The sequence below is a fragment of the Ruegeria sp. BG3 genome, assembly GCF_056538485.1.
The window spans coordinates 173,015-230,685 of the sequence record NZ_JBQFTE010000005.1; the positions used below are offsets into that span (position 1 = coordinate 173,015).

Here is a 57,671-nt window from a genome sequence, read left to right on the forward strand (position 1 = left end):
TCGCAGTTGTTGTTGGTGGCGTGGAAGTTTGCCCCGGCGACATCGTGGTCGGCGACGATGACGGCGTCGTGCTCTTGCCCCGCGATGTCGCCGCAGAAGTGTTGGCGAAAGTTGCCCGCATGGCTGCGCGCGAAGAGACAATACGCGCGCGTATCCACTCAGGAGAAATAACGTTAGACATCTTCGAACTCGCACAATGACATCTATTGAAGTCGGAGGATGCCTTGGATAGCTCTCACCCATTTTTCAGTTTTTCCGACCTTAGCGAGGGAATCGCGCTCACCCTGGCTGAAGGTATCAAAACCCGGGCGTTTCTTGGAGAACAGGCCATCTTGTCGGTCTTTAACTTCGCCCCGAACAGCGAAGGCTCGATCCATCCGCACCCCGTTGAGCAATGGGGCGTGCTGCTGAAGGGAAGCGGGATCCGAATTTAGGATGGTGTAGACGTTACCGTTGGTGCGGCTGACTTCTGGCGCAAACCCGGCGGTGTCGATCATGGATCCAGGACGGGACCTTACGGCGCGAAAATACTAGATGTTTTTTGCGCTGCCACGGGAGGCCTAGCGCACCTCCGGTTTAGGATTTGAAGCCTAGGCTATTTTACTCGACGAAAAACGCCGCATTTAGTGCAGAAGTTGGTTCCACCGCAGCGTAAAAGGGCTTCGTTCGCGATAAGGACGTTCGAAGATACCGCGGCGAATTACGGAATTGAACCCAAAGGGGACGTTGCTTTTTCGAAGACGTCAGGGTCACCCTGCAAAGTCGCAAGTAGTGCAGCGCCTTCCAGCGTTGCGAGCAGTGCTAGTGCGTCAGAAAGCGGATCGTCGCTGTCCAGAAATGCGCTAACAAGCCGATCAACTAATGCTGCAAAGAACGTTTTTGCCGCCTCCGCGACCGGTTCAGGCAGACCTCCGCTTTCAGCTGCGAGCAGTCCACAAAGGCACATCTTTCCGTCCTGGCGCAAGCTTTCCGCGAAAAGCTCGCGTAGGCGCGTGACACGCGCATGAGACGGGCATTCATCCAAAGCGTCCAGGAAACGGGACGTGTAATTTCTGGCCAGTCGAGCGACCAAATCAGCCTTGGTCGGGAAGTAATGATGTACGCCTGCGCTAGTCAGCCCTGCGTCGCGCGCAATGTCTCGGAACGAAAAGCCGTTGTAGCCGCCAGTGCGGACCCGCGCCTCGGCGGCGACGAGGATTTTCTCTTCTGATGTCATACCATCACCCTCGACAATTCCTTCCGCGCTGCATCCATGGCTTCAAGAGCGCCTTCGAGGAAACCACCGTGCGACGGTGCGGTTTCAGTTCCTGCAAAAAGCACCCTCTGAGTAGGAGTGAGTGTACTATACATAGGATGGGCGTTAAGCGGCTTTAGGTCGGCAGAGGTGGCGGTAGCCATGTCGGCGCTCCAATCCTTGACGACTACACCGCGCGGCTCGGCTGCTTCGGGGCCAAACAGGCGAACCAGTTGCGCCACCGCTTGCGCTTCGAACCCGGATTTTCGGGCCGTGCCGGGCATTGCAAAGCCGAACAAAGCACCCTCGGCGCCGTCCATGGGTGACGCGTCATGGATTTCAGCCAGCGGACCTTGATGAGAGATTGCGTCACCATTCAGGCCCGCGTCGCGCCAGAATGGGTTGTCGTAAAGAGCAACGAGTTTGGCGTGCCCGGCCATCCATGTTGGAACATCCGGAACGACCACACCCATCTGTGCAGCGAGGCGCGGGGGCAACGCCAAAACAACGAAGTTTGCGCGCAATGAAAACCCGTTTCCGCTCAAGGTCACGAATTCGTCTTCTTCGATCACATGCCGAACTTCGTGGCTAAGGCACAGCGTATCAACAACCTTTTGGGCGAGAGCGTCGGTTATCTGAGCGAGTCCGCCTGAAACGCGAAGCGCGTCACCCATGGGGGCGAAATCGAAGTCACGACACACATTGCCCTGAGCATCCTCGAACGCCAATCGTCCATCGCTGTATTGTGGAAATGTTCGCAGCCCAAGCTTGTCTACGAGGGCCAGCATGCGGTGGTTGTGCGGCCAAATCCAAGCAGGGCCGAGATCATAGCCGCTCTGTGAGAGAATGCGACCGCCTACGCGGTCGCGCGCCTCCAGCAAAAGCACGTCGCGCCCTTCAAGCTTCAGCGCATGCGCCAAAGCGAGGCCGGACAACCCTGCGCCGACGATGGCAATCTCTGCGTTTGGCTTCATGTCGCGCTCTCTGCGACGTGACTAAGATGGCCAGTCTTGATCCAGACTCGCGCCCCGTTAGCGCCAGCAGTCGCCTCGAAACTCGCCCCGACGGGTAGGCGCAACCAATCCCAGCGGGACAGGGTATCGCCACCCTCGTTCAGGCTCCCATCAATCACAAAGACCTCAAGCCCGCCTGAGGCATGTAGAGAGCGCACAGTACCTGCATCCCAGTGTTCCATCGCTACAGTTTCACGTACATCTGTGTGAAGGGGCAACCTGGAAACACCATCTGCTGCTTCAATCCAGCTTGCCTTGCCGCTGTCGATCTGGACCTGATTGCGGTCGCTAGCGTCGAATTGGTGGAGCTTTACCAGAATTGTCGCGCCGTCCTGTGCGGCAGGTGTATGAGACGAGGTCGGTGGGTTCCGCACGTAGGAACCAGTTGGAAAATCACCGTCCTCGTCCTGAAATGTACCGTCGAGCACCAGGTATTCTTCGCCTCCGTCATGCGTATGGGCAGAGAAAGCGCTGCCAGGCGCGAAACGTACGATGGTGGTGGCGCGAGCAACTTCCTCTCCAATTCGGTCAAGCATCTTGCGCTCAACTCCGGGCATAGGGGATGGGACCCAATCGTTCTCTTCAAAATGTACAAGGGTACGTTCCTCAAAGTCGGCGTTCACGCGCATGGTTTGGTCTCCTTCCATTGTCACTGTACTTGTGCAAATTGATTTTACTTACCTACTGATAGGTAAGTTATTTCTCGACGTCACTATCGCAACAGTGATCACACGTTCGTGAAGCTTTGGTTGAAACGGCGCGAATGACGAATTTGTCCTCGCAATTGACATTTTTTATTGATTCTGAAAATCCAGAAGGTGCGGGATGTGCATAGTGGTTTCTCCGATCGACCGCACCCCGCAGAAGATCTAAGTTTAACCAAACAAGAATTCGCGAATTGCCGAGTTGCGATCTCAGTCGCTCTGCGTTGTTTCTGGTGCCGCAGGTGCGACACGCGTGGGTCCGTCATAGCGCGTAAACAAGTAGAACAACAACACAACGAATACCAAAGCGGCGAAAACGACCACTCCAGACACTCCTAAGAGAGGAGCACGATGGCGTGAACCTTTGTTGTCGGGATCAGTGTTGTTGGCAGACATTGTATCTCTGGCCTCCAATGTGATCACCGACACTATCATTTTCAGTGCCTACAAACAAATTGACCGTCAAAAGAGCCCTCTACCCAGCTTTGCGCCGAATGGCAGATCATCAGCGGCAAATGGCATTTTTTACAAACTTTTGTGCCGTTACATTCTTGGTATGGAGTTTATTATCGGCGCAATAGTTACCGTCTTTCTTGTGGTTTGGGGAGCCATGTTTTGATGGCAGGCACCAGGCCGCAATCGCAATGAAGACGACGACCAATAGCTTTGTCGATCACTTTAATACGGAAACAGTATCGGCGCGATTGTCACGGCGGCTATTCCGGTCAGTATGGTCAGCGGTACACCAAGTTTTAGAAAATCGGAAAAACTGTAGCCTCCAGGTGCAACAACCAAGGTGACCACGGGCGTTGAAATGGGTGTAGAAAAGGAAGCAGACGCAGCAATCAACACGCACAGCGCCACCGGATAGGGTGAAATTCCAAGTGCCTCAGCCGCAGAAATCGCAATGGGCGCCACGAGTACTGCGGACGCTGTATTGGAAAGAACCAAACCCAGCAAAGCGGTCAACACGAAGATGGCAGACATTACCGCTCGCGGGCTGGCATCGCCGACAAGGTACAGCAACTGATCGACAATTATGTCGGATCCACCAGTAACTTGCAGAGCGTCCGCCAAGGGTAGCATCCCTGCAATAAGAACGAGGCTTGGAAGCTTGACGGCGCGATAGGCGTCCTCGGCAGATAGGGTGCGAAATACAACTGCTGCAACGGCGGCTATCAGTACCGCGGCGGTGATCGAAACAAGCTCAAACAATGTGGCTGCGATCATTGCGGACATAATAAATATCGCGGCCCAGAACCCTGAGGCCGCAGTTGGTATGGATTGCCGTTCCTGTGGAAATGACAGCAGAACGAGCGAGTCGTGCCGTTTGACGGCCCGGTCCAACGCGTCCCAAGGTCCGGCGATCAGTAGCCGATCGCCGGATTGCAACGTTGTCTCCGATACATCCTCGAAAGGTTCGCCATCTCTGACCAACGCGACGGTCTCGACGTCGTTCGCCTCTATGCCGAGTCCATTGCTCACAGGTTTGCCAATCAAAGGGGACTCTGGATGAACCAAAACATCGGAAAACCCGATCTCATCAATCCATGCCTCGATCATATTTGCAGGGTCGATGCGCTCAGAGAAATAAGATCGCTGCACGAGGGTTTTTAGTATCTCCTCCGGGCCGCGCACTAAGATGCGATCCCCGCGTAGCAACTCCATCCCAGTGCGGAACATCGCAGGGATGAGCCTACCTTTTGCATCTAACCGCAGCCGGATCACTATATTGGCCTCGGCTCCGATCATCGCGGCGACGTCTTCCGCAGGAACTTTCTTGGCGACCACAAGAGTCTCAGACAGCTTATGGAGATCAAAAGACTGCCACATCCCGGCAAGGGTTGTCCCGGTCGTCGTCAAGTCCTCTTCCTGGGCTTCCGAGGCTGACCGAAGACGATGCCGGCCCCAAAAAAGGATGAAAACAACGGAAACCAAAAGAACGAGTGCGCCGATCAAGAAAAAGGAAAACAGACCCAAAGGCTGATAGCCCTGAGCAACCAGTTCATCGCTGACGACCAAGTTTGGCGGTGTAGCGATTAGCGTCAGCATGCCGCTGATCAAAGCGGCATAAGACATCGGCATCAGAAGCCGCGCCTTGTCGTTTCCGGTCTGTTGGGAAATTCGCAGAATGATTGGAATAAAAATAGCGACAACTGCCGTCGAACTCATGACGCTTCCCAAAAGGGCGGTGCTAACCATTATCAGGATCAGAAGATTAGCCTCCCGGCTGCCACCGTAGCGCATGATTGCGTCACCAACCGCGCGTGCCACACCGGTTCTGTCCAGCATTTCCCCCAGCACCAGAAGGCACGCCACAAGGATAACCACGCTGTTTCCGAAGCCCGAGAGGCTTTCCCCGATTGTCAGCGTACCGCTCAAGGCAAGTGCGATGACCACTATCAAGGCGACAAAGTCATAGCGAACCCGATTGCTTGCCATCAGCACGCCAGCGACGGCAATCAATACAAAGACAAAACCGGCCTCATTGGTCATTGCCATACCCCCCTTTGAAACAACAGATCGGCAATCCGACCTTGCAGTACTCAACTGGTCGCGTCAGCCATATCTACGCCCGCTTCTCGCAGCAGTTCAAATTTCACAGCTGTTGCGCTGACCTGTCGATAAAAGGCAATTAGTTGACGCGTCGGCCCTTGAAGACGAGCCAAGCCAACAGTCGCTGCGACAACCGTGCCTACGTCTGTATTCCCCTCCAGAACTTGCCAGCCGCCCACAACAAGAACCCCTACTGTCCCGGCTCCGTTAATGGCGCTGAGTACAAATTTCGAAGAAAGCTTCCAAACGAAAATCCGGGAACGCGTATCGTAGATCTCGTCAAATTTAGGTGCGATTTCTACGGCCGAGCGATCCGGATCAACAAGCCAGTTGGTGGCTTTTCGCAATGTGTGAACCCTGTCTGATACAAGGGAGTTTACGCGTGCCTGAACGAGAAGAACGATAAACACCTGAGGGATAATCATACCGATTGCAATCAACCCCAGAGAGGGTTGATTGGCCGCAATATACCCGACAATCACAACTAGGGTTCCGGCCTGTACAATGGGTTCAGACAGAGCGCTACCAGAGAACTTTCCAACTTGTTCGGCTTCGGCCGACACCATTGTGGCCTTGGCACCATAGGCAACTTTCTTGGCCTCTGCGGGGGTTTCGCGCGACAGATTGCAAATGCGCTTGCGCAGTTTACGGATCATGTCTTCGCCCAGAACGCTCGATAGGTAACCCAGCACCCATTTCAGCGCGAGGCTCAGGATGATCACTCCACCCATTGCAACGCCGAGCCACAGCAATCCTGCGGGGCTAATGTTCTTTTCGGTCAGACCGTTCACGATTTCCTTTTGATAGTTCAGAGGAAACGCCGCTAGAGCGGCAATAGCCAGCGACAGCAGGATGTTGACCACCTGACGCTGTCCCGTTGTTCTCCAAATGGATCTATAAAATTCAATCACTTCACGTTCCCCTAACTTTCTTGCGGCACCCGTGCTGAACGATGCAGGTGTTGTAAACGCACTGTAACACTCAATTCCATTCGCATAAAAAGATGCGTTACCAATCAGCGGGCGCGACGAATTTCGAGCCCGCGAATTCTTGGAAGATCAACCGCTTAATCTTGAATTGTGAGTATAGAGAAGGTCACTGATCCCCAGCTCTGACCTCGCGCAGCCGTGTCAACTGATGTGCAAGATCACCACCCCCAAGCGCGGATCCCGGAGCGCGCACGTCTCCCACCCGTATATTTGATTTTTTGCATATTTCTTCATACAGTGCGGCTTTAGTTTTCTGTCTGGGGGGCAGTCATGAGAACTCGATTTGAATCCAAGTTTTTGTTGCATGCTACAACCGCCTTAGCGCTTTCACTGGGGACGCAGGCAGTTGGTTTCGAAGGCGAAGTACCCCCAGATGAGGTGGTCCCTGAGCAAACCTACTCCCCTTTTGTTGACCGATCTTATCCCGATCAGGTTCTCTTCGGTGATCTTCACTTCCACACGGAAATCTCGTTCGACGCCGGGCTTGTTGGGACTTCGTTGAACATCCATGACGCATTTCACGTGGCGCGAGGGGAGAGAGTAACCTCAAACACCGGGCAGCCTGTTCAACTCATTAGGCCCCTCGATTTCCTCGCCATCACCGAACACGCGGAAATGTTGGGGCTTGCCACCGCTATTCGCGCGTCAGACCCTCGACTATTGGCCGATGACTGGGGCCGCTTGACCTATGAAAGGTTCAATTCCGGGCAGGAAGGTCGGATGGAGGCGTTTGCCGACATTATCGAAATTGCATCAATCGAGGGCAGGGACCCGACGGCTGGCTTGGGTTTGGACGGCGACCTCTGGCAACAGATCGTGGAAACCGTAGACGATTACTACGAACCCGGTGTTTTCACCTCGCTGGCAGGGTACGAGTGGACGTCGACGCCACGAGGCGACAACCTTCACCGTGTCGTGATCTTTGGGGATGGCGCCGACAAGACCAGTCGCACTCGTCCGTTTACCTTCTTTGAAAGCGAAGACCCCGAACCGTTGTGGGATTATCTGGCCGCCTATGAAGAAGAGACCGGCGGAAGCGCCGTTTCTGTTCCGCATAACGGAAACATTTCCAACGGTATAATGTTCGCACCTACAAAGTTTGACGGTTCACCTATGGACGCGGAATACGCTGCCAAGCGCATTCGTTGGGAGCCTATGCACGAAGTAACCCAGATCAAGGGTGACGAGGAGACACACCCCTACTTGTCACCCGATGATGAGTTCGCGGATTTCGAAACCTGGGACGTTGCGAATATCTCTGGAACCGTTGCTAAGAAACCTGAAATGCTTCGCTATGAATATGGGCGCTCCGCTTTGAAGGTTGGACTTGAGGTTCAGCGAGACACAGGCGTTAACCCGTTCAAGTTCGGCTTCTACGGTACGACGGACACGCACACCGCGCTCCCGACCACGCGGGAGGATAACTACTTTGGTAAGTACCAGCACACAGAGCCTTCGGCGAACCGTCACAACTTCGATGTAATCCCTGCCGAAGATCCGGCATTGCGTATCATTACGGCCCAAGAGTCGGCTGCGGGTCTAACGGCTGTATGGGCACGTGAAAACACGCGCGAAGAAGTCCACGGTGCGATCAAGCGCAAGGAAGCCTACGCTACAACCGGGCCGAGAATGCGGGTCCGCGTCTTTGGCGGCTGGGGTTTCGATGCCGACGATCTGTACGCCTCGGATTTTGTGTCCAATGGATATCAGAGCGGCGTGCCAATGGGCGGTGACTTGAAGAACGCGCCTGATGGGGTATCTCCCGGCTTCCTGATCCGTGCGCTGCGCGACCCGGATGGCGCGAACCTCGACCGTGTCCAAATCATCAAAGGCTGGATTGATGAAAGTGGCGAAACTCATGAGCGGATTTTTGACGTGGCCGTCTCCGATGGACGAGAAATTGGAGAGGATGGTCGCGCCCGCGAACCAGTGGGCTCGACGGTAGACATTGAAAACGCGACATACAGCAACTCAATCGGCTCCGTGGAACTCGCCGCGTATTGGCAAGACCCAGATTTTGATCCGGACAACAATGCGTTTTACTACGTGAGAGTGATCGAAATTCCAAAGCCACGTTGGACGACTATTGACGCAGCATTCTATAATATCCCGTTGCCTGAAGCTGTCCCAGCAGAAGTCCAAGACCGTGCTTACACGTCACCGATATGGTACAACGCCGAATAGTTGACTTAGTTTACATGGCAAGACCATTCATTGTCAGCTTAGACCGCCAGGGGTGTTGTTGGGAATCATCCCTTTTGGGTGAGATGCCCACATTTCGCGAGTGCGCCCGCCTCTCGATTTGGTGGATGGAACAAACGTCTGGTCTGATGAACGAAGCGTAGTCGTATTTGAACCTGTAGCCATAACCGCTGTCGGCACTACGCTGTGCTTTGCAAAGCGTGGTGGTCGACGTATTCCAGCATTTCACTTGCAGGAGCTGATATCAAAGAGCGACCTGCCATTGTAAGCATTCGTTGCAACTGCACGATGTGGATGTTTTTGAGCTACCATATTGATTCCAAAAAGCCGATCCGGTTGGAAGGGCGAATTCCCTTAATTCGAGTTCTCAGATAATACGTACTGATGGATATTGTCGTCACTACGACCATCATCACTGCTCTTTTTGTTGTAATCGGCGTGGCGGAGCCACTGGCCGCTCGATTGGGTTTACCCTTCAGCGTTATTCTCGCCGTCTTGGGCATAGTGATCGGACTTGGCGCTACGTTCTTTCTCAACACTGACTTGACGGATGCACTGAACCCGGGAGCGCAGGCGATTATAGATTTGCCGATCCGGTCAGACGTCTTCCTGTATGTTTTCCTGCCAACGTTGCTCTTCCAGGCGACACTTGGCATGAACCTGCGCAGGATGCTGGATGACTGGATGCCCATCCTGATGATGGCCGTTGTGGCCGTGATTGTGGCTACCCTCTCTATTGGCTATGCGCTCAGTTGGGTAAGTGCCTTACCGTTGGTCGCCTGTCTGTTGATTGGTGCTATCGTATCTACAACGGATCCCTCGGCGGTTGTCAGCATTTTTAGGTCAATCTCCGCACCACGCAGGTTGTCGCGAATAATCGAGGGTGAAAGCCTCCTGAACGATGCTGCCGCGATTGCTCTTTTCGGGCTATTCATGAGCTTTGTGATGCTCGGGAGACCCGATCCGTCACTAAGTGACGCCGTGGGGCAGTTTCCGCTGTTGATCGTTGGCGGAGCACTCACTGGTTGGCTTATGGCGCGTTTGGCGGTTTGGATGATGGCTTTCGTAGACCGTTGGGAGAAGGCGCAAATTTCAATTTCTGTCGCGCTGCCGTACCTCGCCTATATCGTTGCGGAACAAAGCGTCGGGGCTTCGGGTGTTATCGCAGTGGTGGTCACAGGACTAACGCTCAACCTCACCGGCCCTGGTCGTTTGTCGCCAATCGCTTGGACAAATCTGCAAGAAGTATGGGATCTCCTGGCGCACTGGGCCGGAGCGCTGATCTTTATTCTTGCAGCATTGTTGATACCGCGACTTTTGGAAGGGGTGCAGCCGTCTGACTTTGGCCTTCTGGCAGTGGTAGTTCTTGCTGCAACACTGGCGCGGGCGGCGGTTTTGTTCGGCTTGTTGCCCTTGCTCACGACAATCGGTCTGTCGCCAGTTGTGGAACGCCCCTATCGCACCGCAATGCTTTGGGGTGGGCTCCGGGGCGCTGTGACTTTGGCATTGGCACTGGCAGTCACCGAAAGCACTCAAGTACCGCTCGAAACCAAGCGTCTGGTCGGCATTTTGGCCACTGGCTTTACTCTGTTCACACTGATTGTCCAAGGGACAACCTTGCGAACGATGATCACAAAGCTAGGGCTCGACAAGCTCACTCCGCTTGATACAGCATTGTCGCGCCAGGTGGTCGCGGTCGCCTTGCAATCAGTCCGCGAGGATGTGTCCCGCACCGCGGAAAACTATGACCTGACCCACCAAATTGTAAGAAACGAAGCCAAACAATTTAGCGAACGCCTCGACGAGGCTGTAAAGGCCGCCGAGGACAGCGCGGAGATCCTTGATCGCGACCGGATCACGCTTGGCCTTATTGCGTTGGCCGGTGCAGAGCGGGATTCAGTTTTGGCCCGAATGCGAGAGCGCACCATGTCATCCGTTCTCAGCGAAAAAATTCTGTCAGACGCGGATCGGCTCATTGAAGGCGCAAGGACCGGTGGTCGGATCGGCTATCAGCGCGCGTCCAATCGATCTGTCGTCTATGGCAAGTCTTTTCGGATCGCTGTGTTCCTGCACAACCGCCTACGAATCTCGTTTCTGCTCACTCGTATAACAGCGGACAGGTTCGAAAGACTGCTCATGCAACGCCTGATCCTTCGGGATCTCGATGGGTTTGTCCGTGGTCGCATACGCCGGATCCACGGTCGCCGGGTCGCGGAGCTGCTAGACGACCTGTTAGACCGCCGATCCGAGGCGGTTGAAACAGCGCTTGAAGGATTGCGGCTCCAATATCCAGGCTATGCGGAAAAGCTGGAGCGGCGGTTCATCCGAAGGACAGCATTGCGACTGGAGGAGCGAGAATACTCGGTCATGCGCGAGGATGGCCTGGTAGGCGAAGAGCTCTATTCAGTGTTGATGCAGGAAGTGGCGGCACGACGTGCTTTGTCCGAAGGGCGTCCTGTACTGGACATCGCCTTGAAGGGGCGGGATCTGGTCAGGCAGTTTCCACTATTCTCTGATCTCGACAAAGCTTCACTGCGAAAACTCAGTAGAGCGCTGCGTACCCGCTATGCCAACGCGGGCGACACGATCCTTTCCAAAGATGAATTGACCCGGAGTGTGTTTTTCATCGCGTCTGGAGCAGTCGAAGTGGAGTTCGGCAGACATACCACACGGTTAGGTCGTGGCGAAATGTTTGGGCAATTGGCCATGCTAATGAAACGGCCCCGTCGCGTGAACGTGCGGGTGTTGGCACCTTCGACATTGCTTGTACTCGACGAAGCACGTTTCCGGAGATTGCTCCGGCGGAGCAAAGCGATGCGGAACTCCGTCAAGATAAGCGCCAGCAAACGCATGATCGACCCTGCGGTGTTGGACCTGGACGAGCATGATAGTTTACCTGATCAAGGATAGCTGCAATGAAAGCTCATCACTTTTAAAGGAACTGCTACAACAGTTTTGTCATTTCACAGAAGCGTAATGACCATTTGGTCCGGGTGCGGGCAATGCTTTGCGCTGAGTGGACGGCGGCTCTGTCCGCAGCGCGGTCGTTCAAGCAGTGTGTCGTGAACTGCTGCTTCGATCTCAAATCAACCGATGTTGCTTAGCGCAACAGTGTTGGCGATGCGCAGAAACCAAACGTTGCAAGCTCAGGCGTGTGGCCGAAATTTGACTTGAGCTTTGCTTCAAACAAAAACGGTGTTTGAAACAAAAACCAATTCGCAAGCAGAAGTAGTCTCAATCCTCATTCTGCCACAAGCGCGACAGTTGCTTCTCGAGGCTGGTAAGTTTGGTTCTTTGCCTCAAGCGGTTTGTCGAGCTTGCCACGATACACCAACGCGAAAACGGGCGGCGTAAAATAGAATGATACGACGGTCGACAACAGCACCCCTCCGGCGATGGCCACGGCGAATGGCGGCCAAAATGCTCCTCCAGCTATGATCAGGGGTAGGAAGCCGCCAAAGGTTGTGATCGTGGTCGAGATGATGTGCCGACTTGAACCAGTCACAACGCGCGCCATGGCCGCTCGGTCGCCTTGGCTTGCGTCAACGTCTTGTTGCAACCCGGTTAGAATTATGATCGCCGCGTTGATCGAAACTCCAATCGAGCCGATAACTCCGATGATCGCCGTTATTCCGAACGGGAATTGCATAACTGCCAGCGATAGCATCGAAAGGCCTGCCGACAAAACGCACACGACTAAGGTCACGAGCGTCAGTCGGAATGAGTTAAAGGTCAGAACGATGGTCGCGATGGAGAGTGTGACAATCAAACCGACAGAGGCAAGCAGATTGCCCACGGTGTTGGATCGGGCATCACTGTCGCCGCCCAAGGACATCGAATAGCCTTGCGGCAACACAAATCCGGACGCTTCAAGCGCTTCTAAAACGTCCTGCAACGCCTCTTCGGGTAAAACACCGGGGACGATAAACGCCTGTATGGTGTTTTCGCGCACGCCGTCCGTTCGGGTTATTACGCTCTCCGCAGGTTCGATCACCGGTCTGGCGAGTTCCGACAACGGCACAGCAGGGAAAACACTAGTGGCGGATATGGCGGCAGCATTGGGCAGCAGGATGGGCATACTGACAATGGCGCTTAGGTCTGATCGCACCTCGTTACCCAGACGAACACGCACCGGCAACTGTTCAGTCCCTTCGATCAGTGATCCACCAGTGACGCCAACAAGCGCCGTGTCCAGCTGACCAGCTATATCCGCCACGTCCAGTCCCAGCAGACGGGCTTTGACCTCATCAATCTCGAACCGGATTTGAGGATTGCCGCCGTTCACGCTGGCGCGCGCCTGCGTCACAAGGTCGAGATTGGCCATAACTGAACGCACCTCGTCGCCCAGATCGCGCAAAACCGTGATGTCCTGCCCCTGAATTTTGACTTCAACTGGTGCGTCGACCGGAGGGCCCTGCACGAGACTACGAACGATGATCTGCGCGTCAGGAAAGTCGGTGTCCAAACGACCTTGCAAGGCTCCGACAAGGCGGGCTGCGTCATCGGCTGTGTCGGTCGTGATCATGGCCTGTGCAAAACCGGGCTCGCGTGAACGGTTGCCAACGATGTTGTAGTAGAATGCCGGGCCGGATTCTCCGACCGTCCAATAGACACTTTTGACGCCGTCATCAGTCAGCAGCATCTCATCGATCTGGCGGGCGGTTGCTTCGGTGGTGGCAATTGATGTTCCACCCGGCATGTCGACTTCGATATAGAATTGGTTTCGGTCGACGCCCGGGAAGAATTGCGCGGTTAGCGTTGGAAAGGCCGCAAAGCCAAGCACGGGCAAAACCATTGCCAACGCGATGGAGCGCACCGGATTAGTGACTGACAATCGAATTGAGGCCTCGAACATTCGAGCAAGCGGCGGGATGCTGATACCGCGGCTTAGCATTCCTGCGTCGGGGCGGTCGGAAAGTACCCAGCCCGCAATCGCAGGGGTCACCGTCAAGGCCACAACCAGGGACCAGACAAGCATAAGCACCACGGCTATGGCGATGGCACCGACAAAGTCGCCGGCGGGGCCAGGCAGCAAGATCATCGGCGTGAAGGCGAGCGCCGTTGTTACAGTCGACGCCAGCAGAGGCGCAGCCAACCGGCGAACAGCATCTCGCACGGCTGAAAGTCGCTCCATCCCATCCTGCAGACGGCGTCGAATTTCATCGGTCATCACGATGGCTGCGTCAACGAGCAGACCTAGCGCAACAATCAGGCCCGTCACGGACATCTGGTGAATTGGCAATCCAATCATGTTCATGGTCGCCAGAGTTGCCAATGAAACAACCGGCAATACCAAAGCCACAATCGCGGCCGCCCGAACGCCCAAAGTAACAAACAGAACAGCCACGACCAGAGCCACGCCAATGGCCATGTTGATCCCAACCTCTGACAAACGATCCGTCGTGTACTTACTTTGATCAAACAGCAGTATTTCCTGCATGCCCAAAGGTACCGATGCCGAGCCAGCCTCAAGCTCATCGCGAAGAAAACCTGTCCAACGGTCGATCTGTACACCGTCCTGCGCCAGAACCCCTACCAAAACAGAGGGCTTACCGTTGGCAAACGCGATCGAGGACTGCGGTTCGCGTGCGCCCCGGTCGACGCTGGCAATATCTCCGAGCTGCACCACGGCACCGTCTGCGTTTTCACGCAGGACGATGCTTCGAATGCGATCCAAACTCTCAATTTCTCCGCTGACGCCTATAGTCAGGTCGACATCGGATTGCAGCCGCCCAGACTGAACCTTCCCATCTGCTTCGGCGATCCGCTGGGAAATCTCGGTGGCGCCAAGCCCAAGCGCAGCGGCCTTGTCCATATCGACACTTACGAGCACCTCTTCTTCCGGCTGACCGAAATAGTCGACGGCTCGTGTCGCAGGTATCGCGCGCAGTCTGTCACCCAATGCTTCGGCATGACGAGACAGCAAAGTAAACGGGAAGTCGGGGTCCTCGGCCGCGACTGCAATGACAGCGGAATAGGCAGCAATACCCTCGGCATCGAATTCCGGTGGCAATACACCTGCCGGAAAGTTCTGGCGCGCATCTTCGACGGCGTCCCGAGCCTCGGCCCAAACCTGCTCAATGGTGGCTTCGTCTAGCGTTTCCAGCAATTCTACCGAAACGACAGATACGCCCGAACGGGAGACTGAACTGATCTCATCCACCTCGGCGATCTTTCGCAGCTCTTCTTCGATTTCTGCGGTCACTAGTGCTTCAACCCGTTCTGGGTCTGCACCCGGGAACTGTGTCGTTACAGTCGCGAAGAGGTTGGTGATAGTGGGGTCTTCCTGCCGCCCCAGCGAAAGAAACGAAGACAGCCCTGCAGATACAAGCACCAAAATGATCAGGGCAACCAGCCGGGGGTGGCGAAAGGTAAGGGTTTCCATCAGATCGCTCCGTTACTCGCCAGTATTGAAGGAGACGCGCTGACCAACGCTGACCCGCTGCGGCCCCTGATCGATCAGGACGGTGCCTTCCGGAAACGCGCCACGCACAAAGACGCGGTCATCTTCGGCATGCAGCACTTCGACCGTCGCCAGGCGCACAGTTTTTTGCGCGTCGGCAACCAGCAGTGTCCATTGCCCGCGTGTTCCTTCCTTCAGCGATGTTGTGGGCACCCAGGTTCCCGCACTTTGGACAGGATTGAGTACATGCACACGTGCGGTTTGTCCGAAAGCAACGTCGGGAGCGTTTTTCAGATCGAACAGCGCAGTGCGGGTTCGGGTCACCGGGTCAATATCGGGTCGCAAGGTTGCAAGCTCAGCCTGGTAGCTTTTAGCTGATATTTCGATCTCAACATCAGTCAGAAGCGCCGGATCAACATCGAGAGGAATACCGATCCGAACCTGCGGCGACACGACCTCGACCATTCCCAAAACCAGCTCGCCCGAGCGCAGAGTTTCACCTCCGTCCACATGTCGAGCGGTTATTTGACCGGCAAATGGGGCCTCGATACTGGATTTCTCGATCCGAACGGTCACATCGCGCAAGGCCGCATCCAGTTCGCCAATTCTGGACAACAATTCATCTTGCTGAGAAACGGCCTCGTCCAAACGGGCTTGACTGGTAAAGCCTTGTTCAATGAGTTTCGCGTTTCGCTCGACCGTTTTTCTTGCAAATTCAAGCTGGGCTGCAATGGCATCACGTGATGCTGTCAGACGGTCGCGTTCGACCTCCAGCAGTGCGATGTCCAGTGTCGCAAGAAGTTGACCCTTGGCAACCTCGTCACCCTCATCCACCAGAATTTGATCCAGCGTCCCGTTCAGTTCGAAAGAGATATCTGCCGAACGCTGAGGTTCGACCTGCCCGATGAACACACGGTCGACTGTGTAGACGCTCTCGGACGTGATCGGCGTCACGGAAACCGGTGTAACAGCGGCGGCATCCGGTGCGGGCACCGCCTCCGCTCGACGCGTGAGTTCGGATGCACCAAAGTGAACAGCGGCCGCTGCGACGGCGATAAAACTGACGGTCACTCCCAGACGCACAGTGCCGCGTAACACACGTGCAAATAGGCTCGGTTTGGTCGCTTCAGAAGTTGAATATGCAGGATTCGGCATTTGGGGACCTCATCAAGTTAGTGTCTCTAACATATGTTAGAAGTTCTCACTTTGACAAGAGATACGTGATCTGGCACATGTTGGATCATGAGCAGCACCGAAAAAAATCATCAGACAAGCAGTCAAACGGCGGGTCTTTCCGTCAGCAAGAAAGCCTATCATCACGGCGATCTCCGTGCTGCACTGATCGAAGCAACCCGACAGTTGGTCGAAGAAAAAGGTCCGGACAGTTTTTCCGTATCCGAGGCCTGCAGACGCGCGGGCGTGTCAACCGCGGCACCTTACAAGCACTTCAAAGACAAGACAGAAATGCTGGTCGCCACTGTCCTTGAGGGAATGGAGCGGCACAGAGACAATATGCTTGCTGCGCTGGAAGGCGTTCCTGAAGGATCTCCCGAGCGCATCACTGCCATAGGGATGGAGTATATTGCCTTCGCGTTAAATGAGCCCGGTATCTTCAGATTGAAATTTGGCGGCTTCACAGACCGCATCGCGGATCCCCGACTGGAGGAAGGCGGCCAGCAAAGCTTCGGGATTCTTTTGGCTGAGGTAGCAAAATGTCTCGGTGAACCGGGAATCACAAACGAAGTTCGCCGCCGTGGTTTTTTGTTGTGGAGTTTCGTGCACGGGCTGTCCTTCATTCTGCATGACAAAGGGCTTGCCGAGAAAGGCGAAGAGTTCGATCTTCATACCCTTCTCGAGGACGTTTCGGAAAGAATGTTGAGTTAAGCGCTCTCGTGCCAAATCAAACGCGACTGAGCTTTGATGGCGGGAAAACTAAAACGGTAGATCGCCAACGCCAATACGATTGCTTGGGTTCAAACAAAGGACACTTGTAAAAAGCTCAACGACTCTCCTCGATCCAGAATTGCAAGACCTCTTCGTGAGTATTGGCTTCGGATTGAGCTAGTCCCACCAGGTAGGGTTTGCACCAGAATCTTGAACGCAAAACAGCCGTTCCGTGGCCCGGAGTTGTGCACGCACGTTGTTAGCTGGGAACGTCCGCAGGCGCCAGGATCGTCATTCCCAATCGATCTGCCACTGCCATGATCGCCGGAATGTCTGGCGGTCCATCAGGCGCCGGAATGTCTGTCGTTCCGTCGGGCATTGCGTCACCGGCTTCAGTAAAGAACGAGTCATGCATGGCGCCGGGGGCGTTAATACACAGTAACCGACCCGGCCGTTCCCCGGTACATGTAAAGGCGTGCAGTGCGCCGTCTGGAACTTTGACGAAATCACCACCTTTTGCGTCGACTGTCTCACCGTTCACAAAAAACTCGAATTCACCATCGAGCACGTAAAAGCTCTCATCTTCGCCAGCATGATGGTTGGGCGGCGCACCGGCACCCGGCGCCGTCTTTATTTCGACGATTGTGCAACGATCTCCGGTCTCACTGGGAAAAGCGTGAAAGGTCAAAAGGTTCCCAAGAAGATGATAAATACGCGGGCGAGGTTCAGTCATAACTGCGACTCCCTTTACTTGAAACAATCTGCGCTTATGATACATGTATCTAATTATGAGACAAGTGTATCACAAAAGGTTTGTAATTGGCGCCTCGTACAAATCAAATCAACAGAACGCGAACAGCACTTCTTTCGGCTGCACGTGACCTGATGTCGGAAGGTAAGGAAGTCACGCTTGCAAAAGTAGCTGAACGCGCCAAAACCAGCCGCGCGACGGTGTATCGTTACTTCTCAGACCCGAATGTCTTGGCTTTGGATGCGACGCTCGATCTTGACGTCATTCCGACTTCAGAACTTCTGAAGGGACTTGATGACGTTAGGAGCCGTGTACATGTCGTCGCGCGATACTATCTGGAATTTTCTCGGATTCATGAGGCGCATTTCCGGCAGTTTCTGGCTGAATCACTCAAGGCATCCCTTCAGGATGGAACAGTAAAAATGCGTGGCGCCAGAAGAGTGGTGGCTTTTGCCGAAGCTCTTGCACCAATTCACTCATTGATGGCGCCAAAGGAAATTGACGATCTGGCCAAGCGATTGTCCATGACGACGGGGATGGAACAACTTGTTATTCTCGAAGACATATTGCGTGTGGACGAAGCGACAGGCAACCAACTGCAAGAGGGTTTAGTCGACGCTCTACTGGATCAGTACTTGCCAAAAAACTGAGACAGAATTCAGAAGTCGACTTTGTCCTAAAACTGCTGGCAAATAAAGACAAGTTTAACGTTCGCTTTGGGCTGACTGCTGTCCATTGGAGCAAGTATTCGGATGAGTGCAAAGGGACAAATCTGCCGTTGGAACTATTTCTTCGAGCGGCAGTTTTGGTGCATCTGCTACTGACGCGAAAAACACCTCGGGCGGAGAGGATACATTCGCTGGTATTGAGAGGTTTGATGCTCGCAACTGACAAAGCAGAAATTCAAGAAACGTGATACACTTTGAGAAAAGACATCGAAATTAGTGTTTCTTCGTTCCGCCATCACCCTTGAAGTAAGCGCAGGATTAGGAAAAGCTGAATAAGGTTGATCAAAAAAGGAAGCTTGTTTAACCGTCGTTCTAGAAAGACCAAGTCACAAATTCCTCAAGTGAACATCGAGGCAAGTTCCTTTGGATGAAGACTTTGTACGGACAAAGGTATCAAAACGGGTCTCACATCTTTCTAGTCCCTAACACTTTCACTTCTAACCAGTGAAAGGTTAGTGCGATCAAGCCCGCGACTAGTATGTAGAACACCGCCAGCAGCAGCAGTGGTTCATAGATGATAAACGTGTCCGAGCGAACGCGGGACGAGACTGCGTAGATATCGACTACTGTGATGGTTGCTACCAGCGGGGTCGCTTTCAGTTGCAGGATGGTTTCTCCGCCCAAGGTCGGCAGCACGTTACGGATCGCCTGCGGCAGCCAGATGCGGCGGAACATGGTCAGGCGGGGCATGCCGAAGGACTTGGCGGCCTCTAGCTGGCCTTTGGCAACCCCTTTGAAGGCGCCGCGCATGACCTCGCCCTCGTAACCCGCGTAAGACAGGGTCAGCGCCAGCACCGCATAGGGCCAGGCTTGGCGGAGATAGGGCCAAAGCTCGGATGAGCGTATCCACGGGAACTGCGGGAAAAGCGAGCCGAGCCCGTAATACAGCAGCCAAAGCTGCAACAGCAGAGGCGTGCCCCGGATGATGGTGCAAAAGGCTTTTGCGGGGGCGGCGAGGTACCATGGGCCAACGGCCTGCGCCAATCCCAACGGGACGGCCAGAAGGAAGCCGAGGACAACGGTGACGACCAGAAGCCAGATCGTCGTCCAGATGCCCTGAAGCGCCAGCGGGGTGTATTTAGGTATCCAGTCCCATTGCAGCGAGACCGCACACCAGACAACGATCCCGGCGAAGATCAGCATCATCACGACGCGATGCGGTTGCATCAGGGATTTGAAATCGATCATTCGCCCCCTCCGGTCAGAGAGGGTTGTCCACGACGGGCCCATTTCTCGATCCGGCCGAACACGGCGCCCGAGCACAGCGTGACCATAAGATAGAGAAAGCCCGCCGCGAAAAAGAAGGTGAAATAGGCGCGGGTACTGCTGGCAGCCTGACGGGTTTCAAGCGTCAACTCGTTAAAGCCCACGACCGCAAGAAGCGCCGTATCCTTGGTGGCGATCAGCCACAGGTTCGCCAGACCGGGTACCGCGAAGCTCATCATTGCGGGAATTGTCACGCGGCGCATGGTCATGAAGGCGGGCATACCGTAGGATTTGGCGGCTTCGATCTGACCGGGTGGCACGGCCTGAATGGCACCGCGCAGAATCTCGGTCGCGTAAGCGCCCTGAACGACGCCCAGCACCCATATGCCTGCGCCAACGCCGCTGACCTCGACCCTGCCACCGCCCATGGCGGCAGAGATTTTGTTGATGATATCCGAGCCTACGTAATAGAGGATCAGGATCAGGACCAGCTCCGGTACAGCCCGGATCACGGTCGTGTAAATGGCGAGAAGATCGCGTGTGACCTTCCCGCCATAAAGTTTGCCATAAGCGCCGAACAATCCGATCACGAGGCCAAGCGCATAAGCGCCAAAGGCGATTTGCAGCGAATGGGACAATCCGCGCAGCAGATTGCTGCCCCATCCCGGCGGCGAGAGCGACAGAAGCTCTACGCTCTGCGCCAGGCCCAGTGAATCCAACAGTCCGGTCACGGCAACGGCTTAGTAGATGCTAGCCGAGAAGTAGTTCGAGGTGATCTTCTCATGCGTGCCATCGGCCAGAATGGCCGCGATGCCCTTGTTCAGCGACTCCAGCAGTTCATCCTGTCCTTTGCGGACACCCGCACCAACGCCGCGCCCCAGAATGGCCGGATCGTCCTCAACTGAACCTTTGATCTCGCAGCACGCACCTGCATCCGAATTCACGAAATCCGCCATGGCGATGCTGTCGGCCTGCGTGGCATCAATACGGCCCGCGAACAGATCCTGATTGGCCTCATCCTGCGTTTGATAGACGCGCAGTTCGGAATCCTTGAAATATTCCTGCGCATAAGCTTGGTGGATGGTCGAAGCCTGAATGCCAATCACCTTGCCCGCCAGCGACTCGGGTGTGGCTTCGATATCCATCGACTTGTCGGCAACGATCACGGCAGGCGTGTTGTAATACGGATCGCTGAAATCGATGGTTTTCAGCCGTTCTTCGGTGATCGACATCGAGGCCATGATGGCATCGATCTGTTGGCCGGTCAGCGACGGGATGATACCGTCCCACGCGACCGGAGTGATCACGCATTCCAGTTCAGCCGCCGCACAGACCGCGTTGATAACGTCGATTTCCCAGCCGACCCAATTGCCGGAACTGTCAAGCGAGGCGAAGGGCGGATAAGGCTCGGCGGCGATGCCGATCTTGACCTCTTCGCCGCTGGCGATGCCTGCCGAAAGTATGGCGGCGGCAACGCTGGATACGAGCAGTTTCTTGATGTTCATTTCTGTGACTCCCAGTTGATTTTGTTGAGTTTTGTTGGATCAGGCCACCGAGCTGAGGAATTGCTTCAATCGCTCGGATTTCGGATTGCCAAAGACCTCGGCAGGTGGCCCCTGCTCTTCAATGCGGCCTTGGTAGAGATAGACGACATGGCTGGCGACTTCGCGCGCGAACTTCATTTCATGTGTGACCAGCAGCATGGTGCGGCCTTCGGCAGCCAGATCGCGGATCACGGTCAGAACCTCGCCCACAAGTTCAGGATCGAGCGCCGAGGTCGGTTCGTCAAACAGCATCACCGACGGATCCACCGCCAGCGCCCGCGCGATGGCGGCGCGCTGCTGCTGGCCGCCGGACAGATAGGCGGGATAGGTGTCGGCCTTGTCGCCCAACCCGACCCGCTCCAGCAACTCATGCGCCCGCGCGATGGCTTGCGCCTTGGGCACCTTCAGTACATGCACCGGCACCTCGATCACGTTTTCCAGAAGCGAACGGTGCGTCCACAGGTTGAACTGTTGAAACACCATGGCCAGCCGGGTGCGGATGCGTTCGATCTGGTGCCGGTTGGCCGGGCTTCCATTGGCGTGCATTTCAACCAGTTCACCCCCAATGGTGATCTTGCCCGAACTGGGGTTTTCGAGAAAGTTGATGCAGCGCAGCATGGTGGATTTGCCTGAGCCTGAGCCCCCGATGATCGCAACAACATCCCCTTTGTGCGCGGTCAGCGAGACGCCTTTCAGAACCTCCAGAGGGCCGAAGGATTTGTGCAGGTTTTCAATCTTTATCGCTTCTTCTAACGCGGTGGCATCATCTGCGGGAGGAATGACTTTGGCTGTGTCCATATCCAAGATTCTTCTGATTTCGGGTTGAAGTAAGCCTCGAATCTAGCAATTATGCAAGTGTATAATAATTTCATGTCATGGATGCGCCCGACGTGCAGGATGCCTGCCCAAAATTCAGACGCGAATCTGCCGAATTTCGGCGCGAGGCGTTGATCCACGCGACGCTGGACCTGATCGCCGAGGTCGGCATTCGCGGGGCCACCGTGCGTGAGATTGCGGCGCGGGCAAACGTGACGCAGGGGCTGATCCGGCACTATTTCTCTTCAAAAGAAGAGCTGGTTCAGGCGGCGTATGAGCACCACATGACAACGCTGACCGACCAGACGGCGGCCTCATCCGGTGAAGGCAGCGCGGTGTCTCAGCTGGCGAATTTCGTTGATGCCTCGCTGCGCCCCCCCGTCATTGATCCGGGCGCGGTGGCCTTGTGGGCGGGCTTTATCAACAAGGTGCAGCATGACCCGAAGATGCAGCGCATTCACCAGCGGACCTATAGCTATTTCCGGGATCAGCTTGAAACACTGATCATCGCTGCGCTGCGGGAGTACGGGCGCACGGTCGGCCCGGCCGAGGCCACGCGGCTGGCCATTGCCTGCAACGCGGTGATCGACGGCTTGTGGCTTGAGGGCGGGGCTTTGCCCGATGCATTCTCGGACGGCCAGTTGCCACAGATCGGGCTGGAATCGGTTAGCGCAATCGTCGGAATTCCATTGACTAAAGAGGTGGAACAGTCATGAAAACCACATCGGTGACAGAACGGCTGGCGGGCCTGGGGGGCGCTAAATGGGGCGTTCACCTGAAAGCGCGCGAGCTTATCAAGGCCGGGGCGGATATCGTCGAAATGACGATCGGAGAGCCGGATGTTCCGGTGCCCGAGGCGCTGATAGAAGCCACCGTGGAGTCTCTGCGCGCGGCACGGACCGGATATTCGAACGGACGCGGTGAGGCAGGCCTCCTGGATGCGCTGGCCGCGCGGTATTCCGCCACGCGCGGGCGGGCGTTCGGGCCTGAGAATTTCCTGTGTTTTCCGGGCACGCAGACGGCGCTGTTCGCGGTCATGGGTGGCGTGGCCGAGGCCGGGGATGAGGTGCTGGTCGGTGATCCGATGTATGCCACCTATGAGGGCGTCGTGCGGTCGTCGGGAGCCGAGATGGTGCCGGTTCCGCTGCGGCCCGAACACGGGTTTCGGATGCAGGCCGAAGATATCGCCGCCCGGATCACCCCGCGCAGCCGCGCCATTTTGCTGACTACGCCGCATAACCCAACTGGTGCAATCCTGACCGCATCCGAGCTTGCCGCAATCGGGCGGTTGGCGATTGAGCATGACCTGTGGATCATCTCGGACGAGGTCTATGAAGAGCTGGTTTTTGAGGGGGCCGATTTTGTCTCTCCGCTCTCTGATCCTAAGCTGGCGGATCGGGTCATTGCGGTGTCGTCGATTTCGAAATCCCATGCGGCCCCCGGATTTCGCAGTGGCTGGTGTGTGGGTCCGGCGGCGTTTTGCGACGCGCTGCTGCCCTATTCCGAGACCATGCTGTTCGGAAACCAGCCCTTTATTGCGGATATGACCGAAAGGGCGATCCGCGATGGGTCTACAGTGGCCCCCGGCATGGCCCAGCGGTTCTCAAGCCGGGCCAACATGCTGGCCGACCGGCTGCAGGCCGAAACCGAACTGACGGTGCATCGGCCCGAGGCCGGGATGTTTGCGCTGATCCATGTCGCCTCCACCGGATTGGACGGCGAGGCTTATGCCTGGGATCTGCTGCAATCCGGGGTGGCCGTCATGCCGGGCTCGGCCTTTGGGGATGGCCTGAAAGACTGGGTGCGGGTGGCGCTGACGATCAGCGACGCCGAATTTGCCACCGCCGTCACCCGCATCATTGAACACGCCAACACAACACCGCGCGAGGTTGCATGACCAAACTGACAGTGGGGGAAGCTCTGGTCGCAGAGCTTCGGCAACGCGGCGTGACCTGCGTCTTTGGTATTCCGGGGGTCCATACGGTTGAGCTCTATCGCGGGTTGGCGGCCTCGGGCATTCGGCATGTGACGCCCAGGCACGAACAAGGCGCGGGGTTCATGGCCGATGGCTATGCGCGGGTGTCGGGCAAACCGGGCGTGGCTTTTGTGATCACCGGGCCGGGCCTGACCAATGCGCTGACGCCGATGGCGCAGGCGCGGGCGGATTCGGTGCCGATGCTGGTTGTGTCAGGGGTCAACGCCACGCCGTCGCTGGGCCGGAACATGGGGCATCTGCATGAGTTGCCAGATCAGCAAAGGCTGGCCAAGACCGTTGCGCTGTTGTCCGAACAGATCGCCGAGGCAAGCGATCTGAACCCGGCTATGGACCGCGTGTTTGAGTGCTTTGCGGCAGGTCGGCCCGGTCCGGTGCATATCGAGGTTCCGCTGGATGTTGCAGCCGTTGACTATGTCAAAGCGCAGGGTGCCGCGCCTGAACCAGCGCCGGTGTTGGATACGGCACAGATCGCGCAAGCCGCAAAACGTCTGGCCGAAGCGCAGAAGGTTGTCATTCTGGCAGGCGGCGGGGCCAAACGGGCCGAGGCTGCCTTGCGCGGACTGGCCGAGGCTCTGAACGCGCCGGTTGTGCAAACCACCAACGCGCGCGGGCTGATGCATGGCCATCCCCTGACGGTTCCCGCCAGCCCCAGCTTGGGCGCGGTGCGCGCGCTGATCGAAGACGCCGATTGCGTGCTGGCTTTGGGAACCGAGCTGGGGCCAACCGACTATGACATGTATGCAACCGGCCAGACGGCGGCTCTGACTGGCCTGATCCGGGTGGATCGGTGCAGCGCTCAACTGGCGCGGCATGAGGCCGAGATTTCTATTCTTGGCGATGTTGAGGTGGCCGCGCCCGCAATTCTGGATGTGCTGACCGTCGCCGGCAAGCAAAGCGAAGGTGCCGCAAGGGCGGCTCAGGCGCGCGCCGGTGCGTGGGAGGAAATCGGCCCCGCGTATCGCCATCTGGTCGACATCCTGTCTGCGATGCGCGATGCGGCACCAGATGCATTGATGGTCGGAGATTCCACGCAACCGATCTATGCCGGGGATCTCTACTATGATCATGACCGCCCCGGCGGCTGGTTCAACGCCGCAACCGGCTATGGCGCGCTTGGCTATGGCATTCCGGCAGCCATTGGCGCGGCCATCGCCGACCCTTCGGCGCGGGTGATCTGCATCACCGGAGATGGCGGCGCGCAGTATTCTCTGCCCGAAATCATGGCAGCGGTGGACGAAAACCTGCCCGTCACTTTCGTGATCTGGAACAACCACGGATATCGCGAGATCGCGACCGCGATGGAGGATGTTGGTGTAACGGTGATCGGCTGCGACCCCTCGCCCCCCGACTTTGCCGCAACCGCCAGATCGTTTGGCATCCCGTTCACCAGCGTATCAGAGGAACCGCAGGCTGTTGCGCAGGCGCTGCGCGAGACCGCAGAGGCCACCGGACCAACCATGATCGAAGTGAAATCCCCGATATTTGAACCCCGGAAAGAGTAAACCATGCCTGACCCGACCTATGAGTTTTCGCGCGCCATCACCCGCCGCCCCGCCCCGACCATAGCGGGCGGGTTGCGGGCTGAGGATACCGGAAACCCGGATTTCGACGGGATGACGGCGGCGCATGCGGCCTATGTGGCCGCCTTGAAAAGCACCGGAGCCGAGGTGATTGAGCTTGGCCCGCTGGACGCCTTCCCGGATGCGCAGTTTGTCGAAGACACCGCGCTTTGCCTGCCACAGGGCGCGGTGCTGATGCGACCGGGCGCGCCCTCGCGTCTGGGCGAAGTGGCGGAAATGGCCCCGACCCTGCGCGCCTGCTATGGGACCGTTCGCGAAATCGAAGGCCCCGGCCATATCGAGGGCGGGGATATCCTTGTGACAGGGCGCGAAATTCTGGTGGGCCGGTCGGATCGAACGGATGCCGAGGGCGTTGCCGAGCTGGTGCGCATCACATCCGACTGGGGGCATACAGTGCGCGAGGTGTTCACGCCCGAGGGTGTGCTGCATTTCAAGACGGATTGCTCGCTGATGGATGCGGAAACGATCCTGTCGACCCGGCGGCTGGATGCGTCGGGCTGTTTCGAGGGCTACCGCGTGCTGCATGTGGCCGACGGCGAAGAGGCTGCGGCCAACGCGATCCGTTTCAACAATCTGGTGCTGATGGCGGCTGGCTTTCCCCGCACCGCCGAGATGCTGGATCGTGTCGGATATGAGGTGGTCGAGATCGACAACACCGATTGCGCCAAGCTGGATGGCGGCATGTCCTGCCTTTCTTTGCGGTTTTGAGTGTGAGGTTCAAGAATCAAATACCAACGCCTCCCGAAAGGGCGTTTTCCGCGTCACGCCATCTTCGAGAGAATACGCCTGCAATATCTGGAGTACCCGCAGACCTTGAATTCTTGTAAACCGTGATCACGCAGCCGCGACAAAAGTCCGGTCTTTCAAAGCTACACCACAGTGCTTTCCGGCATCGGCAAAGTTCGGAATGATCCATCTTGAAAGTGGTCAATGTCTGCTTGCATACCACCCTGGAACCCGAGCATCCAACTCTACGGGCGTTTGACTCCGACGATCCTAGGGAGAAATCTGGATCTTTTCCGCCATGTAGGACCGGCCGCATACTTTTAGTCAGTCCGGTGATACCGCAGAGACGGGGCTTGAGGCCGGAAGCGGCCGCGAAAACCGCCTTCAAAGTCTAAGGGTTCTAATGGGGCAGCCCTTCGGTGGCTTGATTGCGCAATCAGATAACAAATCAGTAGTATTCAAAAGAAACCGAGCCTTCCTTCACGTTCTCCTCAGCGCATGCGAACAAAAGGTTTAGATTCGAAGGGCAAAGTAGTTTTATTCTGCAATCAATAGGACCCAAAGCAGCGGGAAGCTTGGCCCTCACGGAAATGAAATATCTTGCGCACTAACACTGTTAGGCGAAATACCAATAGCCAAAGCCAATCCAAGAAAAAAGTATAAGATCGTGCGACAAATGAAGCCGTTAAAATCACGATTACCTCCACTTCACTCTAAATTCATCTATGGTTTAAATGGCTTTTTCCGGATTTGTGTTTTATCGGAATTCCCAACCTTTCAGTTCAAGTAGTCGCACGGATTCAATCTGGCGCCTCAATGTCTTTCCATCAGAAAAACTGGTGAACTTTTCAGCTGAATAGATTTAGCACGTCATTTATCACATTGATAACACGTGCCGTGGCTGACAATACCTCAGCAATGGTTTTCAGCCTTCTGATTAGTCTTTGGCCTTCTTTCACGGCATGTAGAAGGTGCCGTTCTGCCTCTGAAGGATCGAGATCCGATCCAACAATGTCAATCTCTATGCGAACAAGCCGATCATATCGCTCGTCAAATCGTATAGACTCGCGAATTAACCTGTCGCGCTCAACAATATTACCTTCCTCTTGCGCCTCCAAAATCTTTTTATGTATTGTTCGCCGGAGCTTTCGCATCATTAAGATCAAAGAACTTACTTTACGGCTAATGCCTGGCGTAACAGTAGTCATAATCTTCTCCTTACAACGTATCAGCAACGGCCTTAATTGACTTCAAAAATTCAAGGACTTCCTCCTGCGAAGGATTTGCTTTTAAACGATTAACAAGGGCGTGGTGAGCCTGGCCAATGCTTGATACTTTCACATAAATTGATTTAGGAGCGTAATTTACGAACTTTGCGTATGCGCTCCTTAGATTGTAAGTCTCGGTCTCAATTTGCCTCGGGTTGCCAGATAGGGTTGCCTCTTTCATTCTTGTTTCGGCCTGAGACAATGCTTTATGGAGACGTTGGTATTCGGGATCGACGTTGCTTTTAAACAGTATTGCTCGTGTTTCTTTTATGACTTGCTGAACGTCAGGATCATATTCAGTAGCAATTGAATGAAGCTTTCGTCGACGTAGATTGCTGACCGCAAATCGAGTAGTTCCAGCTATGGTATCCTTCTCGTCAGACAGTGTTTTGGCAAATCTAACAAGTCCATCAGCCTCGGTGGTTTTTGCAAGACTGCCGGAAGCTTTTTCCAATTCGGCTACTGCGGCTACTATAGCATCCTCACTATCCGATGAACTTAACAGAACCAGTGTATCGACGTAGGATTTCAGGCCTGAAATTTTTCTTTTTAAGGCTTCAGATGGATATACCGGGGCAGTCACTCCACCTGGCAGTGTTTCAGTAATCCTACAACTTGATAGTGCTATATCTCCGCTGGCCATGCCCAACTCTCGGCACTCGGGCGATAACGCAACCAAAACGTTGTTCTGTGAATTAAAGCGCGTCCGTGCCCGAAGGTCTGTGTCAGACTGCGTCTTCAAGTTCTTATCGAGATCTTTTTCAACATCAGAAATGGATTCAGAAAGGATCTTCATTTCCGGTTCAATGTCTACTGATGAACAACCAGTGATACTAAACAGCGCGAACGTCCAAACCAAAAAAGTTCGCATAACTACCTCAAAATTCAAAAATCAACTAGTTCATCCGTAACATATTTTCAGTGAGACTCCAACCTTGACGGGAATTGCGTTGATAGTAGACTCAACTGTGAGTTCACCCAAATTCATCCCTGAAAGCCAATTTTTGAACTGAACTATTTTTACAAGATAGCTGAGCGCAGCCGCTTCCAACGCAGTCCCCCCCTGCCTTGCTGCTGCGCGGATTTCTATATCAAGGCACAGTGTTGGCAGCATTTTTCGGAGTACATTGTGACTGAGCAGCCTCATCTGACTGGTCGAACCTGATTGTTAGTGCATCGTCGGCCCGTGATCCATCGGAATGATGGTTTCGGGCACTGTCGGGCGATTCTAGGTGCTACGGACTTCCCCGAGGCTATTGATGATGCCAAGTACAAGGTCTGGTGCACTCATTGAGCAGGGCCTGGAGCATCACCACGCCTTGTCACTGCACTGTGCAGTCGCGCGCTTACTGGAAGACCGGAAACTCAATGGCGAGGATGTGCCGGTCGACACCGATTCCATGTGCTAGAAATCGGCGCAGCTCATCCGCGATCAGTAAATGGCTTTTGTAGAATTTCTTGAGAGCAAGACCGCGTTGCGACGCGAGGTAGACAGCAAGTTGACCGACCACGAAAAAAACGGCTTCTGTGATCGGTGTCCTGAGGATAATCGTGCCGCTGTAAAACGTGCCTCCTAATTTGAAGGTAGCGGCCAAATTAGCCCACATGCCAGATGTTGTGTTGCACTTGCTTCATTTAGTTTTAGTCAAGATTTATACTTATATCGGTATTCAAGGAATTAAATGACAGATCGACCAATCGTGTGGGTTGGAGACTCAAGTAAAAAACTAGTGAGTTTCCCGGAGGACGTCATCGACCAAATCGGATACGCGGTTGGCGAGGCGCAGTTAGGAAGAAAGGCAGACACGGCAAAGCCGCTGAAGGGTTTCGACGCGGGCGTTCTTTAGATCGATGCGGACCACGATACTGATACTTATCGAGCTGTTTATGCCGTTGAGCCCAGTGACGATTTGTACGTGCTGCATGCGTTCAATAAGAAATCCAGATCGGGGCTCAAGACACCTAAGTCGGAGAAAGATCTAGTCAAAAAGCGACTGTATTTGGTCAGGCAGAGCTTGAAATAACGGGAAACGAAAATGGAAGAAAACCTTGAGATGGAACGCGGCAGCGGCAACGTTTTTGCAGACCTTGGCCTAAGAGACGCCCCTGAGCTGAAGCTGAAAGCCACAATTGTTGGTCGGATCAACTCTATCATTCGCTATCGGCATCTTTCGCAGACTTAAGCTGCCAAGACTCTTGGCGTGCCCCAGCCCTAGGTTTCCGCGCCTCAGAACGGGAAACTTCGCGGCTTCTCTCTTGAAAAGCTCCTCGAATTCATGACGAAACTGGATCGAGAAGTCGAGATTGGTTTCAAGAAAGCACGCAGCAAGTCCAAACCTCGCTATTTGGTGACAAACGAGGGGAATCGGAACCCTGTGCTTGCTTGACGCTGCGCCCGGCATGCAGGCTGTGGCTTTTTTGTTCAAATCTGCTCCGCGAACGCAATGTCGTCTGGCGCAAGCATCATGATCACCATGGTCTCTACCATCTCCTGAGACCCGGCCGGAAGATCCGCAATCCCGGGGATCTGGATTGGGCCAACCACCATGCCGTCATGGTAGATTTTCTCTGCCCTGGCATCGGCCAGTTTGTGTATTTTTGCTCACAGCAAAGCTGTTGCCGTGTGAGCCTCCCCAACTGAACCGGTCCACCGTTATGTTTAGGAAACGGAGAACCCCGCATATAGCGAACTAGGGCCCAAAAGGATTGTGCAAACGAGTGGTGGGTTATTTACCAGCTCTCGTGACCTATTGCGATTTGGCATAATGATGCTGGACGACGGAAAAGTTAACGACACTCAAGTTATTCCTCCAGATTGGATAGCTGACACAATTCAAGCAAATGATGACGTTATCGCTGCTTATGAGAAAAGCGCATATGTAGAGGTGTTTGAAGGCTTCCACTACCGTAATCAAGTTTGGGTGAAAGACAGAGAAAAAGGTGCGTTTTACGGCATTGGTGTCTATGGGCAGCTGTTGTATGTGAACCAGAAAGCCAATGTGGCTATGGTGAAGCTATCAAGTCAGCCAGACGTTCAAAATACACCAATGTACCTGGACTCTATGGTTGCGATGAAAGGCATTGCAGAGACTTTGAGTAAATGAATTTCAGATTATCTTAAGCTAGTAAGCTGAGCCAAATGGTTCGGCTTATACTTCGGAAAGATCTAACAGTATCGACGGGTTAGTAACGGGTGACCTCGACTGCGACCGCAGCAAACACCACACCAATCAACAGAGCTTTTGTATTCACTGCCGAAAGGCTGGGTAGTTTAACCCGAAGAGACAGGGCTATTATCACACCCCCTGTTAACCCAGTCGCAATTGAATAGATCATGCTACTTTTGTCCGCGTTAAGACCGATCAATATGCCGACTACAAGCGACGCGACAAAGTATGCGCTTAGCCATCCAGACATGTGTCCGGGGTGGGTCTTATAGAGAAAGATATTCACCCCAAACAAATGCAATGAATAGGCCAACGTTCCAATCGCGTACAGCTCAGGTGATGTTCCCGTCGTTTGCATGACTGTAATGGCAAGCAAGCAGTTATAGGTTCCCAGTGCCACTGTGTCCAAGCCAAGCGACAACCTGTTATCGGCCCCCGTGTCGCGACTGGCTTCCAGCAAGTAGTAAATGAGAAATCCTAGGAGCGAATAACCGAACAGCGAATTTTCCCACTTCCCGCTTGCAGCTAAATCGGCCGACAATTCACCAATTTTTGGCAGTAAGAAAAGGAAAGCATAGCCAAGTCCGATCCCTGATGAAAAATCAGAAAGCCAGCCTGCTAAGGCGGGGAATCTCCGGTAAAAAGGCACGCAGAAGACGTGAACAGTGCCGATGACTGCAATCGATGTTATCGCTAGGTATGTCGACGCGTCGAACACGGCTAAGATCCAATGATCACATTAGAATTTGTATGAGACACCCCTTGGGAACAAAAGCACAACCCAAAAAGTGAAGAAGGTGGGACGGTGGCTTTATCAGAGAACGCCGCGCCTAGATCGCTAGATTGCCAAATCTACTTAACAATCAACGGAAGCTATAGGCTGAACATCCGGCATTGGTGCACGCTGCAGAAATTTACATGTTGGGCTCATCGCGAACTCTCTCTGCACGTTAAATAAAGGACTGCTTACTATTTGTTCGGATATAACTTTCGGAACCTAGGGTCTCAAAAATAAAAATCCATGTAGCTGATTTTGTTGGAACCGTGGTCCCACCACTATAGTTGTCCGACACTTTTAACCAGAGTACGTAAATACTGGGGCCGAGTTATTGAGACTCGCCTCCCTTTGAATTAATCACATTGCGTTTTCGCGCTTTTTGAGTGTTTCGATGGTTCAAGTGCTTCAAGTCGACGTATAACAGAAGGTCAAGGAGCCGCTTCGCAATCTGAAAAACGGCACAATGTGCCTTACTTGGGTTTGGGTGAACAGAAGAATGCACTTCCCAGCACGTGGCCCCAAGCAGACGTTGAACAGGAGCTATGTATTCTGCAGCATAGCTGACCGATGCAGACCTTGGCAGCTCCGAAAGATCGTACTCCAAAGTCATCAGATGTGGTTCACACCTGTCCTGGAAGCCATAGAACGATCGCAGGGAAGGCAACGAGCATTGCGATGGTCGCAGCATCCGCCAGAAAGAATGGCGTTACACCTTTAAAGACATCCTGCACGCTTAGGTCATCACGCACGCCAGCCACTACAAAGCAATTCAGCCCGATAGGCGGGGTGATCAGGCAAAACTCGGCCATTTTGACAACCAGAATTCCAAACCAGATGGCACACATAGGCCCGGACATACCGAAGGTACTCTCGGCTGCGCTTACGGCCTCACCACCGTTCAACGCCATGACTGCGGGGTATACGACCGGCAACGTCAGCAGCAGCATACCTATCGCATCCATGAACATGCCCAGCACTGCGTACGCCAGCAGAATACAGATCAGGATCAGCATCGGAGACATCTCAAGCGATGTAGTCCAGTCGGAGAATGCACTTGGCAGTTCGGCGAAACCAAGAAAACGAACGTAAACCAAAACGCCCCAGATGATCGTGAAAATCATGACGCTCAGCTTGGCGGTTTCCAAGAGCGCGTCTTTGAGTTCGGCCCAGCGCATGCCCCGATACAGCGCCATCAGGAACACCACGAATGCTCCAATTGCGCCGCCTTCGGTTGGCGTACCCCAGGCATCGCCGCCGAACGGGTTGTAGACAAAGAAAATGATGGTGACGACGACAATCACGATGGGCAGTGCGGGCGGCAACGAGAGGAAACGTTCTTTCCAAGTAAATCCGGTCACTGCGGGACCAAATCCTTTGATCACGACGGCCATGCCGATGATCAGCAAGCCATAAATCACAGCCGAGAACATGCCCGGGATGAATCCGGCCAACAGCAGTTTGCCCACGTCCTGTTCAACGATAATCGCGTAAATGACCAGAATGGCCGAAGGCGGGATGAGCGAGGCAAGTGTACCGCCTGCAGCGACGACACCTGCAGCGAAACGCTTATCATAGCCGATCTTCAGCATCTCGGGGATGGCGATACGGGCGAACACAGCGGAAGTGGCGACCGAGGCCCCGGATACCGCAGCAAACCCAGCGGTTGCAAAAACTGTCGAGACAGCCAGACCGCCGGGGACCCATGCCAGCCAACGCTTTGCGGCTTCGAACAAGGCTTTGGTTAGCCCCGCATAGTAAGCGAGGTAGCCAATCAGAATGAAAGTCGGGATAAGGCTCAACGCCTGGCTTGAAATTTTGGAGTGCGGCACCTGCCCCGCTGTTTTAACGGCCACTGTCACAGCCTTACCGAACCGCGCCGGGTCATACCCAAACTTGGCCCAGAAGATCCAGATCAGACCAACCATGCCAGCTGTAGCGGCGGCGAAGGCCACGCGCATCCCCAGCACCACAAGAACAAGCATGCCGCCCGAGACAATCAGACCAATATCAATGGGTTCCATCAGATTTAACCTCAGTTGTCGTGGCCCGAGACGTGCTCGGCTTCCATTGCAGCTTGGGTGGCTGCATCGGCTATCAGTGGGACGGCAATTGGTGCCTGATCGGGGTGCCGGATCGCACGACCGTAGGCCCAGAGTTGCAGAACAAGCCTCAGGCAAAGCACGCTGAAGGCGACAGGGGCCAACAGCTTGGCAGGCCATAGCGGGATACCAATGTCGATGGAGCTGTCGCGGCTCCAGAGTGGAGCAACAAAGTCAAAGCTGCGTGCGAAATGCGCCCAGCTGCCCCAGATCAGCAAGACGATCAGCGCCAGAATGACAGCGGTTGTGATGAACTCAACGATATAGAGCGTCCGGCCTCTGAGCGCTCCAACAACCATGTCCATTCGGATATGACCGCCATCACGCTGCGCATAGGAAATCCCCATGAAGGCGATCAACGGCATGGCCTGCTCGATCCAGTCCACGTAACCGGGAAGCGGCGCATTGGCGAAATTCCGGCCACCAACGGAGACCACGGCCATAACCATCAGCGAGAATACTGCAAGACCGCTGATCAGAGCCAGAAAGCTCTCCAGTTTGTAGAGACGTTGATCGAGAATGCTGAGACGGCTGTCGTCGGACAGCACCAGGGATGACCCGGCCATCGTTGAACTCCGCTGTCAGGGAAAAGGCACCCGACGCCAGCTTGGCCAGCGCCGGGTAGTGAGTGGATTAGCTGCCGTTTGCGATCTTGCCAGTCACAAGGTCATAGAGCTCTTGTGCTGGCAGGCCACGCTCGGTGTTTCCTGCAATCCAGGCCTCGGCAGCTGGGGCGGCAGCGGCTTCTTTGAACGCTGCGATTTCTTCATCACTGAAAGTGACCCGTTCGATGCCGCGTTGATCCAGCTCAGGGCCCCACGCTTCCATCGTTTTGGTCTGGTAGTGACTCACGTAGTGATCCAGTGCCTCTTCCACCGATCCCAGCAGAGCTTCGCGGTGTTCGTCAGATAAATCTTCCAGCGCCAGCGTGTTCACCACGACAGGGCAGTTGACGGTTCCGGGGTTGAGGTTCGTCGTCCACCACGTGCCATTTTCAATGGTGCCGAAGGACATATGCGCATGTGGCGCAAAGCTGACAGCCTTAACGATGCCGCTGTCCATTGCCTGGCGCACTTCGGATGCAGACATTGATGTCGGAACCGCCCCAACCGTCTCCATCGCTTTGCCGATGCCACCTGTCGCCCTTACGCTCAGACCTTCAAAATCGGTTAGAGATTTCGGCGCCTCACCGACACCAACAAGGTTGTACTGCGGCAGCGGCGACGGCATTAGCAGAGTCGCGTCCCAGCGGGCCAGATCCTCAACAACGGCCGGATGTTGATAAACGGCCATCGACAGATCGACTTCTTGTTCAAGGGATGTCACACCTAGAAACGGCAGCTCCAGGACGGTGATCGAGGGGTTCTTGTCGCGGTGATAGCCTGCGCAGAACTGGGCCATTTCAAACGCACCAATCGAAATCCCATCGAGGTTTTCTTTGTTCTTCGACAGACCGCCATAGCTGATGTTGAGTGTGAACTCACCGCCCGTCTTTTCGCTCACCAATTCAGCAAGTTTCTCGACGTGTTCGGTAAAGGCACGACGCTTGCCCCACAGGGAAACGTTCCATTCGACAGCCAGTGCTTCGGATGCAACGGTCAGTGAAAGGGCGGCAATGGCCGCCCGGTTAAGATGTTTGCGCATATTGGCTCCTCCCAGATCACGCAATGTGTTTGGGCAGAGTATTCAGGATGCGCAGCAGCCTGCCTATGAAGGAAAACGCGCGAGAAATTACTGTTCCCCTGCGGATATCCGCAGAGTGGTTTCGCTTACAACAGCGCCTCTTTATCGAGACCGAGTTTGACGATCTTTTCATTTAGCGTCCGGCGGCCAATCCCTAGCGCTTCGGCGGCGGCATCCATGCGGCCTTTATGTGCCTTGATGGCTTTGCCGATGAGCTCGCGTTCAAAAGCAGCAACCGCTTCGCGCAGCGTATCCGGCACTTCGTCGAAGTGCTGATCGCTGTGAATAGCTTGCGCCATCGATCCGCCTCCGCGTCGGGCCGCCAAAATGCGCCGTTCGCATACATGGCGCAACTCACGCACATTGCCGGGCCAATCATGCGCAAGCAGGGCGGCCAAATCGTCCTGATCGAGTTCTGGCGCGTCAATCTCATAAACCTGCGCGTATTCGCTCAAGAAATGCGTCGCCAGCAGAACCAGATCATCCCGTCTTTGCCGTAGCGGAGGTAAAGTCAGGACTACAGTATTTAGTCGAAACAATAGGTCCTGACGCAGGCGGCCTTCCTCGGCGGCCAGTACAACGTCTTCGTTGGTTGCTGACACGACCCTGAAACGTACCGGCACCGGCGACACAGCCCCCACCGGCAACACCTGTTGATCTTCGATGACCCTTAGTAGCTTGGCCTGCGCTGCTGGTGGGCACGAGCAGATTTCATCCAGAAACAAGGTCCCACCCGATGCCGCCACAAGCCTTCCATCGGATTCACCCGCGACGCCGAACATTTCCGCTTCAAATGTTTCGGAGGACAATGCGGCGCAATTCAGCGCCAAAAACGGTGCCTCCGGCGAGCGGCCCAAATCATGTAAAGCATGGGCAACCAGCTCTTTCCCGGTGCCGGTATCCCCCTGCAACAAAACCGCAACCGATGTATCGGCAAGATCAAGTAACTCTTGTCGCAAGTCTGTAATGGCGTCTGTTTGGCCCAGAAGTATACGGTCAAGGCCTGACAGTTTGAACAGCCTGTCTTTTAGGCGGGCATTGCTTTTACGCATTCGGTTTTGTTCAGCCGCATGCCTCAACACCGTCAACAATCGCCTAGGTTCATATGGCTTTTCGATAAACCCGTACGCGCCTTCCTGTATGGCCTGAACCGCCATTGGGATGTCACCATGTGCCGAAATCAACACCACCGGAGGCGCCACATGCCTGTCCAGACTGGCCAGCAATTCAAGCCCCGTCATGCCGGGCATACGCACGTCGGACAGAATGACATCGGGCGACGCGCTGACCAGATACTCCGTCACCTGGGTCGCGCGCGACAGGGCGCTAACAGTCCAGCCAGCGGCTTCAAGCAACTCGACAAGAGAATGTCGCATCGATTTGTCATCATCAACGACCAGAACTTTGAAAGGTTGCTGCTGGGTCATTCGTCAGTTTCTTCAGTATTTGAGGCCATCGGGAAGGTGACGCAGAAAATTGTTCCTCCGCCATCGCGGTTACAGGCCGTCATTATGCCATCGTGATCTTTGACAATGCTGGTGGAAATCGCCAGTCCTAAGCCCATGCCTCGCCCGCTCTCTTTTGTGGTTACAAATGGCTCTTGCAACTCAGCCAGCGTTGCCTCGCCCAATCCGTGACCGTTATCCTGAATTTCCAACACTGCCACACCATCAGAAGCCGTGACAGCGATTTGGATTTCAGGCGCATCCGCACCATCCGTAGCGTCTATGGCATTGCGCAAAAGATTGGTGATGACCTGTTCAATCCGCAGGGCACTGCCCCGGAAAAAGACCGGAACGGTCGGCGCATCAACTGAGATTTTCACCCTGCCCTGCTCGATGTTTGGCGCAACCAGAGCCAAAGCGGCATTGACCGAAGTGCATAAGTCTATATCGTCGAACGCCTCATTCTCTGACCGTGCAAAGAATCGCAATTGGCGCGTGATCCCTTCCATCCTGTCGACCAGGCTTCCGATCTTTTGCGGCAGCTTGTTCTCACCAGAAGATGAGATCTCTGCTGCCACCAGATGATTGCGCATCGCAGCGATGGGCTGGCCCAGTTCATGCGTGACCGACGCGGAGAGTTGCCCCAGAGCCGCCAGTCGGCTTGCGCGTTCCAACTCGCTCTGGGTGCGTTTGAGGCTCCGCTCGGCTGTCTTGCGGTCGTCGATTTCGATGGCAAGCCTTTCATTTGCATCGCGCAGCTTTGCTTCTTCTTCTTCGGACCGCGCCAAGGCCGCGCTTACGCGTCTCGCGCGTTGTATCTGGAAGAAGATAAACGTAAGCCCCGCAAAAAGGATAAAAATTGCAGTTACAAGCCAACTGCGCGCTACGGCCTGATCGTCACTCGCAAAGTAGTGAAGCGACCAGCCATGAGGCAAATCCGTAGCTGCAAGATGCAAGCGCTTCGTCCCCGCAATTCTGGCCTGATCTCCCGGCAACTCGACCCAATCCAACGCATCCAAGTCTTGCCCCGGAAACTGCCTGGCATTTCGAATTCGCTCTCGCTGTGGTTCCGACAATTGTGTCAATGCGCGATATTGCCAATCCGCGTTCGAAGAAAGCAGAACGACACCGTCTTCATTGGCCAAAAGAACCTGTTCGCCCGAGTTTTTCCAACTGTCCTGAAGATCAGAGAAATCGATCTTAATCGCTATGACACCAGTTGAAGCTCCCTTGTCGCTAAACACTGTGTTGGCGATGAAGTATCCTGGCAGACCAGTCGTTGCCCCGATGGCGTAAAAACGGCCTTGTTCCCCGGAAATGGCGCTTTGGAAATACGGGCGGAAAGCGTAGTTCTGGCCGACAAAGCTCCCTGTGTCGCGGTAGTTCGATGCGGAAATCGTGATCCCGTCTTCGTCCATCAGGTAGATCGCATCCAGACCGGCCTGCTCTGCAAAATCCTCTAGGCGTCGGTTTAAGGTTCCGGTGCCATCGCCTTCGGCTGTTCCAATTACAAAGGAGTCTTGTGACAGCACATATGTAAGGTGGGAAAATCGTTCGAGCTCGCTGTTCACCGAACTTTGGTAGAGAGAGAGCCGGCCTTGAGCTTTCGAAAGCTCCTCCGAAACGAAGTATTGGTAAGAAAACAAATAAAGTCCAATGCTGGAGGCAATGGCTACTAGAATACCTACAATATAAGAAGCTGATCGCATTGACTGCCCATGAATTGCGACAGCATAGGATCACAGTAGGTTTTAGCCGTCCATCCCAAGAGTTCTAATCGGACATTAGGATGTTCAGGCTAAAATAAAATGGCTGAATAATTTGAGAGCGCGAAGAAATGAACGAACCTTCAGAAACGACTATTTGCATTCAGCAAGAAGATTTCGGCACAAAGCCGACATCCAACCGGATACCCAAATACTGCGGCGGCCTCTCGCATCGCGCACCTTCAAAGCGCTCAGCCGCGATGTTGTTCTAACCCAGATACTACACTTTGGACAGCGAACAAAAGTGAGCGCTCAAAACAGCCTCTCTAATGACGCAGAAGCCTTTCAATAGTTTTGTGCAGCAACCCATTTTAAACATTAGATAGGGATTTGCGATAGATTCCAAAGGTGCCCGCGTTGCTTGAGATACTCCTATCGCAAAAAGGATCAAGCTAGTGAAACACCGTTTACATCGAGAAATATCGCATAGAGGCTACTTGTTCCAGCCGCAAAGAGCCGGTTTAATTTAGACCCGCCAAAACAAACGTTTCCGACCATCTCGGGTATGTGCACCTTGCCGATTAGTTCTCCTTGCAGGTTCAGGCAATGAATACCGTCCGCGGCGGAACTCCAGATGCGGCCTTCACTGTCTGGCCTGAAACCATCGAACAGCCCCGACGAACAATTGGCAAACACCTCGCCCCCCGTCAGAGTTTTTCCGTCGCTAGAGACACTGAACCTGCGAATATGCGCCGGACCTTCTGGGTCGTGGGTGATTCCCGTGTCAGAGATGTAAAGAGTGCTCTCGTCCGGCGAAAAGGCCAAGCCGTTGGGTTTCACGAAGTCAGTTGCGACGGCTGTCACCTCTCCTGTTATCGGATCCACACGAAACACATGACACGCTCCGATCTCGCTTTCGGCGCGCTCTCCTTCATAGTCCATCATGATCCCGTATGAAGGGTCTGTGAACCAAATGGAGCCATCGGATTTGACAACAACGTCATTGGGAGAATTCAGGCGCTTTCCCTTCCATGCGTCCGCCAGAACCGTGATAGAGCCGTCATGTTCAGTCCTTGTGACACGCCGGGTCAGATGTTCGCATGACACCAACCGACCCTCGCGATCCACCGTGTTACCATTGGCATTGTTCGAGTGCTGCCGAAACACCGAGACCGATCCATCGGTGTCATCCCAGCGCATCAAGCGGTTGTTGGGGATGTCAGACCAGACCAAATAACGCCCGGCGGCAAACCAGGCTGGCCCTTCGGACCAGCGCGCACCGGTCCACAACCGTTCGACACGCGCGTGGCCGATGAAACAGGCTTCGAACTCTTTTTCTATGACCTCAAATCCGGTGCCGTCCAGAACGCCGTACATCCGTTTACTCCTTTGTTTGTCCTTTAGCCGCCGCCGAACCTGCGCGTTCGCCGCGTTTTGGGGTCAGGCCACAGATAGCCTGACGTGTATCCTTAGCCCTGCAGTTCATTCGGCAGCAATGCACCGGGCATGTTCTGATAACTGACCGGGCGCAGCCATCGCGCAATACCGAGAGTGCCGACTGAAGTCGCGCGCACATCGGTGCTGGCCGGGTATGGCCCGCCATGCATCATCGCCGAACACACCTCGACACCAGTAGGGAAGCCATTGGCCAACAAACGTCCGGCTTTCTCTTCGAGGATGGGCATTAGGGTGCTGGCAAAGTCATGATCCGCGTCATCCATGTGCAGCGTCAGGGTCAGTTGGCCTTCCAGCCCTTCAGCGAGGGCCACCATCTGATCCGTGTCGTTGCACAGAACGATGATGCCAGCCGCACCGAACACTTCGTGCTGCAATTTGGGGTTTGCCATCCACTCTGCAGCGCTGACTTTGAACAACGCAGGTAGGGCTGCGCGTTTGCCCACGGCAGAACCGCAGGACGTGACCTCGGTCATCAAATCACGGAAGGCGCGGACACCCTGTTCGTATGCATCGAGGATACCGTCGGTCAGCATCTTCTGTTCCGCCGTTTGGCTCAGTGCTGCCACACAGGCGGTTTCCAACGCATCGGCATCCGGCCCTTTCAGCATGACCGCGACGCCGGGGTTGGTGCAGAACTGCCCGGCCCCCATGGTCAGAGACGCGGCCCAGCCCGCGCCGATCTCTGCCGCTCGCGCATCCATAGCGGTGGGCAGACAGAACATCGGGTTGACCGAGCCAAGTTCGCCGTAAAACGGAATCGGGTTTAGGCGCGCATGGCACAGATCATAAAGCGCCCTGCCTCCGGCCAGTGATCCGGTAAAGCCAACGGCCCGAATATCTGGATGTTGCACCAGAGCCGAGCCAACCTCGCGCCCTGACCCTTGCACGATCTGGAACGTGCCCGCGGGCATGTCGCAGAGCTCAATCGCCTTGGCGACGGCCTGTGCCACCAATTCGGCGGTACCCGCATGGGCGCCGTGACCCTTGACGATCACCGGGCATCCAGCGGCGAAAGCCGAGGCGGTATCCCCGCCCGCCGTGGAAAAGGCGAGCGGGAAGTTCGACGCACCAAAGACGGCCACCGGGCCGATGGCTTTGTGCGTCAGGCGCAGATCAGGACGGGGGAGTGGCGTCCGATCAGGAAGTGCGCCGTCTTTGCGGATATCGAGATACCCGGTCTCTTCGATCAGATCGGCAAACATGCGCAACTGCCCGGTGGTGCGGCCGCGTTCGCCCACCAGGCGCGCCTCGGGCAGTCCAGTCTCTGCCATGCCGGTCTGGGTAATCTCCTCCCCCAAAATATTCATCTGCTCGGCAATCGTGCGCAGGAACGCTGCTCGCTCGGCCCGCGATTTGCCCGCAAAAGCGCGAAAGTCACGGCGAGCGGCGCGGCAGGCCTTGTCGACCTGCGCAGCTGTCGCCTGCGCAAAGTTCTGCCCATCCAGATCATCTGAGGCGCGCAGGTTGTCTGAGCCGACCCAGTTTCCGTCGATCAGGTTTTGTCCAAGGATCATCTTATTTTCCCCACTTCAGGACCATCGGGTCCAAAGGTTTTAAAAGGTCGATCAACCGGTCGCGAATAGCCGGTTGCAGCGGGTCAATCGGGTGGCGGCAGAACTCGGACCGGATTACGCCGCCTTCGACCATCGCCGCCTTGCAGGATTGCCAGCCGCATTGGCGATTTTCGTGGTTGATCACCATCGCAACGCGCCCATAAGCGGCTGTTGCTTCGGCAGTACGGCCTGCATGGTGGTGGGTGATGACCGGCTTGATCTGATCAACTATCATACCCGAAGTCATCGACCCCGTGGCACCCGCATCCAGATCGGCCAACAGGGTGATCCCCTCTTCGCCATCAAACGGCGCTTCAATCGCGTCTCCGCCTTCGGCGATCAGCGCGCGCAGCTTGTTGGCTGCACGGGGACATTCGATCTTGAACAGCTTCACCATCTCGATCTCTTGCGCCATGCGCACCAGCAGAGGCACCGGCAGGTCGACACCCGACAAAGGCGCATCCTGCACCATGATCGGAATGCCGACCTCGCCCACGGCAGCAAACTGCTCGAAGGTCTGCTTTGCATTACCTTTCAGAAGCGCCCCGTGATAGGGGGGCATCATCATCACGATATCAGCGCCCAACTCCCTAGCGAATTGCGCCCGTTCCACCGCGATCTGCGTGGCGAAATGGCTGATCGTCACAATCATTGGAACGCGTCCTGACACGTGCTCAAGGCTCAGTCGCGTTAAAGTCTCGCGCTCAGCATCCGAGATCAGGAACTGTTCCGAGAAATTGGCCAGAATACAGATTCCATCCGCGCCCTGATCGATCAGACAATCAAGAACGCGCTTCATCCCGTCCAGATCAAGCGTTCCGTCCTTGTTGAACGGTGTTGGCGCAACTGGCCAGATACCGGTGTAGGTCATGATTTACTCCGTAATCTGGAAGTGTTTGAGGTGTTTGTCCGTGATTTCGATCCCAAGACCCGGCGTATCGTCATCCAGATCAAGGAACCCATCCACGGCTGCCGGATCCCCTTCGAAGATGTAATAGAACAGTTCGTTTCCGACCTCGACGTCGAAGACGGGGAAGTACTCGCTGATCATGCAATTGGCGTTGGCCATGGTCAGATGGTAATTGTGCATCTGGCCCGAATGGGGGATCACAGGCACTTGGAACGCCTCAGCAATTGCGTTGATCTTCTGCGCTGCCGTAATCCCGCCCACCCGGTTTGTGTCATATTGCAGAACCGAAACGGCCTTTTTCTCGATCAAGTCCTTGCAGCCGATGACCGAGAATTCATGCTCACCGCCAGAGATTGGCACGATGTTCATCGCATTCAGCTCGCGGTAGCCTTCGACATCATCGGCGATGACCGGTTCTTCCAGCCAACGGGGTTCGTATTTGACCAGTTTGGGCAGCATCCGCTTAGTGTAGTCGAGATTCCAGCCCATGTAGCATTCGAGCATGAGATCGGCATCATAGCCGATGACCTCGCGCACGGCCTCGACCCGTTTGAGGTTTTCGCGCATGCCGACCATCCCATCTTTGGGGCCCCAGCCGAAACGCATCTTGTAGGCGGAATAGCCGTTCTTTTGCGCCTGGGCGGCCTCGGCCTGCATCACGTCGATGGGACCGGAGTATAGCTTGGAGTAATAGACGGGGATCTTCTCTTTGGTACGCCCGCCCAGCAGTTTGAACACCGGCTTGCCCGTCAGTTTGCCCATCAGATCCCAGATCGCCAGATCAACGGCCGAGATCGCCGTCATCCCGATCCCTTTGCGCCCCCAGGCGTGGCTACGACGGTACATCTTTTCCCACAGGTAGGCATAATCGAACGGGTCTTCGCCGATCACCAGCGGGGCAAACCATTCGTCAATGGCAGCCTTGACGACCGAAGGTGCTAGGGCCGCGTTGCCGATGCCGATTGTGCCGTCTTCGGCCTCGACCTCACAGGTCAGCCATTGATGGAACCGGAAAGACGACATCGCATCGCCTTTTTCGTACAGCACGTCCGAGGCATTGGTGCAGAAATTACCCGTCGGCGGCACGGTAGGCCCGGTCCAGTTCCAGACGCGCGTGCGCACGGATTTGATTTTGGTCATCTTGGTCTCCTCAGTCCGCGCTGCGTTCGGCGCGATGCGTTTTGGCCATGCGCACCAGCAGATCGAATGCCTGCCGTGTTGCGCCCGGATTGGCCTTGTTCTGTCCGGCGATATCAAAGGCCGTGCCATGTGCTGGGGTGGCAATCGGGATGGGCAAGCCACCCGCAACCGTCACGCCGCGCTCAAACCCCATCAGCTTGATCGCGATCTGGCCCTGGTCGTGATACATGGTCACAACCGCATCGACCTCGCCCCGCTGCGCCTTGAGGAACACCGTGTCCGAGGGCCATGGCCCCGTCACACTCATCTGTTTTTCCTGCGCCTTGCGCACGGCGGGCTCCAGAATATCGATCTCTTCTCGACCAAACTTGCCATTGTCCCCAGCGTGGGGGTTCAGGGCTGCTACGGCGATTTTCGGGCGCGCGTTGCCCGCTTTGCGCAGCGTGTCATTGGCCAGATTGACCGCCTTCAATATCCCCTCTTCAGTGATATTGGCCGCCACATCCTTCAGCCCGATATGCGAGGTCACGCGGGTCGTCATCAGCTCATCCAGAACGTTGAGCTCCGAGTGATATCCGATATGTCCCATGTAGCGCGCCATATAGCGATGCTCGTCCTCGGCATTCAGTCCGGCGGCTGTCATCGCGGCTTTGTTGAACGGGCCGAACAAGATGCCATCCACCTGCCCCGCCATCGCCAGATCCATTGCTTTGTCGAGACAGCGGAGCGATGTCGTACCACCCTCGACGGTGACTTCGGCTGTCTTCACGTCCTTGGGCGCGATGGTGTAGAGCTCGAGATGCGACAGGCCCGGTTGATCTGCCACCGCATCCACCGTGTTGAGTGGTACGTCCAGATCAGCCTGTTCCGCGCCGCGCTTCCACAGGTGACTGTCGCCCACCAGCACAATATCCGCAGCCTCCTGCACGCCCTCCTGATTGAGCAGTTTGGCGATCAGTTCTGGCCCGATCCCCGAAGGGTCGCCGGGCACAATAGCGATACGAGGCTTGTTCATGCCGCGTTCTCCCAGTGTTTCGAAAATCCGTTAGGCAGGATGACCATCACGTCCGGTTCCTTGCCCGTGTCAAAGGTCTGCACCACCTCGAACGTATCAAGGTTGAACCGCTGCACCTGTTCGCAATCGATGGCAATATAGGCAAAGGCAGCCTCATCATCGATGCACAGCGCCAGCGGGTTCGCGGGCGTTTTCTGTTCGTGCAACATCTCGCCCGTGGCTTCATCGAATACCGAGAACGACCCCCCGAAATGGTTCATCGTCACCAGCCGGTTGCGTTTCTCGTCGTAGTAGATGCGGCAGGGATCATCTGGCGTTGGAAAGGTGCGCTCGATCTCAAGCGTGTCGGTATTGACCACGGCGACGGTGTTCGAGATGCGCTGCGAGGTGTAGAGCGTCTGTGCCTGTTCCCGCAGACAGCGCCCTTCAGGTTTCTTTCCGGTCTTGATCGGGATCGGCGAAACCGACGCATCATAGGGATTGAACACGGTCACATTGCCCGAGGTTAGGTTCATTGAATACGCTGTGTGTCCATCCCTGGTCAGCGCAAACAGATGGCACTTGGTGCCGCCGGTTGGCGTGATGTGATCCCAGCCTTGATCGAAGGCACGGGGGTTTTCCTTGACCAGCAGATGGCCTGTCCATTCGGACAGCACGTAGAGACGCCCCTGCCCGTCTAGCCCAATCCCGTGCGGACGGGCATGCTCGCCCAGATCGTAGCTGTGCACGATTTCCTGTTTGCGGATGTCGATCACGATCACGGACCGACCATCGGTGCCTTCGATACCGGAATTCTGCACGCCGTAATGACCGACATAGGCATAGTGAAACTCGTCATCGACCACGAATTCATGAGGGAAATGAGGCAGATCCAACCGCCCCTGCCGGGCACCGGTTTCAATGTCATACCAGCTTACGCAATGGCTGCATTTTTCAATCAACATCATGGATTGCGCCATTCGGGCTCTCTCCGTCTTTGGTTATTTCAGGTGCCTGTGGCCGGTCCCGTTAGGCCCAGCCACAAGCGAGTTTCTTAGCGCTCCAACGCGCCCACGCCCGAGAACCGGAACGCTTCCTGTTCCAGCGCATCGATCTCTTCGGCGCTCATCTGGTCATGAGCGACGGTGATCCGGCCCAAGAACACAAAGGGCAGTTCGTCCTGCCGACCTTCCATGTGCGCCTTGATCGCTTCGGCTGTCGCCGCGCCCACATCGTCACCCATGCGCATGGGCGTTGCGTCCAGCTCGCCCCGGCGAATGGCGTCCAGCTCAAGCCCGGTGCCGCCCCAACCGGTCGAGAACACGTCTTTCTCTTTGCCGACCGCAAGCTGAGCTTCGACCGACCCCATGGCCATAGCGGTGTTGGCGTTATGGATGATGGTGGCTTCTGGATAGGCTTGCAGAATCAGGCTGGTGCCCTCAAAGCCGCCTTCGCGCTGGTATTCACCGTAATGCTCGTAAACCGTGGTCCAGTTGCCTTTCTCTTCGACGCAGGCCTTGAAATCACCCGAACGCTGGTCGTCGGTGATGCCCGGAATGCCCCGGTTCATCGCCATCGTGACGTCACTGCCCAGCCGTTCCAGCATATAGTCGCACATGGTCAGGGCACCGGCGGCCGAGCTGAAGTCGAACCATGCATCCGGTTGATTTGCCAGCCCTTTCGGGGGCGTGTGGAAGGCCCAGACGAAGGTCGCAAACCCGTCATTCCCGGCCATCTTGTCGATATTGTCGGCCTGAATGGCCAGTTCCGACGGGCCAAAGATCACAAAGTCATAAAGGTCCGCATCCTGAACCACCTGGTTGGCATAGGTCGATTGCAAGCTGTGTTCGATCTGACGGCTGGCGAATTCGGTGGTTTCATACTCTATGCCCAATTCATCCAGACGTTTGGTCATCGCCAGATAGTTGCGCGCCCAGAAGTCGGAGGTGTCAGCAGAAGGATAGATCAGTGCGATCTGCAAAGGTGCATCCTGAGTGCCTTCATACTTGACCGCTTCGGCCCCTGTCATCGCCTGCAAGGCTTCCAACTTGCCGTCGGCGTTAACCTCGCCCGGGACCCAATAGTCCCGATCTTCGATACCCGGCAGTTCCTTAAGCGGTAGCTTTCCGTGCCCATCAGCAAAGGCTGCAGTGGCACAAAGGCAAAATGCGCTTGTCGTCAGTAGTGCTTTGTTCAATTGTTTCACGGTAAGTCCTCCCTTTCGCGAACATTGTGGGGCCTTGCAGGTGCGCCAGGACTCCTACCTCCGGGCGCACCACTTTTGTTTGCCTTAGCCGCTTGGCGTAGGCTCGGTTGCCAGTCCCGCCCCTAGGGCAAGCAACAGGATTAGTGCGCCGATCAGAGCGGCCGAGAAGCGGATGAGTTTTTGCGCCTCTTTACTGCGCAGACCCGCCAGCAGGCCCTGCGCCCCGTCACGGTCTTTCTTTTGCATCCAGGTGTAGAGCGCGACCGAGCTGACGATCACCACGCCCGAGGCGACGGATTGCCAGAAGAACTCGATCCGCAGAGTCACCAGTGCGTTGATCATCATCGACAGCAGCAGCACACCGGCCAGAGAGCCCAGCATCGAGGCGCGTCCACCGAACAGGGACGTGCCGCCCACGACAACCGCGGCAATGACATGCAGGTTGAAATACGGGGCCGAGGTCGCCTGAATAGCATTCAGCTTTCCGGTCAACATGACACCTGCCATTGCCGCTGCGGCACCCATCAGCACATAGGCATAGATCTTGTGCCGATCGACGGCCACACCGGTCATTTCACTCGCTTCGGGGTTCGAGCCAATCGCAATCGTGTAGCGCCCGAAATAGGTGCGTGTCAGGACGACATAGCCAATCGCCATTGTGATCAAGCCCAGCACCACAGGCACCGGAATAAAACCCGGAATCTGGCCACGTCCGATTTCGGTGATCAGGTCGGGGAAACGCGCGAGTACCAGACCTTTTGCAATCACCAGCGCCAGACCGCGATAAACAAGGTCCATCGCCAGCGTTCCGATCAGGTCCGGCACTTTGAAACGGGTAATAACCAGACCGTTGATCAATCCCATGATCGCGCCCAGCACAATCGCCAGAGGAACAGCTACCCAGGCCGGAAAACCGTATTGTTTCACCAGAAAGGCCATGAGAATGGCCGACAGCGCCGCAATCGAGCCGATCGACAGGTCAATCCCGCGCTGGGTGATGACAAAGGTCATCGCCATCGCCATCGGCATATACAGCGCCGCATCCAGCAGGATCAGATTGAGGTTGGTCAGGCGGAAATACCGGGCCGGTTCCGCAATCCCCATGAAGATGAGAATGGCCAGGATCATCACCATCGGCCCGATAAAGGCCAGATAAGGCTCCAATCGGTCCATGATTGTTCTTTGTTCGGTGTTTGTCATCGCCGCGGACATATCGTTCTCCTTCACGCAGCTGCGTCTTGGGCACCGACAATCAGGCCCAGAACATCTTGAACGGAACTCTCCGCAGTTTTGACAACGCCAACGGCGCGGCCCCGGCGTTGCACATGCACGCGGTCCGCCACTTCGAACACGTCATCCAGAGAGTGCGAAATAAGGATCACCGCCAAGCCCTGTTCGCGCAGCGCTTTGATGAGCTTCAGCGTCCGCGCTGTTTCCTGCGGACCCAATGCTGCGGTAGGTTCGTCCATCACCAGCAAGCGCAGGTCTTCGTGATAGACCGCGCGCGAGATCGCAACCGCCTGACGTTGCCCGCCTGACAAGCTTTCCGTCATCACGTCCATAGACCGCAGCCGGACACCAAGACGTTCTTCCAGAACCCGGGCGGCCTCAGATTTCATGCGTTTGTTGTCCAGAAACGGAACGCCGAAAACGTTCTTGGTCAACTCGTTGCCCAGAAACATATTCGCAGCAGGGGAAAGATGGTCGGCCAGCGCGAGGGTCTGGTAAACCGCATCAATCCCGTTTGCGATTGCGTCAGAATGGCTGGCCATCTCCAACGGTTTTCCATCCATCAGGATGTGGCCTTCGGTGGGTTGATATACTCCGGTCAGGATTTTGATCAGGGTGGATTTACCGGCCCCGTTGTCCCCGACGATGGCGAGCACTTCACCCGCATAGGCCGTCAGATCGACGTCCTGCAACGCGGTCACCCCGCCGAAGCGTTTGGTTATTCCCAGCATTTGAACCAATGGCTGTTCGCTCATGGTTTCCTCCTTTGCGCAAAGCTCCGCCATTGCGGTCGAAAGACCGCTGAGTTGGCTTTGCGCTGTGTCATCTTTTCGAGCGGGGCCCTTGCCGATTCAGGCAAGGACCACCGGATCGGTTACTTGCCCCAGATCTTTGCGTAGGCTTCCCGATAGGGGCTGTCGGGGTCGAACTGATTACTGTCACCCAGCTTGGCCAAGCCATCCTCGGTCACCAGTGCAGGCGATGTGATATAGCCCGAGCATGCCTCGCCCTGAATGGCGCGGTTCAACTCGTCCACCAGTTGCCAGCCTTGCAAGTTCAGCGGTTCGGCCACGGTAATTGTCTGATAGTTACCGCTGCGGATACGCTGAAAGGCAGCCTCCGAGCCGTCGCCTGCTGACCCCGCCTGAGGCCCGTCGTCGGACGAGATACCCGCCGCCGCCAATGCAGGCCCCATGAAGTCAAAATACAGATCGTTGATCGCAAGCGCGTGGGTCCACTGGTCGCCATATTTCTGCAGCAGGCTCGTGGTCAAAGGCCCCATTCGGGCCGAGGTATCGGCGATGGGCGTGTCAACATATTCCAGCACCGTACCGCCCGCAGCTTCGATGGTTTCCTTGATCCGATCGGCCTTATCGATGGCGATCTGATAGGTCGAGTCAGTGAAGATGATCGCCCCCACCCCGTCGCCGCCGTCTTCCATGGCCCATTCGGCAGCCACTTCGGACACGGTCATCGCGTCGGTCGAGACATTAGCAAAGATGCCCCCGGGCGCGTCACATCCGATCTTGGGCCCGGAATGCCAGGCCACCATCGGAATGCCCGCGCTTACCACGCCTTCCAGCGCGGCCTGCTGTTCGATGGCATCAAAGCCGTTGATGATGATCCCGTCGGGTTGCAGGGCAAGCGCCTGGCCGATGGCTCCGGTCCGGCCCTGAATGGACCCGGCCCCGTCCAGTACGCGCACATCCCAGCCAATGGTGCCAACTGCTTCCTCGACGCCATTGGTGACCCCGAGAATACCACCGTTTTTCAGATCGCCCGCGACGACGACAATGGATTTGCCTTCAGCAGCTGTCGGTCCACTGGTTGGCCCGTCAAACGCCGTCTCGGCGGCGAGCGGAAATCCCAAACCTGTGAGCAGCGCGGCAGCGGATACCGCCATGGAAGTACGTTTCAGCATAATCTCCTCCCTTATGCTGTTTACTTTTTGGCGCCTTTGCGACGCTGAGCGTAACCGGCGATACCGATTGCGATCAGAAGCGTGACACCGTTGAACATCGGCTCGACCCAGAAGGATCCGCCGAATTGCTGAATGCCCGAGATACCGACAGCCAGGATCGCGACACCCACAACTGTTCCCCAAACATTCACGCGTCCCGGCTTGATGGTTGTGGACCCAAGAAAGGCCCCGACCAAAGCAGGTAACAGGAATTCAAGACCGACCGAGGCTTGCCCGATCCGCAATTTCGACGCCAGCAACACCCCGGCAAAGGCGGTGATCAGGCCCGATGACATGAAAGCGCCTATAACGAATTTCCGGGTCGGAATACCGTTCAACTGCGCAGCACGCTGATTGGCGCCGATCGCGTAGAGGTACCGACCGATGGGCGTGTATTCCAGGATCAGCCACATCGCGACAGTGATCGCCAGAACGTAGAAGCCAGTGATAGGTAGACCGAATACAAAGGTGCCGTTGATGGCATAGAAACTCTCCGGCAACGCGCCGACCATTTGACGTCCGCCCGTGTGCCACAGCGCCAGCGCATACAGGACCGTGCCTGTGCCTAAGGTGGCAATAAAGCTGTCGATCTTGGCGACCTCAACCAGCAGACCGTTCAGGAAACCAGTCAGCAGACCCAGCAACAGAACAATCGCCACTGCAATCGGCCATGGAATGCCATACAAAGTCTGCAGAGAGATCGCCAGGATGTGCCATAGTACAATCCCATACCCGACCGTGAGGTCGATACGGCCTGCCGCCATCGGTATCATCGCCCCCAAGGATAGAAGCGCAATGATCGCCTTGTCCGAGATAATCGCCCGTAAGTTCAGAAGCGTCGGGAACGTGTTCGGCAGGAGGATCGAAAACAGGATGATCAGAAAACCCGTCAGCAAAACCAGCCCATAAACCGGCAAAAACCTGAGAATTCGGGTTTTTAACGAGGCATCTTTGAGCTCCGCCTTGGTCGGTTCCAGCGCGTTGGATTCAAGCGATTGCATAGTCGTATTCCTTAACTTGCCACGGCGTTCGAGGCCGAGGCAGCCTGTATCAGGTTTTCAGTGGTCAGTTCGGTACCCGTCAGTTCGCGCACGATCTGACCCTGGCTGAAGACAATGGCGCGGTGGCAGATGGCCGCGACTTCCTCGAAATCGGTTGAAACGACGATGATGCCGACGCCCTCTTCCATCGCGCGGTTCAACAGCGCGTAGATTTCCGCTTTGGCCCCAACATCGACACCTGCGGTGGGGTCTTCGCAGATCAACAGCTTGCGCTTGGTTTCAAGCCAGCGCCCGATGACGACCTTCTGCTGGTTCCCGCCCGAAAGGCTCTCAATCGCCATGCTTTGATCATTGGGGGACAAGGCGACGTCAGCGCCGATCCGGGCAGCACTCTCTGTCTCCGCTTTGTGGCTCATGAACGACAGCAACGATCGCCCGATGGCGGCGGGATTCAGGAAGGTGTTCTCTCGGATGGTCAAGGACATGGCGACGGATTCCTCGGTCCTGTCCCGTGCCACCAAACCGATCCCGGACGCCATCGCGGTTTGCGGAGAGCATAGATCCGGGCGTTCACCATGCAAGCTGATCTGACCGTCAAACGCTTCGGACCCGAACAGGGCTCGCGACACGTTCTCGTGCCCTGCGCCGCGAAGACCCACAAGCCCCACAATCTCATTCGTCTGCAATTGGAAGCTGACACTATGCGCTGCTTCCATGTTGAGGCCCGACACCTCCAACAACGTTGCGCCCGGCGGAGTGTCCGGCTTCATCACTTGCCGGGTCTTGCGGCCGACGATCATGTAAACCAGCTCTTCGGGCGTTGTATGGTCGATGCTGCGAAGGCCAACCATTTCTCCGTCCCGCAACACCGCAACCCGGTCGGCGATCTGAAAAATCTCGTCCAACCGGTGCGAAACGTAGATCATGCCGACACCCTTTTCTTTCAAAGGGCGCAGCGCTTCGAACAGCCGCTCGACCTCATCCGCTGGTAGCGATGCGGTTGGTTCATCCAGCACCAGATAATCGCAATCCACGGCCAAGGCGCGGGCGATGGCGACCAGAGACTTCTCGGTCCGCGACAAGTCCTGCACCCGCGTGGTCGGGTCGAATTCGCACCCCACCTTGTCCAGCGCGTCTTGCGCAAAGCTCTCCACCGATTTCCAATCGATCAAACCGCTTTTTCGGGAATAGCCCAGAGCAAGCGCGATGTTTTCGGCCACGGTCATCCATTCGATCATGCCCAGATCCTGGTGGATAAAGGCAACAGACTGGCGCTCTCCAAACCCACCCGGGCGATGTTCGTAGGGCTCGCCGTTGATCAGAACCCGCCCTTCATCCGCCTTGTGAATGCCACCAAGGATTTTGATGAGGGTCGATTTGCCTGCCCCGTTTTCGCCCAGCAAAGCAACAATCTCACCGCGCTCAACATTCAGAGACACGTCGCGCAACGCATAGGTGCCTCCAAAATGCTTCTTTATCCCGTCAAAGAACAGATTGTTTTGCGCAGTGCCGGGCACAGGCCGCCTCCTCCTAGACTTAGGTAACCCCAATGCTCCTCAACATCGTATTGAGTTACCCGTAACGTTACGCTAGCATTCGCGCAGACCCGGCTGTTGTCAATAAAAAAGAGTTACCCGTAACGTAAATGAGCAGTGAAACTGATAAATCAAGCAAAAACAATAAAGTAAGCCTTGCTGAGGTGGCAAAGGCTGCGGGCGTGTCGAAGATGACTGCAAGCCGAGTCCTGCGCGATGAAGGGGGCTTCTCGGAAAAAACGCGCGCCAAGGTCATGGCCGAAGTGGACAGATTGGGTTACCTGCCGAATCGCTTGGCGACGGTTTTTGCGGGTGACAAGAAGTCCACTTTTGTCGGGGTCAGCATCCCCGAATTGGGCAACGAGATTTTCGCGCAGGTTCTGGAGGGCATCGACCGAAAGCTCGGTGCGTTTGGACACCAGACCGTGCTGGGCCTCACCGAGCATGAAATCGACCATGAGGAAAAATGGATCGAGACCGTGCTGTCCTGGCAACCCGCCGGGCTGATCATCACCGGTCGCTCGCACAGCCAAAAAGCGATCCAAATGCTACGCGGCGCAGGCATCCCACTGGTCGAAATCTGGGATTTCAACTCGAGCCCGTTGGACATGTGCGTGGGGCTGAACCACTTTGACAGCGGCTACAGCATGGGTCGCTATCTGGCTGGAATGGAGTATCAAAAATTCGGCTATGTCGGCACTTCACATGACGTCGCAAATGCCGCAACCGCACGTCTGAACGGCTTTTCAAAGGCCATCGAAGATGCAAACGGGCGGCTTGAAAAACAACTACTGCTGAAGGACACGCCAAGTTTCTATACCGGATTTTACGGCACCGAGCAGCTGCTTGCCTCCCACCGCGATATCGAAGTTGTTTTCTACCAGAACGACAATATGGCGATTGGCGGGCTTCACTATGCACAAAAAATCGGATTGAGCGTCCCGAACGACATTGGAATTGCCGGATGGGGCGACTTGCCAATTTCAGCGATTCAACCTTATCGGCTGACGTCGATTGCAGTACCCCATCTTAAGATTGGACAGATCGCGGCAGAAATGGTTCTGGCCCAAATCAACGGCGAACCTGCCAAGTCCACGACGGACGTCGGATTCCGGCTTATTCCCGGGAGTACGGTGAGAAAATCCAGACCGGATGGGTAAACTGCTAAGCAACGCATACGTAGCGCAATGTTCCTGCGCCAACCGTTCTTTCAGATCGCTCTAGGCATCGAGTGCTTCAGTTGGACGCAGCATGGCAGGCTGTTTCATGAGAAAAACGATGCAGTAGAGAACTTGAATATTAGGAGAGCATTCATTTTTCGGACAATGCCGCTGAAATAAAGTCATCAGTGACAGGCAGATTGACCAGCGTACATCCCAAGGCCCGCGCCAGCCGCCGTAGAAAGCGTTTTGCCTGTTCCACCACCGAAGCGGTTCCCGACCACTCCGCCAAGTGCCGCACCACCCAGTATACCCGCAGCACACCGAGCGTCGTTTTGTGCCTGAGCCTGAGTTGGCGTTGTTGGCGCTCCGCATGCCGCCAGTAGCAATGAGCTACCAAATATGCTGGCCACCACTACCTTTTTCATATTGATCGCCTCTCAATTTACGAAATTAGTTACCGAGTGAGGTGGTCTGTGGTTGGCTATCTTACAAGACTTCGCCTCCGGAGTTAACAAAGCGTTAACCTAGTTTTAACGGCGGCAAGTCAGGACTAGCGTCACTCCTCGAAAGGTCTAGAAGCTTCAATTAGTTTCTTGAAATTTTTGGTGCAAAGAAGCAGTTTCATGAATGCCGTTCAACTCCTGTCGACTCATGGCTGCCATTTTCCCAAGGCGCCATTGCCGAGGTGCGGGACTTCATAACCGTCTTTCGGTGCACACGCGGCACTACGCGTCAAGGATGGTACTGATTCGCAGGAAGCAGCCATTCATGAAGGCAACAGCAAAGGTTAGCGATGAGCCCAAAGCGAAAATCATTTCTGTTGGCGAAACGGCTTCGTTAACTCTCGTTTAAACCACCATGTCAAACTTGCACTAGCGTTTGTACAGAAATCACTACTCAGATCAAAAAGAGGGCCGTTGTCGTTAGTTTATTGACAGACGAGAAACACACTAAAAGATACTGATCCAACCAAGCTGGATGTATATTCGAAAATGAAGCCTCTTTGGAATGGAGTTTCAGGTTTAACTAAAACGCTAGGGCTTCGCTTCTTTTTTTAGTACTAGTTCTAGGCGTAGCTTCATGCATTCGACCTCCAGAACTCGTAGGCGTCGAAAATCCCCAATATCCTGCGTCAGATGTAGTTGAGGCCAAACGCCAGACAGTCTTTATTGCCACAACGCGACAGGCGTCCGGAGCAGAGGGTGTTTTTTATTCGGGCGACCGCAGCGATACACTTGGACTAGCTTCGGTGGTAGTCACCATTCCGCCAAATCACAAAGTTGGCAAAATAGAAAGAACCAACGCTCTCCCCCCAACCCTTCGAAGCATTTCACTATCATCGACCCAAAAGTTTATGCATCTGAAAACGCTTTTGTTTCGGACATTGACAAACAACTTCTTGCACTTGGTGCTTCGGAGCAAAACGTCCTATTTTTTGTTCACGGCTACAATACGACCCTAAGTGACGCCATTCTTAGATTGGCCCAATTTGTTGAGGATACTGAGTACGATGGGGTTCCGGTGTTAATGTCATGGGCTTCTGCGGCAGAAACCCTCAAATATGTTTACGATATCAACAGTGCGCTTGCTGCTAGATCGGACTTCTTGAAAACTGGTGAAATAGTTACGCGATCAAAAGCTCAGCAATTCGATATTCTTGCATTCTCAATGGGAGCGTTTCTTACAATGGAAGCGATCTCGCAAGCGGAATTAGCCGGAGAATTCAATCCTCGAAAAAGAGTGCGAAACATTATTCTTGCGGCGCCGGATATAGATTTGGCCGTTTTTGAGAACCAGCTTTCCAAAATAAAACACGACAATCAAAAGATCTTTGTCTTAGTTTCGTCAGACGACAGGATTCTAAACTTCTCAAAATTCGTTTCTGGTGGAGTAGACCGCGTTGGCGCAACAGATGCCGCCGAACTCGCAAAGTCTGGAGTCAAAGTTATCGATTTAAGCCAAGTAAGAGATTCTAAGAGCACCAGTCACTCAAAGTTCGCTGCTTCGCCAGAAGTCGTTCGAATATCTGGTGAAGCAATCCGGACAAGCAGACGTTCCAGCAGACGATCAACTATAGAACTTCAGGATCTGATCGGTGACGCTTCCGTGGAAATTGTGGGCACACGATAGCCTAAGCATTTTCGTCTCGGCAATCAGTCGCCCCCAATAAGAAATGTAGACGGTGGCTTTTTCCGCAAAGCAGACACTCGGTAGAATTCACTCAACAACCGCGTAGAGCCATAAAGTGGCTAATGCCGCGCTATACCTGACAGTCACATTTGATTGGGTTCATTGGAAACCGGTCAGCTGATCTGTCACATTTCTGTTCGCCTACGAGGAAAATACACATAATTCAGAGGTCAATTTGCCCGTTGCGCAAAATTGCTCTTGAATCGGGTTCTTTACATCAGAAATAGCGAGAACATTGTTTGCCCTGAGAATCCAAGCTAGAGAGTTTTCGCTCTTGTGCATTATTTGTCCGATATGTAGTGTAGCAAACTGGCGAAATCCTACACCTGCAGAACGTCTCTGATGCGCGCCAACTTTTGCGCGTTGGCCACGAGTTCTTGCATGCCATCGCTTACACCCTCTTCGGGCAAAAAATGATTCTTCGAGACCACATGCGTTTTACGCAGCTTTCTCACCCGCAATCACCGTATTCGGAGATCCGCATTCTGGACATCTCGCGAGAACATGATCTTTGAAAATAACTCAGCTTTCCTCTACTATCGATTGCCAGAGTCAGGTCCACCCGCCAGAACCGCTGCTTGACGCATCCGCTGGAACTCGTCAGGCGTGACAGTTCCGTCGCTAACATCAATACCTTCGGGAATCCGCGCCAGTTTGTGCCCAACTACGCGAACACTGCCCCTTGTTATTTCCAGGCAGCCAGAGATTTAGCAAGTCAGCCCACTTGTGTTGATTTGAATGGCTGTCTGACCGTTTGCGACATTGACCAAAGGAGCTTGGATAGGAGGGCTACAAGCTGAAATCAACGCTGAAACTCCAAAATACGTCCATTTCTTCAAAGACAATCTTCTTTCTTCGTTAAAATAAGTATGCGATTGTCCAGTCAAAGTTATTGAGCGTCGGCGTCGAGCCCTTACTTCTCAGATGGCACGCAATTTAGGGTCTGCCGCTTTTGCCTTGTTTCGCTGAAGGCAAAGTTGCCACAATCCGCGCTGACGGCAACCGCATGAGCAAAAGCGCGGTCACTCCACAAAGCACGTAGCCTAAGAAATTCGGTTACAGCGTTGCGTTGTAGCTCAGACCGACAGTGACTGCCGAGATGACCCCCATCAGTGTCAAGACCGAGGCGGTGATGGCAGCTGCAAGACCAGCGATATGGCCTAGGCGATCCAGTGCGATGGCATTGGAGTAAACGAGTGTTTGGCCCAGTAAAAAAGCACAGGAAAATTCGCGGCAATAAACAGCCATAAAGGCGGAAGAGTTCTTACGGCGAACATCACTGCCGTTAATTCCAATGACCAGGAGATCAATACGCTGGCTGCGAGAACACACATACGATCCATCGCGACATGCTCGACCAGCCCCGCATTCGTTACCGTGGCGGCAGAGATGAAAACCGCCACACCGCCAAACAGGATAGCGCAGAGGTTGCCTACCTTGTAGGTGTCCTGAAATAGCTGCTGCGACGAGTTGATGTACCCCACAAGCGCGCCGCAGCGGAGGCCGCCAGCTGTCGTGAACGCCGTAGCGCGCCGGTTGCCTAGGACTTCAACAGAGGCGGCTGAGAACTGGCCAAGCTTGAATGGACGCTTCTCAGGCAGGGTCTCGGGTTGCCTGAGCTGAAGCCATGCGGCTCCACCAACACAAATCACCGACAAAACCGTTAAAAAAACTCAGCCACGGCATAACCAGTAACAGCGCCTGCCCGAAAGATGGGGCGAGGACCGGCACCATGCTAGAAATACCCATGATTGCTGAAAAAAACACGTGACATGGCGGCACCCTAGAAACGATACCGAATCAGCACAACTGTGCCAATTCTCGGCCTAGCAGCTCTAAGACCTTGCAGAATG

51 protein-coding genes (1 of these 51 cut by a window edge) are annotated in these 57,671 nt (G+C 55.2%); 16 read left to right on the forward strand and 35 right to left on the reverse strand.

The window, feature by feature from the left end; all coding sequences use genetic code 11:
• Positions 1 to 200, forward strand: the final stretch of a protein-coding gene (locus ACR0AI_RS09855; protein ID WP_480673553.1) for an RraA family protein. 403 nt of this gene lie to the left of the window's left edge; only the last 200 of its 603 coding nucleotides appear in the window; its start codon lies off the left edge, out of view; it ends in the stop codon at positions 198 to 200.
• 24 nt (positions 201 to 224) lie between these two features.
• Positions 225 to 434, forward strand: coding sequence for a cupin domain-containing protein (locus ACR0AI_RS09860; protein WP_480701310.1), 210 nt, complete (start codon positions 225 to 227; stop codon positions 432 to 434).
• Between the two features lie 266 nt (positions 435 to 700).
• Here the strand turns inward: ACR0AI_RS09860 and ACR0AI_RS09865 are convergent, their stop codons facing one another.
• From ACR0AI_RS09865 to ACR0AI_RS09875, 3 genes are read right to left on the reverse strand one after another with little or no spacing between them, the layout of a single operon-like run.
• Positions 701 to 1,216 carry a TetR/AcrR family transcriptional regulator gene (locus ACR0AI_RS09865; protein WP_480673549.1) on the reverse strand — a complete coding sequence of 172 codons (516 nt, stop codon included), beginning with the start codon at positions 1,214 to 1,216 and terminating at the stop codon, positions 701 to 703.
• Positions 1,213 to 2,208 (reverse strand): flavin monoamine oxidase family protein, encoded by a 996-nt coding sequence (locus tag ACR0AI_RS09870; protein ID WP_480673547.1) that lies wholly within the window; start codon positions 2,206 to 2,208, stop codon positions 1,213 to 1,215. Before ACR0AI_RS09870 ends, ACR0AI_RS09865 begins: the two co-directional genes overlap by 4 nt.
• Entirely contained in the window at positions 2,205 to 2,876 is a 672-nt protein-coding gene (locus ACR0AI_RS09875; protein ID WP_480673545.1) for a cupin domain-containing protein, read from the reverse strand. Before ACR0AI_RS09875 ends, ACR0AI_RS09870 begins: the two co-directional genes overlap by 4 nt.
• Before the next feature lie 460 nt (positions 2,877 to 3,336).
• On the opposite strand from ACR0AI_RS09875, the gene ACR0AI_RS09880 reads away from it, so the two are divergent.
• A complete protein-coding gene (locus ACR0AI_RS09880) occupies positions 3,337 to 3,570 on the forward strand; it encodes a hypothetical protein (protein WP_480673543.1) in 234 nt (77 codons plus the stop codon).
• 59 nt (positions 3,571 to 3,629) lie between these two features.
• On the opposite strand, the gene ACR0AI_RS09885 is transcribed toward ACR0AI_RS09880, so the two are convergent.
• A complete protein-coding gene (locus ACR0AI_RS09885; protein WP_480673542.1) occupies positions 3,630 to 5,447 on the reverse strand; it encodes an SLC13 family permease in 1,818 nt (605 codons plus the stop codon).
• Between the two features lie 50 nt (positions 5,448 to 5,497).
• Positions 5,498 to 6,370, reverse strand: a complete 873-nt coding sequence (locus ACR0AI_RS09890) for an ABC transporter transmembrane domain-containing protein (RefSeq protein WP_480673541.1) — start codon at positions 6,368 to 6,370, stop codon at positions 5,498 to 5,500.
• Between the two features lie 396 nt (positions 6,371 to 6,766).
• On the opposite strand from ACR0AI_RS09890, the gene ACR0AI_RS09895 reads away from it, so the two are divergent.
• Both ACR0AI_RS09895 and ACR0AI_RS09900 read left to right on the forward strand, forming a co-directional pair.
• Complete coding sequence (locus tag ACR0AI_RS09895) at positions 6,767 to 8,680, forward strand: DUF3604 domain-containing protein (RefSeq protein ID WP_480673540.1); 1,914 nt, start codon at positions 6,767 to 6,769, stop codon at positions 8,678 to 8,680.
• Between the two features lie 402 nt (positions 8,681 to 9,082).
• Positions 9,083 to 11,608: a cation:proton antiporter gene (locus ACR0AI_RS09900; protein ID WP_480673539.1), complete on the forward strand. Its 2,526-nt coding sequence runs from the start codon at positions 9,083 to 9,085 to the stop codon at positions 11,606 to 11,608.
• 331 nt (positions 11,609 to 11,939) lie between these two features.
• On the opposite strand, the gene ACR0AI_RS09905 is transcribed toward ACR0AI_RS09900, so the two are convergent.
• Positions 11,940 to 15,083, reverse strand: coding sequence for an efflux RND transporter permease subunit (locus ACR0AI_RS09905; RefSeq protein WP_480673538.1), 3,144 nt, complete (start codon positions 15,081 to 15,083; stop codon positions 11,940 to 11,942).
• A gap of 12 nt (positions 15,084 to 15,095) precedes the next feature.
• Positions 15,096 to 16,256, reverse strand: coding sequence for an efflux RND transporter periplasmic adaptor subunit (locus ACR0AI_RS09910; protein ID WP_480673535.1), 1,161 nt, complete (start codon positions 16,254 to 16,256; stop codon positions 15,096 to 15,098).
• Positions 16,257 to 16,343: 87 nt separating this feature from the next.
• Between ACR0AI_RS09910 and ACR0AI_RS09915 the strand changes: the two genes are divergently transcribed.
• Positions 16,344 to 16,985 carry a TetR/AcrR family transcriptional regulator gene (locus ACR0AI_RS09915; RefSeq protein WP_480673533.1) on the forward strand — a complete coding sequence of 214 codons (642 nt, stop codon included), beginning with the start codon at positions 16,344 to 16,346 and terminating at the stop codon, positions 16,983 to 16,985.
• Between the two features lie 259 nt (positions 16,986 to 17,244).
• Here ACR0AI_RS09915 and ACR0AI_RS09920 read toward each other — a convergent pair whose 3' ends face one another.
• Positions 17,245 to 17,718, reverse strand: a complete 474-nt coding sequence (locus ACR0AI_RS09920; protein ID WP_480673531.1) for a cupin domain-containing protein — start codon at positions 17,716 to 17,718, stop codon at positions 17,245 to 17,247.
• Positions 17,719 to 17,804: 86 nt separating this feature from the next.
• Here ACR0AI_RS09920 and ACR0AI_RS09925 point away from each other — a divergent pair, with 86 nt between their 5' ends.
• The gene (locus ACR0AI_RS09925; RefSeq protein ID WP_480673529.1) at positions 17,805 to 18,386 is read left to right on the forward strand and encodes a TetR/AcrR family transcriptional regulator; all 582 of its coding nucleotides are present in this window, start codon (positions 17,805 to 17,807) and stop codon (positions 18,384 to 18,386) included.
• 483 nt (positions 18,387 to 18,869) lie between these two features.
• Here ACR0AI_RS09925 and ACR0AI_RS09930 read toward each other — a convergent pair whose 3' ends face one another.
• The 4 genes from ACR0AI_RS09930 to ACR0AI_RS09945 are packed head-to-tail and all read right to left on the reverse strand — an operon-like array spanning position 18,870 to position 22,012.
• Positions 18,870 to 19,652 (reverse strand): ABC transporter permease, encoded by a 783-nt coding sequence (locus tag ACR0AI_RS09930; RefSeq protein WP_480673527.1) that lies wholly within the window; start codon positions 19,650 to 19,652, stop codon positions 18,870 to 18,872.
• Entirely contained in the window at positions 19,649 to 20,401 is a 753-nt protein-coding gene (locus tag ACR0AI_RS09935; RefSeq protein WP_480673525.1) for an ABC transporter permease, read from the reverse strand. Before ACR0AI_RS09935 ends, ACR0AI_RS09930 begins: the two co-directional genes overlap by 4 nt.
• A 9-nt stretch (positions 20,402 to 20,410) precedes the next feature.
• A complete protein-coding gene (locus ACR0AI_RS09940) occupies positions 20,411 to 21,175 on the reverse strand; it encodes a transporter substrate-binding domain-containing protein (protein ID WP_480673523.1) in 765 nt (254 codons plus the stop codon).
• 39 nt (positions 21,176 to 21,214) lie between these two features.
• Entirely contained in the window at positions 21,215 to 22,012 is a 798-nt protein-coding gene (locus ACR0AI_RS09945) for an ABC transporter ATP-binding protein (RefSeq protein ID WP_480673520.1), read from the reverse strand.
• A gap of 77 nt (positions 22,013 to 22,089) precedes the next feature.
• On the opposite strand from ACR0AI_RS09945, the gene ACR0AI_RS09950 reads away from it, so the two are divergent.
• From ACR0AI_RS09950 to ACR0AI_RS09965, 4 genes are read left to right on the forward strand one after another with little or no spacing between them, the layout of a single operon-like run.
• Positions 22,090 to 22,746 carry a TetR family transcriptional regulator C-terminal domain-containing protein gene (locus tag ACR0AI_RS09950; RefSeq protein WP_480673518.1) on the forward strand — a complete coding sequence of 219 codons (657 nt, stop codon included), beginning with the start codon at positions 22,090 to 22,092 and terminating at the stop codon, positions 22,744 to 22,746.
• Complete coding sequence (locus ACR0AI_RS09955; protein ID WP_480673516.1) at positions 22,743 to 23,927, forward strand: pyridoxal phosphate-dependent aminotransferase; 1,185 nt, start codon at positions 22,743 to 22,745, stop codon at positions 23,925 to 23,927. Before ACR0AI_RS09950 ends, ACR0AI_RS09955 begins: the two co-directional genes overlap by 4 nt.
• Positions 23,924 to 25,528 (forward strand): 5-guanidino-2-oxopentanoate decarboxylase, encoded by a 1,605-nt coding sequence (locus ACR0AI_RS09960; protein WP_480673514.1) that lies wholly within the window; start codon positions 23,924 to 23,926, stop codon positions 25,526 to 25,528. The genes ACR0AI_RS09955 and ACR0AI_RS09960 overlap by 4 nt, the downstream gene beginning before the upstream one ends.
• 3 nt (positions 25,529 to 25,531) lie before the next feature.
• On the forward strand, positions 25,532 to 26,314 hold the full coding sequence (locus ACR0AI_RS09965; RefSeq protein WP_480673512.1) for an arginine deiminase family protein: 783 nt from the start codon (positions 25,532 to 25,534) through the stop codon (positions 26,312 to 26,314).
• Positions 26,315 to 27,180: 866 nt separating this feature from the next.
• Here the strand turns inward: ACR0AI_RS09965 and ACR0AI_RS09970 are convergent.
• The 3 genes from ACR0AI_RS09970 to ACR0AI_RS09980 all read right to left on the reverse strand — a co-directional run bounded on the left by ACR0AI_RS09970 (position 27,181) and on the right by ACR0AI_RS09980 (position 29,195).
• On the reverse strand, positions 27,181 to 27,540 hold the full coding sequence (locus tag ACR0AI_RS09970; RefSeq protein WP_480673510.1) for a hypothetical protein: 360 nt from the start codon (positions 27,538 to 27,540) through the stop codon (positions 27,181 to 27,183).
• Between the two features lie 10 nt (positions 27,541 to 27,550).
• Positions 27,551 to 28,471 (reverse strand): hypothetical protein, encoded by a 921-nt coding sequence (locus ACR0AI_RS09975; protein WP_480673508.1) that lies wholly within the window; start codon positions 28,469 to 28,471, stop codon positions 27,551 to 27,553.
• 475 nt (positions 28,472 to 28,946) lie between these two features.
• Entirely contained in the window at positions 28,947 to 29,195 is a 249-nt protein-coding gene (locus ACR0AI_RS09980; protein ID WP_480673506.1) for a hypothetical protein, read from the reverse strand.
• Positions 29,196 to 29,447: 252 nt separating this feature from the next.
• Here ACR0AI_RS09980 and ACR0AI_RS09985 point away from each other — a divergent pair, with 252 nt between their 5' ends.
• The 3 genes from ACR0AI_RS09985 (at position 29,448) to ACR0AI_RS09995 (ending at position 30,704) form a co-directional block, all read left to right on the forward strand.
• Complete coding sequence (locus ACR0AI_RS09985; protein ID WP_480673810.1) at positions 29,448 to 29,624, forward strand: type II toxin-antitoxin system RelE/ParE family toxin; 177 nt, start codon at positions 29,448 to 29,450, stop codon at positions 29,622 to 29,624.
• 12 nt (positions 29,625 to 29,636) lie between these two features.
• Positions 29,637 to 29,783 carry a hypothetical protein gene (locus ACR0AI_RS09990; protein ID WP_480673504.1) on the forward strand — a complete coding sequence of 49 codons (147 nt, stop codon included), beginning with the start codon at positions 29,637 to 29,639 and terminating at the stop codon, positions 29,781 to 29,783.
• Between the two features lie 582 nt (positions 29,784 to 30,365).
• Positions 30,366 to 30,704 (forward strand): hypothetical protein, encoded by a 339-nt coding sequence (locus tag ACR0AI_RS09995; RefSeq protein WP_480673501.1) that lies wholly within the window; start codon positions 30,366 to 30,368, stop codon positions 30,702 to 30,704.
• A gap of 79 nt (positions 30,705 to 30,783) precedes the next feature.
• Here ACR0AI_RS09995 and ACR0AI_RS10000 read toward each other — a convergent pair whose 3' ends face one another.
• The 18 genes from ACR0AI_RS10000 to ACR0AI_RS10085 all read right to left on the reverse strand — a co-directional run bounded on the left by ACR0AI_RS10000 (position 30,784) and on the right by ACR0AI_RS10085 (position 52,447).
• The gene (locus tag ACR0AI_RS10000; protein ID WP_480673499.1) at positions 30,784 to 31,485 is read right to left on the reverse strand and encodes a hypothetical protein; all 702 of its coding nucleotides are present in this window, start codon (positions 31,483 to 31,485) and stop codon (positions 30,784 to 30,786) included.
• Positions 31,486 to 32,165: 680 nt separating this feature from the next.
• On the reverse strand, positions 32,166 to 33,566 hold the full coding sequence (locus tag ACR0AI_RS10005) for a TRAP transporter large permease (RefSeq protein WP_480673497.1): 1,401 nt from the start codon (positions 33,564 to 33,566) through the stop codon (positions 32,166 to 32,168).
• A gap of 11 nt (positions 33,567 to 33,577) precedes the next feature.
• Positions 33,578 to 34,210, reverse strand: a complete 633-nt coding sequence (locus tag ACR0AI_RS10010) for a TRAP transporter small permease subunit (protein WP_480673495.1) — start codon at positions 34,208 to 34,210, stop codon at positions 33,578 to 33,580.
• A gap of 67 nt (positions 34,211 to 34,277) precedes the next feature.
• Positions 34,278 to 35,288, reverse strand: coding sequence for a TRAP transporter substrate-binding protein DctP (gene dctP, locus ACR0AI_RS10015; RefSeq protein WP_480673493.1), 1,011 nt, complete (start codon positions 35,286 to 35,288; stop codon positions 34,278 to 34,280).
• Between the two features lie 125 nt (positions 35,289 to 35,413).
• Positions 35,414 to 36,754, reverse strand: a complete 1,341-nt coding sequence (locus ACR0AI_RS10020; RefSeq protein WP_480673491.1) for a sigma-54-dependent transcriptional regulator — start codon at positions 36,752 to 36,754, stop codon at positions 35,414 to 35,416.
• Positions 36,751 to 38,481, reverse strand: coding sequence for a sensor histidine kinase (locus ACR0AI_RS10025; protein ID WP_480673489.1), 1,731 nt, complete (start codon positions 38,479 to 38,481; stop codon positions 36,751 to 36,753). Before ACR0AI_RS10025 ends, ACR0AI_RS10020 begins: the two co-directional genes overlap by 4 nt.
• Before the next feature lie 444 nt (positions 38,482 to 38,925).
• A complete protein-coding gene (locus tag ACR0AI_RS10030; protein ID WP_480673487.1) occupies positions 38,926 to 39,855 on the reverse strand; it encodes an SMP-30/gluconolactonase/LRE family protein in 930 nt (309 codons plus the stop codon).
• A gap of 92 nt (positions 39,856 to 39,947) precedes the next feature.
• Positions 39,948 to 41,450 (reverse strand): aldehyde dehydrogenase (NADP(+)), encoded by a 1,503-nt coding sequence (locus ACR0AI_RS10035; RefSeq protein WP_480673485.1) that lies wholly within the window; start codon positions 41,448 to 41,450, stop codon positions 39,948 to 39,950.
• Between the two features lies 1 nt (position 41,451).
• Positions 41,452 to 42,363, reverse strand: a complete 912-nt coding sequence (locus tag ACR0AI_RS10040; RefSeq protein ID WP_480673808.1) for a dihydrodipicolinate synthase family protein — start codon at positions 42,361 to 42,363, stop codon at positions 41,452 to 41,454.
• A complete protein-coding gene (locus ACR0AI_RS10045) occupies positions 42,364 to 43,539 on the reverse strand; it encodes an L-rhamnonate dehydratase (RefSeq protein WP_480673483.1) in 1,176 nt (391 codons plus the stop codon).
• 10 nt (positions 43,540 to 43,549) lie between these two features.
• On the reverse strand, positions 43,550 to 44,554 hold the full coding sequence (locus tag ACR0AI_RS10050) for a 4-hydroxythreonine-4-phosphate dehydrogenase PdxA (RefSeq protein WP_480673481.1): 1,005 nt from the start codon (positions 44,552 to 44,554) through the stop codon (positions 43,550 to 43,552).
• Positions 44,551 to 45,513, reverse strand: a complete 963-nt coding sequence (locus ACR0AI_RS10055) for a YncE family protein (protein ID WP_480673479.1) — start codon at positions 45,511 to 45,513, stop codon at positions 44,551 to 44,553. Before ACR0AI_RS10055 ends, ACR0AI_RS10050 begins: the two co-directional genes overlap by 4 nt.
• Positions 45,514 to 45,587: 74 nt before the next feature.
• Entirely contained in the window at positions 45,588 to 46,739 is a 1,152-nt protein-coding gene (locus tag ACR0AI_RS10060; RefSeq protein ID WP_480673477.1) for a substrate-binding domain-containing protein, read from the reverse strand.
• 84 nt (positions 46,740 to 46,823) lie between these two features.
• On the reverse strand, positions 46,824 to 47,951 hold the full coding sequence (locus ACR0AI_RS10065; RefSeq protein ID WP_170556670.1) for an ABC transporter permease: 1,128 nt from the start codon (positions 47,949 to 47,951) through the stop codon (positions 46,824 to 46,826).
• 11 nt (positions 47,952 to 47,962) lie between these two features.
• A complete protein-coding gene (locus ACR0AI_RS10070; protein WP_480673475.1) occupies positions 47,963 to 48,724 on the reverse strand; it encodes an ATP-binding cassette domain-containing protein in 762 nt (253 codons plus the stop codon).
• A gap of 119 nt (positions 48,725 to 48,843) precedes the next feature.
• Positions 48,844 to 49,890, reverse strand: coding sequence for a substrate-binding domain-containing protein (locus ACR0AI_RS10075; protein WP_480673473.1), 1,047 nt, complete (start codon positions 49,888 to 49,890; stop codon positions 48,844 to 48,846).
• 20 nt (positions 49,891 to 49,910) lie between these two features.
• Positions 49,911 to 50,930, reverse strand: coding sequence for an ABC transporter permease (locus ACR0AI_RS10080; protein ID WP_170667779.1), 1,020 nt, complete (start codon positions 50,928 to 50,930; stop codon positions 49,911 to 49,913).
• Positions 50,931 to 50,941: 11 nt separating this feature from the next.
• Positions 50,942 to 52,447, reverse strand: a complete 1,506-nt coding sequence (locus ACR0AI_RS10085; protein WP_480673471.1) for a sugar ABC transporter ATP-binding protein — start codon at positions 52,445 to 52,447, stop codon at positions 50,942 to 50,944.
• 128 nt (positions 52,448 to 52,575) lie between these two features.
• On the opposite strand from ACR0AI_RS10085, the gene ACR0AI_RS10090 reads away from it, so the two are divergent.
• Positions 52,576 to 53,625 (forward strand): LacI family DNA-binding transcriptional regulator, encoded by a 1,050-nt coding sequence (locus tag ACR0AI_RS10090; RefSeq protein WP_480673469.1) that lies wholly within the window; start codon positions 52,576 to 52,578, stop codon positions 53,623 to 53,625.
• A gap of 185 nt (positions 53,626 to 53,810) precedes the next feature.
• On the opposite strand, the gene ACR0AI_RS10095 is transcribed toward ACR0AI_RS10090, so the two are convergent.
• Positions 53,811 to 54,053 (reverse strand): glycine zipper 2TM domain-containing protein, encoded by a 243-nt coding sequence (locus tag ACR0AI_RS10095; protein ID WP_480673467.1) that lies wholly within the window; start codon positions 54,051 to 54,053, stop codon positions 53,811 to 53,813.
• Between the two features lie 958 nt (positions 54,054 to 55,011).
• Here ACR0AI_RS10095 and ACR0AI_RS10100 point away from each other — a divergent pair.
• Complete coding sequence (locus tag ACR0AI_RS10100) at positions 55,012 to 55,758, forward strand: alpha/beta hydrolase (protein WP_480701316.1); 747 nt, start codon at positions 55,012 to 55,014, stop codon at positions 55,756 to 55,758.
• 1,220 nt (positions 55,759 to 56,978) lie between these two features.
• On the opposite strand, the gene ACR0AI_RS10105 is transcribed toward ACR0AI_RS10100, so the two are convergent.
• On the reverse strand, positions 56,979 to 57,476 hold the full coding sequence (locus ACR0AI_RS10105; RefSeq protein WP_480673465.1) for an MFS transporter: 498 nt from the start codon (positions 57,474 to 57,476) through the stop codon (positions 56,979 to 56,981).
• Between the last annotated feature and the right edge of the window lie 195 nt (positions 57,477 to 57,671).

Excerpts from the sequence above, each read along its gene's own strand:
- ACR0AI_RS09865 (WP_480673549.1), bottom strand. The coding sequence starts at position 1,216 with ATGACATCAGAAGAGAAAATCCTCGTCGCCGCCGAGGCGCGGGTCCGC.
- ACR0AI_RS09870 (WP_480673547.1), bottom strand. The coding sequence starts at position 2,208 with ATGAAGCCAAACGCAGAGATTGCCATCGTCGGCGCAGGGTTGTCCGGC.
- ACR0AI_RS09875 (WP_480673545.1), bottom strand. The coding sequence starts at position 2,876 with ATGCGCGTGAACGCCGACTTTGAGGAACGTACCCTTGTACATTTTGAA.
- ACR0AI_RS09885 (WP_480673542.1), bottom strand. The coding sequence starts at position 5,447 with ATGACCAATGAGGCCGGTTTTGTCTTTGTATTGATTGCCGTCGCTGGC.
- ACR0AI_RS09895 (WP_480673540.1), top strand. The coding sequence starts at position 6,767 with ATGAGAACTCGATTTGAATCCAAGTTTTTGTTGCATGCTACAACCGCC.
- ACR0AI_RS09900 (WP_480673539.1), top strand. The coding sequence starts at position 9,083 with ATGGATATTGTCGTCACTACGACCATCATCACTGCTCTTTTTGTTGTA.
- ACR0AI_RS09905 (WP_480673538.1), bottom strand. The coding sequence starts at position 15,083 with ATGGAAACCCTTACCTTTCGCCACCCCCGGCTGGTTGCCCTGATCATT.
- ACR0AI_RS09910 (WP_480673535.1), bottom strand. The coding sequence starts at position 16,256 with ATGCCGAATCCTGCATATTCAACTTCTGAAGCGACCAAACCGAGCCTA.
- ACR0AI_RS09915 (WP_480673533.1), top strand. The coding sequence starts at position 16,344 with ATGAGCAGCACCGAAAAAAATCATCAGACAAGCAGTCAAACGGCGGGT.
- ACR0AI_RS09920 (WP_480673531.1), bottom strand. The coding sequence starts at position 17,718 with ATGACTGAACCTCGCCCGCGTATTTATCATCTTCTTGGGAACCTTTTG.
- ACR0AI_RS09930 (WP_480673527.1), bottom strand. The coding sequence starts at position 19,652 with ATGATCGATTTCAAATCCCTGATGCAACCGCATCGCGTCGTGATGATG.
- ACR0AI_RS09940 (WP_480673523.1), bottom strand. The coding sequence starts at position 21,175 with ATGAACATCAAGAAACTGCTCGTATCCAGCGTTGCCGCCGCCATACTT.
- ACR0AI_RS09945 (WP_480673520.1), bottom strand. The coding sequence starts at position 22,012 with ATGGACACAGCCAAAGTCATTCCTCCCGCAGATGATGCCACCGCGTTA.
- ACR0AI_RS09950 (WP_480673518.1), top strand. The coding sequence starts at position 22,090 with ATGGATGCGCCCGACGTGCAGGATGCCTGCCCAAAATTCAGACGCGAA.
- ACR0AI_RS09955 (WP_480673516.1), top strand. The coding sequence starts at position 22,743 with ATGAAAACCACATCGGTGACAGAACGGCTGGCGGGCCTGGGGGGCGCT.
- ACR0AI_RS09960 (WP_480673514.1), top strand. The coding sequence starts at position 23,924 with ATGACCAAACTGACAGTGGGGGAAGCTCTGGTCGCAGAGCTTCGGCAA.
- ACR0AI_RS09965 (WP_480673512.1), top strand. The coding sequence starts at position 25,532 with ATGCCTGACCCGACCTATGAGTTTTCGCGCGCCATCACCCGCCGCCCC.
- ACR0AI_RS09970 (WP_480673510.1), bottom strand. The coding sequence starts at position 27,540 with ATGACTACTGTTACGCCAGGCATTAGCCGTAAAGTAAGTTCTTTGATC.
- ACR0AI_RS09975 (WP_480673508.1), bottom strand. The coding sequence starts at position 28,471 with ATGCGAACTTTTTTGGTTTGGACGTTCGCGCTGTTTAGTATCACTGGT.
- ACR0AI_RS09990 (WP_480673504.1), top strand. The coding sequence starts at position 29,637 with ATGGAAGAAAACCTTGAGATGGAACGCGGCAGCGGCAACGTTTTTGCA.
- ACR0AI_RS09995 (WP_480673501.1), top strand. The coding sequence starts at position 30,366 with ATGATGCTGGACGACGGAAAAGTTAACGACACTCAAGTTATTCCTCCA.
- ACR0AI_RS10005 (WP_480673497.1), bottom strand. The coding sequence starts at position 33,566 with ATGGAACCCATTGATATTGGTCTGATTGTCTCGGGCGGCATGCTTGTT.
- ACR0AI_RS10010 (WP_480673495.1), bottom strand. The coding sequence starts at position 34,210 with ATGGCCGGGTCATCCCTGGTGCTGTCCGACGACAGCCGTCTCAGCATT.
- dctP (WP_480673493.1), bottom strand. The coding sequence starts at position 35,288 with ATGCGCAAACATCTTAACCGGGCGGCCATTGCCGCCCTTTCACTGACC.
- ACR0AI_RS10020 (WP_480673491.1), bottom strand. The coding sequence starts at position 36,754 with ATGACCCAGCAGCAACCTTTCAAAGTTCTGGTCGTTGATGATGACAAA.
- ACR0AI_RS10025 (WP_480673489.1), bottom strand. The coding sequence starts at position 38,481 with ATGCGATCAGCTTCTTATATTGTAGGTATTCTAGTAGCCATTGCCTCC.
- ACR0AI_RS10030 (WP_480673487.1), bottom strand. The coding sequence starts at position 39,855 with ATGTACGGCGTTCTGGACGGCACCGGATTTGAGGTCATAGAAAAAGAG.
- ACR0AI_RS10035 (WP_480673485.1), bottom strand. The coding sequence starts at position 41,450 with ATGATCCTTGGACAAAACCTGATCGACGGAAACTGGGTCGGCTCAGAC.
- ACR0AI_RS10045 (WP_480673483.1), bottom strand. The coding sequence starts at position 43,539 with ATGACCAAAATCAAATCCGTGCGCACGCGCGTCTGGAACTGGACCGGG.
- ACR0AI_RS10050 (WP_480673481.1), bottom strand. The coding sequence starts at position 44,554 with ATGAACAAGCCTCGTATCGCTATTGTGCCCGGCGACCCTTCGGGGATC.
- ACR0AI_RS10055 (WP_480673479.1), bottom strand. The coding sequence starts at position 45,513 with ATGGCGCAATCCATGATGTTGATTGAAAAATGCAGCCATTGCGTAAGC.
- ACR0AI_RS10065 (WP_170556670.1), bottom strand. The coding sequence starts at position 47,951 with ATGTCCGCGGCGATGACAAACACCGAACAAAGAACAATCATGGACCGA.
- ACR0AI_RS10070 (WP_480673475.1), bottom strand. The coding sequence starts at position 48,724 with ATGAGCGAACAGCCATTGGTTCAAATGCTGGGAATAACCAAACGCTTC.
- ACR0AI_RS10075 (WP_480673473.1), bottom strand. The coding sequence starts at position 49,890 with ATGCTGAAACGTACTTCCATGGCGGTATCCGCTGCCGCGCTGCTCACA.
- ACR0AI_RS10080 (WP_170667779.1), bottom strand. The coding sequence starts at position 50,930 with ATGCAATCGCTTGAATCCAACGCGCTGGAACCGACCAAGGCGGAGCTC.
- ACR0AI_RS10090 (WP_480673469.1), top strand. The coding sequence starts at position 52,576 with ATGAGCAGTGAAACTGATAAATCAAGCAAAAACAATAAAGTAAGCCTT.
- ACR0AI_RS10095 (WP_480673467.1), bottom strand. The coding sequence starts at position 54,053 with ATGAAAAAGGTAGTGGTGGCCAGCATATTTGGTAGCTCATTGCTACTG.